This is a genomic window from Elusimicrobiota bacterium (assembly GCA_026388095.1).
Classification (GTDB): Bacteria; Elusimicrobiota; Elusimicrobia; order UBA1565; family UBA9628; genus UBA9628.
On the sequence record JAPLKL010000066.1, the window covers coordinates 1 to 45888 of the forward strand.

The window sequence follows — 45888 nt, forward strand, 5'->3', positions numbered from 1 at the left end:
ATTGGCCAGGTAGCTGTACCGGTCGGCCACCATGTGATGCCCGAGCTGGACGAGGCCGAGGACCGGGAGCAAAGCGAGGACATAGATCGTCCCCGCGGCCCAGCCGGCGGGCCAGCGGCGCCGCGCCAGGAAGAAGCCGAGTCCGAGGCCGGCGATGACGGCCGCGCTGAGCCAGAACCGCAGGCCCAGGCCGCCCAACGTGGCCGGCATGGAATAGAGGGGCAGCAGATGGACGGGCAGTAGCGTCTTCCAGAGATAGAACGTCAAGCCGTAGACCGCGACCGCCAGGTGCAGCCCCAGGGACCCCGCGGCGTTGGGCACGATGGCGCCGCTGGACAGCTCCGCGAAGAGGTCGATCATCGCGATGCCGACCGCCGGGGCCGCGAAGAGGAGCTTTTCCAGGATGACCCGTCTTTCCGGGGCGCGCAGCCAGCGCGCGGGCGAGGCGGACAGGCGCCGCAGCGGATAACGATCGAGGACCAAGAGTATCGCGGGAAGAGTGACTCCGATCCCCTTCGCCAGCAAAGAGAGGACATAGGCCGCCCAAGCGGCCGCCGTCCAGCGTCGCTCCGCGCCCGCCGCGGGGGCTGTCTTCGCCTTGAGGTAGCAGAGCAAGGTCCCCAAGTAGAACAGGCCGGACAGCAGGCCGCGCCGCTCCGTGGCCCAGGCTACGGACTCCACGCGCAGGGGATGCAGGCCGAAGAGCAGCGCGGAGAAGGCGGCGGCCGTCCGCGTGTCCAGATCCGCGCCGCTCTCCCCGGACGCGCAGGCGAAGAGTCTCAAGCTCAGGAAATAGAAGAGCACGGCGTTGACGGCGTGCAAGAGGAGGTTGGTCAGGTGATAGCCGAACGGCGCGGTCCCCCAGAGGGCATAGTCGAGCGCGTAGGAGAGCCAGGTCAGCGGGTGATACTGGCCGGCATTGCCTTGCGGCAGGGCGAACATCCAGCGCAGATGGGCCCAGGACAGACCGCGGATGTGCTCATTGAGGCTGATGGTGAGTTCGTCGTCCCAGTTGACGAATCCATTCTGGAGAGCCGGCAGGAAGACCGCGAGGGACGCCAAGAAGACCGCGGCGGGGATCAGCCCGGCCCGCAGACGATCGCGTTGCACGGTGACGCTAACTCAAGGCGGGGGTCGTTTCCTGCGCCGGCTCCTTGAGCAGCCAGGCCCCCGCCGGGACGAACAAGGTCCCGAAGATGGTGTAGAGCCGCCAGTAGGTGCCGTGCAGCTGGGTCCAGAAGTGTCCGCCGCCGTGCGCCTTCATGTACCAGGCCAGCATGGCCATGGAGAAGGTCAGCACCGTGGGGATGAGCATCAGGCCCAGCACCTTGCGCGCGGAGAGCTTCCAGTCCGTCATGATGGTCACGACGAAGATGCCCAGCAGCGGCCCGTAGGTGAAGGCGATGAGGCGGAAGGCGAGCCAGAGCAGGTTGTCCATGCTCTTGAGGCACAAGGCCACGACCATGAAGAAGAGCCCGAAGCCCACGAAGGAGAGCTTGGAGACCTTGACCACCTGGGCCTCGGTCTTGCCCTGGCCCCAGAACGGCTTGTAGAAGTCCATCGTAAAAGCCGTGGACAAAGAAGCCAGGGCGGAGTCGGCGCTGCCCATGGCGGCCGAGGCCACCGCGGCCAAAAGCAGCCCGCGCAGGCCGTGGGGCATGACGCCCAGGATGAAGCGCGGGAAGATGTGGTCGTTGTCCGTCATGCCCGCGATGAGCTCGGGGTGCACGCGCGCGTAGGCGTAGAGCCCCACGCCGATGCTCAGGAAGAGGAAGGTGATGGGGATGCCGGCCAAGCCCCAGGCCATCAGGCTCCAGCGCGCCTTGCGGTTGTCGTTGCAGGCCAGCAGGCGCTGCACCATGTCCTGGTCCGTGCCGTAGGCGGCCGAGGAGTTGAAGAAGCCCCAGATGGTCATCAGGGCCATGAGCCAGAGGTTGTCGGGCTTGTACATCTCGGTAAAGTTGAACTTGTTGTAGGGAGTCCCGTCGGCGGTCATGGCGTGGCGGCCCGCCTCGATGATGGCGGGCACGCCGCCCGGCACCTGAGTGACGATGTAGATCAAGGCCGAGACCGCGCCGGTCACCAGCAGACCGAACTGCATCAGGTCGGTCCAGGCGATGGCCCGGCCGCCGCCCAGGGTCGTGTAGGCCAGGATGCCGCCCACCACGATGACCACGCAGTGCGGGTAGGAGAGGCCGCCGCCCGAGACCACTTCCAGCACCTTGGCGATGGCCACGATGCGCACGGTCGAGGCCAAGGAGCGCGTGAGCAGGAAGTAGGCGGAGCAGGTGGTGCGCGCCGGAGGGCCGAAGCGCTCGGCCACGGCCTGATAGATGGAGGTCACGCGCAGCTTCTGGAAGTGCGGCAGGAAGACCATCGCGATGAAGATGGTGGCCGCGATGTCGCCCGGATTGCTCAGCAGGTAGCGATAGTCGGAGGAGAAGCCCTCGGCCGGGGTGCCGATGAAGGTCAGGGCGCTGATGCAGGTGGCCACGAAGCTCGCGGTGGTGACCAGCCAGGGGATGGAGCGGTTGGCCAGGAAATAGTCTTCCGTGGTCTTGGAGGTGCGGTGCGCGGCCCACCAGCCGATGCAGGCCAGGACCGCGACGTAGCCGGCGAGGATGGCTCCGTCGAGCCAGCCCAGGTTGAGTTCAGCGGGCATCGGGCAATTGTAACACAATGCGGGCCCAAAAAGCGCGCCAAAGCCGCGACCTCCGTGGTCTCGGTGAGCTTCTTGAGGGGCACGGCGCGGCGCAGCCGCTCCAGGACCTCGGCCTCGCAGAGCCCGGTCTTGGCCGCGCTCATCTTCAGCACCGCGTCGCGGCCCATGTCCGTGAGCATGAAGCCGGGCATGATGGCGTTGACCGTGACCCCGTGCCGGGCGACCTCGGCCGAAAGGCTGCGGGTCAAGGAGTTGAGGCCCGCCTTGGCGGAGGCGTAGGCGGCCAAAGACTCGGCGGGCTGCGCGGCCGTGATCGAGGAGATGTTGACGATGCGGCCCCACTTCCGGCCCACCATGCCGCCCGCCACCGCCCGGCACAGCAGGGCCGGAGCCACCAGGTCGGTGAAGTAGGTCCGGACCACGTCGTCCGGATCCGCCTCGGCCAGCGGCCCGGGCTTGCCCCAGCCCGCGTTGTTGATCAGGATATCCACCTTCCCCAGCAGCTCCGGGCCGATGCCGGCCAGGAGCTCTTCCACGCCGGCGCGGGTGGAAAGGTCCCCGCCCGCGGCGCGGATCCCGCAGCCCGGAGCGGCGCGTCGCACCTCGTCCGTCGCGGCCGCGAGGTGCTCAACGCTGCGGGCGGCGAGTATGAGCTGGGCGGCGTCCGGGGCGAAGGCGCGGGCCAAAGCCAGGCCCAAGCCGCGGCTGGCTCCGGTGATCATGACGGTCCTTTTGGTCATACGGTCCTCTCCTGGGCCGGTCTCAAGATGAACACGACGGCTATGGCGGCCAGCACCAAGCCGTGGAACAAGGCCGCGACGGCCGCGACCGACAGCCGCTGCAAAGCCAAAGGCACGGCCAAGAAGCCCAGCGCGAAGCCGGTGCGCACGGCCAAGCCGCTCAAGGCGAAGATCTTGCCGCGCACCGCGTCGGGCACCTGCTGCATGTAGGTGGTGAAGTAGGTCTGGTAGGTCCCGTCGCCCACGCCGGCCGTGAAAGAGGCCAGCGCGATGAACCAGGGCAGGCGGGTCTGGAAGATGAGGATCATGCCCGCGGACATCAAGGCCGTGAAGGCCAGGTACAAGGTCTCCGGCCGCAGGCGCTGGAGCCAGGCCATGCGGTTGAGCTGGTAGATGCCGGCCACGTTGCCCCAAGCGTAGAAGAAAAGGATGAAGCCGTAATAGTACATGGGCTTCTCCGGCCGCAGGAGCTTGGAGAACACCGGCCAGCCGATATTGTGCGAGCCGCTGGCGAAGGTGTCGAGCAGCAGGATGAGCAGGAACAGCGCCACGATCCGAGAGTTGGGCAGCCTGTCGATCTCCCGGAACCCGGAGCGCAGCTTCTCCATGAGCCCGCCGTCCTCCGGCGCCGGCGCGCGGCCCTCGCTGGTGCGCATGGAGAGCCGCCAGAGCACGCCGGCCGAGACCAGGTAGGTGGCCGCGTCGATGATGAAGAGCGCATCGTAGCCCTTGAAGAGGAGGCCCGCCCCGGCCGCGCAGAGGCCCGCGGCCGCCACCACCAGGTTGCGGCCGCCGATAAGCCAGGAGTTGGCGCGCAAGGTGTCCTGGCTGCCCAGGATGACGGGCGTGGCGGCGTTGAGGGCCGTGTCGAAGAGCGTGGAGAAGGCGCCCAAGAGCGCCATGAGCAGCACGATGTAGACCTTCATCCAGGACTGCGGCAGGACCACCAGAAGGAGCATGGCCGCGGCGAGCGCGAGGTCCGAGACTATCATGAGCCGCTTGCGGTCCATGCGGTCCACCGCGTGGCCGATGAAGGGCGTGGCCGCGATGCCGGAGAGCACCTTCACCGCCAAGGTCAGCCCCATCCAGGTGGGCGAGTCGGTCAGCTCCAGCATGTAGACGTTGAGCGCTATCATGCTCAGATAGGTCCCGAAATTGGAGGTCAGCCGCGCGGTGACCACCGCGACGAAGGGGAAGCTCAGGCGGCCTTGCGGTTCAGCCATTTCTCAAGGGTAGAGACGGACTGCTGGGCGTAGAGCTGCGGCAGCTCCCGGCGGGAGAGGCGACGCGCGGCTTGCTCCACGGCGCGGATGCCGATGGGATAGACCGGAGAGTAGTAGCGCGCCTGCCGGACGTGGTAGCGCAGGCGGCCGCGGATGACGGCCTCGGAGTAGCCCAGCTCCCGGCGCAGGATGTCCAGGGCCAGGGCCTCGGGCGGACGCCGCGCGATGTTGACCCGGTGCCAGCAGTTGTAGAAGACGCGGTGCAGGAACTTCTCGACCTGGGCCGAGAGCTGGGAGGAGTCGTCGAGGACCGGGCCGTAGAGGCGGTCCGAGTTGACCGCGAGCCCCTCGTTGACCGCGTTCTCCGGGGAGTAATAGGTGTCGACCAGGTCCAAGGCGTCGGTGCGGCCCCGGTCCACGCGCCGCTGCTTGAGCAGGTAGTAGAGGTGGTGGCCGGGCACGGCCTCGTGCGAGACGAAATTATGCAGGAAGTTCTCCGTGAACTCGGTCTCCAGGGCGATGCCCAAGGTCCCGCGGCCGCCGCCCTCGTAGCGGTAGAAGCAGGGCGGGTCGCCCCGGCCCGGCACCGCGACGCGCAGCTCGCCCTCACAGACCAGCCTGCGCAGGCGTCCTCCCAGCTTGGCCGCGGTCCGGTCCACGAAGCCCAGGACGTAGTCCGAGAGCCGGCGGCGGCTGGAGAAGCGCACCTTGCGCTTGGAGCGGCTGAACTCCGCCGCAGAAGAGAAGCCCTGCCCGCGCAGCAGCGCCCGGAAGCGAGCCAGCTCCCGCTCCAGGTCGAACGGCGCGATGAGCTCGGCCGCCAGGAGGCGGCGCACGGTCTCCGGGAACGGCCGCCTCTTCTTGAAGACGAAGACCTCGGCCTGGGCGATCACGCAGGCCAGGAGATCCCGCGCGTAAGTGCGGCGGAAGCGCGGCGCCTCGTCGCTCAGGCCCGAGGAGTCCAGGAGGGCCTGCAGCTCGCGCAGGCGCGCCAGGGCCCGGGCCGGCGGGATGCGGGCGGCGCGTCGGCGCAGGCGCTCGGGCGCCAGGCAGACATGGAGGAACTCGAAGTCCTTGAAAGCCCGGTCCAGGGCCAAGATGTTGACCAGGACCTCTTCGGCGAAGGTCATGGCCGGCCGGCTGCTGTGCGCGCCTCCACGATGGCCTTGTAGCAGTAGGGGTTGCGGCCGATGGTGCCCGAAGTGGAGAAGGCCATGCCCAGGCAGCCGGCCTTGCACACCGCGGCTTGGCCGCAGGCCTTGCAGGCGCCCTCCAGCTTGGCGGGGTCGTGGCGCCGGGTGTAGGCGAAGGCCGCGTCGTCGGCCCAGATCTCGGAGAGGGGGCGCTGGCGCACGTTGCCCGCGCTGAAGGCCTTGTCCTGCAGGGACAGGCAGCCCAGCACCGTGCCGTCGGCCTGGATGCCCACCACGTACAAGCCGGCGTTGCAGCCCTGCCACTCGTAGTCGCCCAGCAGCGCGTCGGTCACCGGATGGCAGTAGCCCAAGGAGTCGGCGGGCAGGATGCGCAGGCGCCCGGCGGTCGCCTTCTGCCAGCGCAGGATGTCGTCGCAGAGCGTGGTGAACTGCTCGGGCTCGAGGATGAGCTTGCCGCGCAGCTTGCCGGCGCGGCCGAAGGAGTTGACGATCTGCACCTGCCAGGCCTTGATCCCGTGGTCCAGCACGATGCCCAGCATCTTCTCCCGCACGGGAAAGTTGATCTTGTTGATGGAGCTGGCGGGATAGACCGGGATGCCGTAGTCCTTGCCCATGCGGAAGAGCTTGACCACCTTGGCGAAGGAGCCGGGCTTGCGGCGGATGAGGTCGTGGACGGCCTGGTCGCCGTCCAGGCTGACCCCGATGTGCTCCACGCCCGCCGCCTTCATGAACTCCATGTCGGACTCGGTGATGTTGTAGCCGTTGCTGATGAAGTTGACGCCCAAGCCGCGCTTGCGGATGTAGGCGACCAGCTCGCGCCAGCGGGGATAAAGGAAGGGCTCGCCTCCGGAGAGGGTGCAGTGGGGGACCTTGAGCTTCTTAAGCTCGTCGACCACCCCGCACCACTCCTCGAAGCTGAGGGAGTCGGGCCGGTCGCGGCGGGAGGCGTTGGAGCCGCAGTGGATGCAGGACATGTCGCAGCGCAAGGTGACTTCCAGCGCTGCGGCCTGCGGGCGGTATTTCGTTTTCATGCTAGAAACGCAACCAGGGTATCCCAGGCGCCTCGCGGGCACCGGAACCCCTGATTGGTCTTATCCTATGACGAAGGATCTATGGCTCGATGATGTAATACGGTCGGACGGCGCGCTTTTTCTTCATGATGAGATTATGCCAAAAACCCTGGGCCCCGACAAGGACCGAAAGCCCCAGTCGGGACTAGGCTTTCCAGCCCAGGCCGGCGATGTAGGCCTGTCCCGCGGAGACGCCCCCGTCGTTAGGCGGCAGCCTCTGGTGGGTATAGACCTGGAAGCCCGCGGCTTCGAGAAGCTCGGCCGCCTTCTCGTTCAGGCGCGCGTTCTGGAACACCCCGCCGGTCAGGGCCACGCGCTCCAGACCAGCGGCCTGGGCGACCTCCACGATCATCCGCGCCAGTCCGTTGTGGAAGCGCGCCGATATCCGTCCGGCCGGGACCCCGGCGCCGATATCATCGAGGGCCGCGCGCAGCATGGGCTCCCAGTCCGCGGCGCCGCCGGGATAGGCCCCGGTCTCGGACGCGTCGATGCAGTGCTCCAAAGACATGGCCGCCTGGCCCTCGAACGAGTTCTTCTGGCGCAGGCCCAGCAAGGAGGCCATCCCGTCGAAGAGCCGGCCCGCGCTGGAGGTGCGCGGGGAGAGCGCGGCGGAAGACGGGAGCTTTCGGGCCGCCTCCCAGCCTTCCGGGAAGAGCGGGGCGAGCCGGTCGAGGTCCAGGCCGAGCTCGGACAAGAGCCCCAAAGCGCAGCGCCGCGGCTCGCGCACGGCGGCCTCCCCTCCGGGCAAGGGGAAGGTGCGCAGATGCGCGAAGCGTCGGGCTCCCTTCTCGTCCACGATGAGGAACTCCCCGCCCCAGATGGTCCCGTCCGTGCCCAGCCCCAAGCCGTCCCAGGCCACGCCCAGCACCGGCGGGGCGATGTCCTGCTCGGCCATGAGCGCGGCCACGTGCGCGTGGTGGTGCTGGACGCGGACCACGGGCAGGCCCAAGGACTCGGCGTGTCGGCTCGAGGCGTAGTCCGGATGCAGGTCGCAGGCCGCGGACTCCGGCTTGAAGCCGTAGAGGCGGGACAGGTCCGCTATGGCGGCTCGGAACGCCTCCAGGCTGGCCGCGGTCTCCAGGTCGCCCAGGTGCTGGCTCACCACGATCTGGCGTCCCCAGCCCAAAGCGATGGTGTTCTTGAGGTGCGCGCCCAGCGCCAGGACCGGCCGCAGAGGCCGGCCCGTGCGCAGGGGCAGGGGCGCCAGGCCCCGGGCCCGGCGCAGGACCAGCTGGCGGCCGCGCGCCAGGCGCACGATGGAGTCGTCCGCGTGCCGGGCGATGGGGCGGTCGTTCATGAGAAAAGCGTCAGCCAAGCCCTTGAGCCGGGACTTGGCCTCCTCGTTGTCCTTGGCGATGGGCTCCTCGCTGAGGTTGCCGCTGGTGGCCACCACGGGGAAGCCCAGCTCCTTCATGAGCAGGTGGTGCAGAGGCGCATAGGGCAGCATCGCTCCCAGCCACGGATTGCCGGGCGCTGCCTCCTCCGTGATGAGAGGCCGCTCCGGCCGGCGGCGCAGGAGGACGATGGGCGCGGCCGCGGACTCGAGCCAGCCCGCCTCCAGGTCCGAGACCAGGCAGGCCTGCCGGACGCAGGCCAGGTCCGGGAACATCACCGCGAAAGGCTTCTCGTTGCGCCGCTTGCGCTCCCGCAAAAGCCTCACGGCGTCGGGCGAGCGGGCGTCGCAAAGGAGCAGGAACCCGCCGATGCCCTTCATGGCCAAGACCGCGCCTTGGCGGATGAAGCCCGCGGCCTGGCGCAGCGCCGAGCCGCCCTCGCACATGGCCGAGCCCTCCTGCTCCAGCCAGAGCCTGGGCCCGCAGTCCGGGCAGGCTATGGGCTGGGCATGGAAGCGGCGGTCCGTGGGGTCCTCGTACTCGGCCCGGCAGGCCGGGCAGAGGGTGAAGCCGGCCATGGTGGTGTTGGGCCTGTCATAAGGAATGCCGGCCTGGATGGTGAAGCGTGGACCGCAGAGCGTGCAGTTGGTGAAGGGGTAGCCTCGGCGGCGCGCTTGGGGCGCGTTGATCTCGGCCAGGCAGTCCGGGCAGGTGGCCAGGTCCGGCAGGACCCAGGCCGAAGGAGCGGAGGCCCCTTCGCTCTTCCTGATCTCAAAATCCTTGAAGCCGGCGGCGTCGAGCCAGACCGTCTCCACGGCGGCGATCACCGCGGCCCGGGGCTTCTCGGCCGCGATCCGCGCCGCGAAGCGCTCCAACAGGTCTTGGCCGCCGTCCACCTCTATGACCACGCCGTACGGCCCGTTGAGCACCCAGCCCTTGAGCCCCGTTTCCGCGGCCAGGCGGAAGACGAAGGGGCGGAAGCCCACGCCCTGGACCGCGCCGAATATGGAGAGGCGCAGGCGGCGCGCCGAGCCCGATGCGGGAGCCAAGCTAGCGGACTGCGCGGGAGCCTGCCACCTTGCGCAGGACCCGCTCCACCAGCCAGTCGGGCGTGGAGGCGCCGGCCGTGACGCCGATGCGCCGCGCCGCCCGGACCACGGCCGCGTCCAACTCGGAGCTGGACTGCACCGCCACCGTCCGGGGGCAGTGCCTGCGGCAGAGCGCGGCCAGGCGCGCGGTGTTGGCCGAGTGCTTGTCGCCCACCACGATCATCAGGTCCACCATCCCGGCCAGCTCCGCAGTCTCGCGCTGGCGGTCGCGGCTGGGCTTGCAGATGGTGTCGGAGACGACCATGGCCTTGGCCCGCCGCTTGACGACCGCCACGGTCTTGAGGAAAACCTCCTCTTCCTGCGTGGTCTGGGCCACGACGTTGACCTTGTCGAGGCGGGGGAGCTTCGCCGCCTCCTTGGGCCCGGCCACCACGAAAGCGTCGCGGCCCGCGTAGCCGAGCAGCCCCTTGACCTCGGCGTGCCCGCGGTCTCCCACGATGACCGTGGCGAAGCCCTGCCGGGCGTGCCTGCTGACGGCATATTGAGCTTTCTTGACCAATGGGCAGGTGGCATCGACCACTTCGAGGCCCTGCCAGCGCGCCTCGGCCTCCAGCTCGGGGGGGACGCCGTGCGCGCGGATGACCAGGACCCCGTCCTGGCCCTTGACCTCGGCCAGGGATTCCACGTCATGGATGCCTTCCGCCGCGAGCCGCGCGATGACCGCGGAGTTGTGCACGAGGGGCCCCAAGGTGTAGACGGGGCCTTTGCCGGCCCGGCTGAGCTCGCGCACGCGCGCGATGGCTTTCTGCACGCCCGGGCAGAACCCGGCGCTCTTGGCCAGCCGGACCTTGGAGTCTTTCTCCATATCCAGATTATATCAAAGCGGCGAGACGGGCCCATGCGCCTGGGCCAAAAGGCCCGCTCTTTTCGCGCCTCCTGCGAGTATAATATCTCGATGCGTTCTTTCGGCTTCTGCGCCGTCCTCCTGTTCTGCACACCGGCCCTGCGGGCCCAGCCCGCGCCGACCGCGGCCGTGGCGGACGACCGCCTGCGCGCCTGGCTCGCTACAGAGCCCAAAGTCCGGGAGAAGATCGCCCGGACACAGGGCTCGGCGGTGGTCCTGGTGGAGCCGGACCTCAAGGACGCGGTGGCCGACCGGCCCGCGGGCCCGCCCAGCCCGCAGCAGCCGGCTTGTCAGGACCTGAGGAGCTGCGCTGTCCCTCCCCTGACCCTGGACATCCCCCCCGGCGAGAGCGTGGAGGCGGCGATCCGGTCCATGCTGCGGCCTTGGATCTTGCTGGCTGACGCGCGGGGCACGCGGCTCGGCGTGGCCTCAGCCGGCTCCGAGGGCCAGGCGGTCCTGTCCATGAACCTCCAGGGCCTGGGCCTCTCGGGCGTGGAGCTCAACATCGCGCCCAAGCCGGGGTCAGGCACGCACCTGTGGTTCAGCCGCGGCCTGGAGCTGGCCGAGATCTACGCGCGCGAGCGCGAAACCATCAAGCAGCCTTAAACAAGACAGCCCCCGACAGGCAAAGCCTGTCGGGGGCTGTCTTTTACAACAGAAACGGATCAGCCCTGCATCTTGAGCGCGGTCAAGGCGCAGACCTTGGCGTCGCCGATGAGGTTGTCCAGGATGCAGTACTCGTTGGGCTGATGCGCGGTCTCGTCGAGCTTGGCCGAGACCACGGCGGGCAGGCCGAGCTTGCGGAACACCGCGGCCACGGTGCCGCCGCCGATGCCCATGGTCTTGGCCTTGACCCCGTGGACCTCCTTGATGGCCTCGCTGATCAGCTTGACCACCTCGGCGTCCGGCGAGGTCGGCGGCGCGGCCTCGGCGCGCTGCATGTCGTCGAATGAGATCTTGACGCCGTACTGCTTCTCCACGCCCTTGGCCAGCTTCTTGATCTCGGCTTCCACGGTCTTGAGCGGGTACTGGGGCAGGACCCGGCAGTCGTAGTAGAACACGTCCTCGCCCGGCAGGGTGTTGATGTTGGGGACGTTGGCGTCCTTCTTGGTCGGCTCGAAGGTGCTCATGGGCGGGCAGTAGAGCTTGTCCTTCTTGCCGAACTTCTTGTAGAGGCTCTGCATGCGGATGGCCAGGTCGCAGGCGGCCTTGAAGGCGTTGCGGCCCTGCTCGGGCATGGAGGCGTGGCACTGCTTGCCCCGGGTCGTGATCTTGAGCCACCAGAGGGACTTCTCCGCGACCTCCACCATGGAGCCGTCGGACTCGCCGCCGTCCGGGACCAGGAACATGTCGTCCTTGCCGAAGATCTCCGGATGGTTCTTGGCCAGCCAGATGGCGCCGAAGTCCGAGCCGGTCTCCTCGTCGGCCGCGAAGAGCAGGGCCAGGTCCACGGGGGGCCGGTAGCCGCAGTCCATCATGGCCTTGGCCACCAGGATGCTCGCGACCAGCGCCTGCTGGTTGTCCTCCACGCCGCGGCCGTAGAGCTTGCCGTTTTCCACGTGCAAGGTGTAAGGGTCGCTCTTCCAGAGCTTGCGCTCGCCCGGGGGGACCACGTCGGTGTGGGACATGATCCAGAGGGTCTTCTTCGAACTCTGGCCCTTCCAGCGCGCCACGATGTTGGGCCGGATGCTCATCTTGGCCTGGGGGTCGGGGCAGTTGTACCACTGGATCTCGTCGAACTTGAGCTTGCGCAGCTCGGCGTCGAGCCACTGGGACTTGTCGTGCTCGCCTTCGCCGCCGCTGGAGGGCGCGATGGCCGGGATGGCGGTCAGGCCCCGCTGCAGCTCCACGGCGTAGTCGCGGTAGCTGTCGATCTTCTGCAGAATCTGTTCTTTCATGGGAATCCCCCTTGAGCGGCTAGTCTAGCAGATTCGGGGTGGGCAGAAAATAAGCGATAATACGTCTCGCCCGCGAGGGCTCCATGAGATTCCTCATCCTGGCGCTCGACAATCTGGGCGACGCGGTCATGGCTTCCGCCGCGGCGGGCCCCATCAAGTCCCTGAGCCCGGGCGCGCGGGTGGGGCTCTGGACCAAGGCCTATTCCGCCCGCGTCCTGCACGGCCACCCGGACCTGGACTTCCTCCACGCCAGCGACCCCTTCTGGGACGCGGCACCCGGAGCGGGGAGAGGAGGTCTAAAAAAATTCCTTGAAACACTCCTGGAAGTCCGCCGGCAAAGATATGACGCCGCCTTCGTCCTGGGCACGGAATGGCGGCGGGCCTTGTGCGCTTTCCTCTGCGGGGTCCCGGAGCGCGTCGGCTACGCGGTGCGCAAGAGCGGACCGCTGCTCACTTTGCGGGTCCCGTGGGAGGCTCACGGGCCTCACACCATAGACGACCACTTGGCCTTGGTGGAACACTATTTCAAGGCGAGACTCGATCACCCAGGCTCCTGGCCCAGGCTGGGGCTCTCTCAAGACGAGACGGAGCTGCGGGACAAGGCGCGCGCGCGCCTAGGTGGAGGGCCGGTGGTCGTCCTGCATCCCTTCTCCGGCGAGCCCCTGCGCCAATGGCCCATGCCGGGATTCTGCGCGTTCATCGAAGAGTTCTCCTCCCGCTTGCCCGAAAGCCGCTTCGTGCTCTTCATCGGAGCCAAGGACGAGGCCTTAGTGGACCGGCAAGCCGCGGCATTGCAGCGGGACAATGTCTGGCTGCCGGAGGACCAGTCCATCGCCAACATGAAGGCGGTCATGAGCCTGGCTCGGCTCTTCATCGGCACCGATTCCGGGCCCGGGCACATCGCGGCCGCCCTGGGCATCCCCGTCCTGAGCCTGGCCGGGCCGCATTCCCAGGTCGAGCGGCATCGGCCCTGGGGCAAGACCGTCCGGCTGCTCAGGACCGGCTCTTTAGAGCGCCTCTCCGCCTCCGATGTCGCCGACGCGGCGCAGGGATTGCTCTGATGCTGGCCATGTTCGGCTTCATCGCCACGGTCATCCTCGTCTACCTGGGGATGCAGTACTACGTGGCCTTCTGGCTGCTGCGCAATTTCCCGGCCCTGCCGCTCTCCCCCCAGGCCGCCCGCGTCACGGTCCTGCTCCTGGCCTTGAGCTTCCCCTTCTCCATGGTCTGCCTGCGGCATTTCCGCGGGTCCTGGACCGCGGCCTTCGCTTATCTCTCCTTCATCTGGCTCGGCTTGGTCCTCATCTGGCTGGCCAGCGCGGCAGCCGGCGACCTGGTCCTGCTCGCGGCCCGGCTGCGGGGCGGGGCCGAGGCCCTGCGCCCCTGGGTCCGGCTGGCCGTGCTGGCCGCGGCCGCGGCCGGAGGCCTCTGGTCGCTCTACAACGCGGCGCGCATGCCCGCGCTGCGGGAGGTCGAGATCGCCCTGCCCAATCTGCCCCGCGAGCTCGACGGCTTCACCGTGGTGCAGCTCTCCGACCTGCACCTGGGCGTGACCGTGCCCCTGGGCAAGTTCTCCCGCATCGTGGCGCAGGTCTCGGCACTCAAGCCCGACTTGGTGGTCCTGACCGGAGACATCCTCGACGCCGGGCTCAACGACGAGGAGGGCTTCGCGGCCATCGGCTCGGGCCTGCGGGCCCGGCTCGGGGTGCTCGCGGTGCTGGGCAACCACGAGTTCTATCATGGGGCGGCGGCCTCCGCCAAAGCCTTCCAGAGCATGGGCGCGCGCCTGTTGCGCGACGAGGTCCTGGTCCTGCCCGGCGGGCTGCAGGTCGCGGCCGTCGACGACGTGCGCACTGCGGGCCTCTCCGCGGCTGACGTCGCCGCGGTGCTCTCCAAGCTCGACGCCTCCAAGCCTTCGCTCTTCCTGTCCCATCAGCCCATGTATTTCGAGACCGCGGCGCGGGCCGGCGTGGGCCTGATGCTCTCCGGCCACACCCACAAAGGCCAGATCTTCCCCTTCAACCTCATCGTGCGCCTGGTCTATCCCCATTTCAACGGCCTCTACCGCGACGGGGGCAGCCTCCTCTACGTCACCTCCGGGACCGGGCAGTGGGGCCCGCCCATGCGCCTGTTCACCCGGGCCGAGGCCGTGCGCTTCACCTTGCGCCGCGGCTAATTGGTATAATAATGACTAACCAGTCAGTCATTACCATGAGACCCGCGGCCGCTTCCGCCAAGAAGGACGCCATCCTAGCCGCCACCCGCCGGCTGTTGGTCGAGCGCGGCTTCCAGGACCTCACCTTGGACGAGGTCGCGCGCGCGGCCGGGGTGGCCAAGGGCACGCTCTTCCTTTATTACAAGAGCAAGGATGCCCTGTTCTCGGCCGCTTTCGGCGACCTGGTCGACCAGCTCGGCGGCCGCCTCGACGAACTCCTGGCCTCGGATCGGCGCGGCCGCGCTCTCCTGGCCGAGACCGCGCGCGCCATCCTCTCCCACCACGACCGCAACCGCGACTTCATGGCCCATTTCGGGGCCGGTCGGTTCCCGGCCTGCGGCGCGCGCTCCGCGGAGCGCCTCATGGACAAGTTCCGCGAGAACGGCCGCCGCGTCACCCGGATCCTCCAGCGCTGCGCGGAAGACGGGCTCCTCCCTGCCGGCGACTTCGTCTACGAGTCCGCGGCGCTCTTCGGCCTCTGCCGCAGCGCCATGCTGGAGAAGCTCATCCGCGGCTCCGCAGGCCGGGTGGAGGACCAGACCGACAAGGTGCTGGGGTTCTTCCTGCACGGCGCCCGGGGGAAGGCATGAAGCGGGTCTTGTGCGCCGTCCTGGCCGCGGCTTTGGCCGCGGGCTCCGTGTGCGCGCCGGTCCGGGCGCAGGCGGACTCCTGGGGCGCGCCGCCTCCGGCGGAAGCGGACCTGGCGCAGTGTTACGCCTGGGCCAAAGAGCAGAGCGAGACTTTGCGCATGCAGACGGAGCAGATCTACCAGATCGAGCAGCAGTTCAAAGCCGCCATGGCCGGCGTCCTGCCCAACCTCAGCTTCAACGCCTCGGACAAATGGCTGGACCCCGGCTCCAATCTCGCCAATCCGCAGCCCCAGGTCAATTTTGCCCTTTCCCAGACGCTTTTCTCCGGTCTGCGCGAGTTCGCGGCCATGGCCGCGTCCAAGCACCAGGGCCAGGCGGCCGAGCTCCAGCTCAGGCACGCCTACACATCCCTCTACCAGGACGTGGCCAACTCCTTCTATCTGATCGTGAACCTGCAAGGCCAGCTCGCCAACATCCTGGCCGCGGAGAACCTCAGCGAAAGCCGCATCAAGGAACTGCGCCGTTGGGTGGACCTGGGCAAGTCCCGCCACAGCGAGGTCGTCCTGGTGGAGTCGCAGGAGGCCGCCTACGAGGCCCAGGCCGCGGCCCTGCGCGGCCAGATCGACGTGGCGCGCGACCTGCTCTCCTTCCTGACCGGCCAGGACATGAGCGGGGCGAAGCTCGTAGACCGCCTGGAGCGCGTCCGCGGATTGGACCCCGAGGAGACGCTGCTGGCTCGGGCGCAGGCCCGCTACGACGTGCAGGCTCTGCATAAGCAAGTGCAGGCGCAGGAAGACCAGGTGCGCATCGCCAAGGGGGCCTGGGCCCCGACCGTGAGCTTCCTCGGAGACTACTACCTCAAGCGCACGCCCGCCCTGGATCCCAGCAAGTGGGACGCCGGGGTCACGGCCAGCCTCCCCCTGTTCTCCGGCGGCGGCCAGCTGGCTGCGGTCCGGCTGGCCAAGTCTCAACAGAGCCAGGCCCAGTACAATTTCGAGCTGGGCCTGCGCCAGGCGCGCTCCCAGATCCACAGCACCTACAACACCTTGCGCGCCTCCGTGTCCCAGGCCGTCGCGTCGGAGAAAGCCTTCGCCAAGGCCAATGAGAGCTACACCCTGCAGCAGAAGGAGTACCGTCTGGGCCTGGTGAGCAACCTGGACGTGCTCGCGGCACTCAACTCCCTCCTGAGCGCCAAGCTGACCTTCGACCAGATCGTGGTGCAGAGCGAGCTCAACCTCCTGCTGCTCAAGGTCTCCACCGAGGAGCTGCCATGACCCTCTCCGACGTCTCCATCAAGAACCCGGTCTTCGCCTGGATGCTCATGATCGGCCTCATGGCCTTCGGCTGGATCGGCTTCCACCGCATGGGCATCAGCCAGCTGCCGGACGTGGACTTCCCGGTGGTCACCATCACCGTGACCTGGGAGGCGGCCGCCCCCGAGATCATGGAGACCCAGGTCGCGGACATCATCGAGGACGCGGTCATGGGCGTGGAGGGCATCCAGGACGTGTACTCCACCTCCAGCATGGGCCAGACCCGCATCACCGTCGAGTTCAACATCAACCGCAACATCGACGTCGCGATGCAGGACGTGCAGAGCTGCATAGCCCAGGCCCAGCGCAACCTGCCCGCGCAGATCGACCCCCCCATCATCCAGAAGGTCAACCCCGAGGACCAGCCCATCATCTGGCTGGTGCTCAAAGCCAAGCCGGGCGCCGAGGTCTCCTTGATCGAGCTCTCCCGCTACGTCAGCGAGCAGCTCAAAGACGACCTGGCCATGGTCCCCGGGGTGGGCAACATCAACCTGGGCGGCTACATCGACCCCAACCTGCGGGTCTGGCTCAACGCCGACGAGATGGCCAAGCGCGAGATCACGGTCGAGGACGTCCTCGACGGCATCAGGACCGAGCACGCCGACGTCCCGGCGGGCTACATCGACAACGGGCCCAAGGAGTTCAACGTCCGGGTCTACGGCGAGGCCTACACTCCCGAGGAGTTCTCCCACCTGGTCATCCCCAACCGCGTGCGCGGCGGCTCGCGCTACCGGATGTTCCATTTCAAGGACATCGCCGTCATCGAAGACGGGCTCAACGACATCCGGCGCCTCTCCCGCGCCAAGGGCCAACTGGCCGTGGGCATGGGCGTCATCAAGCAGCGCGGCACCAACGCCGTGGCCGTGGCCGACGCGGTCAAGAAGCGGATCAAGGAGCTGCAGGCCACCTTGCCCAAGGGCATGACCATCGAGACGGTCTTCGACGCCAGCCAGTTCATCAAGGACTCCGTCAACGAGCTGGAATCCGAGCTCATCCGCTCGGTGATCCTGACCTCCTTGGTCTGCCTGCTCTTCCTGGGCTCCTGGAGCGCGACGCTCAACGTCCTGCTCGCCATACCGACCGCGATCCTCGGGACGTTCATCGTCCTCTACTTCTGCGGCTTCACCATCAACAGCTTCACCATGCTGGGCCTCTCGCTGGTCATCGGCATCATCGTAGACGACGCCATCATGGTGCTGGAGAACATCGCCCGCTACCGGGAGCAGGGCCTGACCAAGGTGCGCGCGGCTCTGGTCGGAGCCCGGGAGATCACGGGCGCGGCCCTGGCCGCCTCCGTCGCCATCCTGGCCATCTTCATCCCGGTCATCTTCATGCAGGGAATCGTGGGCAAGTTCTTCTTCCAGTTCGGGGTCACCATCTCCGCGGCGGTCATGATCTCCTTGATCGAGGCCTTGACCATCGCGCCCATGCGCTGCTCGCAGTTCCTGCAGATCGAGCGCACCAACCCCGTGTCGCGGGGCGTGGACGCCTTCATGAACCGCCTGCGGGACGGCTACCGCGCCAGCCTGGCGCGCTGCCTCGACCGGCCCAAGACGGTCCTGGCCGGCGCCTTGCTCCTCTTCGCGCTCTCGCTGAGCTTCCTCTGGTCCCTCAAGAAGGAGTTCATCCCCTCCCAGGACATGAGCCGGGTCATGGTCAACGTCACTCTGCCCCTGGGCGTCTCCATGGAGCAGACCGACGGCCTCTTCAAGAGGGACATCGAGCCCTGGCTCAACGCCCGGCCCGAGGTGGACCTGGCCTACGCCATCATCGGAGGAATGGGCGGCGGCGGGGTCAACACGGGCGCCTTGATGGTGACCATGCTGCCCAAGGAGAAGCGGCCGCGCATCGGCGCCGACCATCATCTGGAGACCCAGCAGGACTTCATGGGCATCCTGCGCAAGCAGCTCAGCGGGGTCGCGGGCGTCGAGCGGGTCTCGATCCTGGACATGTCCCAGAGCGGGTTCTCGGCCAAGCGGGGCTATCCCGTCCAGTTCATGGTGCAGGGCCCGGACTGGGACAAGCTGGCGGAGCTCTCCGGCGTCTTCAGGCGGAAGATGAAGGACTCCGGCCTCATGACCGACATCGACACGGACTACAACCCGGGCATGCCCGAGATCCAGATCCGGCCGGACCGGGCCAAGACCGCGGAGAGCGGCATCACCTCCCGGGCCATCGGCGACACCATCAACGCCATGTTCGGCGGGATCAAGGCGGGCAAGTTCACGGGCCGGGGCAAGCGCTACGACGTGCGCGTGCGCCTGGCGGACAAGGACCGCCACACCCCCAAGGACCTCTCCCGCATCTGGGTGCGCAACAACTACGCGCAGGTCATCCCCCTCTCCGACGTGGTCAAAAGCGAGATCAAGCCCGCCCTCTTCGCGGTCACCCGCTACAACCGCCAGCGCTCCATCACCGTCTACGCCAACCCGGCCAAGGGCAAGTCCCAAGGCGAGGCCCTGGCCGCGGTCGATAAGATCGCCCGGGAGATCCTGCCCGAGGGCTACCACATCATCCTGGCGGGCAACGCCCAGCTCTTCGCGGACTCCTTCAAGAGCCTGGGCTTCGTGCTCCTGCTGGGGGTCTTCGTGGCCTACATGGTTCTGGGGACCCAGTTCAACAGCTTCATCCACCCGGTCACGGTGCTCATGGCTCTGCCCTTCAGCGTGACCGGGGCGCTCATGGCCCTGGCCCTGACCCACCAGAGCCTCAACATCTACAGCATGATCGGCCTCATCCTGCTCATGGGCATCGTGAAGAAGAACTCCATCCTGCTCGTGGACTTCACCATCGAGCGCCGCAAGCACGGCTTGCCCCTGCGCGAGGCCCTGCTCGACGCCTGCCCCATCCGCCTGCGCCCCATCCTCATGACCTCGGCCGCGACCATCGCGGGCGCTTTGCCGGTGGCTTTGGCCCGCGGCACGGGCTCGGAGCTCATGGTGCCCATGGCCGTGACCATCGTAGGCGGGGTCGCGGTCTCGACCTTCCTGACCTTGTTCGTGGTGCCCTGCTTCTACAAGGTGATGTCGCGCTTCGAGAGCCACCGGCACGACCAGGAGCTCAAGGAAGCCCTCACCGAGCTCGGCGAACTGCCCGCCGCGGCGGCCTCGGCCCGGGACTAGCCTCCTGTGAAAATGCGATCAGCCTGCGCGTTCTGGATCCTGGCGCTGACCGGACTGTCCGCGCGCGCCCAGGCGGCCGCCCCTTCGGGCTTCTTCACCAGCCAGCTGGCGCCGGAAAGGAACTCCGTCGAGTATCAGGTCCGGGAGACCCCGGCCTCGCGCCGGCAAGACCCCGCCATCCTGGACAACCGCCTCCGGGGGCTCTTCGTCCTGGCCGAGTCCTCCGCGACCACATGGTCCTTGCAGCAGAGCCTGGGCTCCTTCCACCTCAGCAATTCCCCGGTGATCCCGGGGACCGGGCTGGCTGTCCCCCGAGACCTGCGGGAGGTCGAGACGGGCGTGAACTTCCGGCGCCGCCTGGGCGACCGGCACGACTGGGGCCTCTCCGCGGGCGTGGGCTCGGCCAGCGACCAGCTCTTCGACAGCATCCATGAGACCTCCCTGCGCGCCACCGCCGCCTATCGCATCCCCTCCCGGGAGATGAACTCCTGGCTCTTCCTGCTCGCCTACTCGAACAACAGGCAGTTCGCCAACAACGTCCCGCTGCCGGGCGTGGCCTACATGGTCCGCTCCCCGGAGCACGGCCTCGAGGCGATCCTGGGCCTGCCTTTCCTGGCGGTCAGCTACAAGCCCACGCCGGACTGGAGCGGCCGGCTCGCCATCTTCGGCCCCAACAACCTCTCCGTGGAATGGGCCTGCCTGAGGTGGAAGCCCGCCCAGGCCTACGCCGGCTTCGACTGGAGCCAGCGGGAGTGGCTGCGCGCCCATAGGCCGGACAACTCCCAGCGCTTGTTCTTCGACGAAAAAAAGTGGACGCTGGGGACGCGCTTCCCCCTCGCCGGGAAAGTCCGCCTGGACCTGGCCGGGGCCTACGAGTTCAACCGCCGGTTCTACGAGAGCGACCGGGCGCGCAGCTCCGGCGTGCCCGCCGCGGAGTTCAAGCCGGCCTGGTCTTTTCAGGCCAAGGCCGGCATCGACTGGTAGGGCCGCGCTAGCAGGCTGCTGATAAAGTCCGTTCTGCGAGCGCCCGGCGGCCGTCTGCCGGGAGCAACCGACCCGCGCACCTGCCCGTAAGGAGGGCGGGCAGGTACCGTGCGTCGATAACGCACGGAAGCGGGGCGGCAGAACCCATCCGATAGGTTGCACGAAGGATGGCTCCTTCGGCGCGACTGGCCCAGACAGGCTGCGCCTGTCTGGGCCAGTTCGGGGATGGACTGTTGCCCGCTACCGAAAGGACTGTGTCCGGACATAGTCCTTTCCGCAGGAGGGTTTATCAGCAGCCTGCTAGGGCTTGGGCTTGGCGGCCTTCTTGAGGGACTCCATCAGGCGCTTGGCCGCGTCGTCGGCGGCCGCGGCCGCGGTGTCGCCCGCTCCGGAGGTCGAGCCGGTCCAGAGGAGCACCCCCGTGGCCGCGTCTACCAGCTTGGCCGAGAAGGCCACCGTCGCGGGGGTCTGGTAGGTCGCGGGGATCTGCTCTTCGGTCGTGGTCACGTCGTAGTGGCCGAGCACCCGCTGGGTGCGCACCTCGCCTTTGCGTCCGGTGACCTGCACCGTATCATAGACCGGATTGTAGGCCACGTTGCTCACGTTCTGCATGTAGACCTGGGTCTGCTCCGCCGTGAAGCCGGTCACGCTGCCCAAGACCAAAGCCTGGACCGAGAGCAGACGCCCCAGCTTCTGGATCGCGTCCGGGGCTACCGCGGCCGACTGGTCGAAGGCCTGCTCCTGGAGGATGCGGTGCACCTGGCCCCGCTCGACGAGGCTGTAGCCCGCCGCCAGCAGGTAGGGCTCCATGGCTTGGCTGGCGATCTGTCCCGTGCCGGCGCCGCCCGGCCCGTCCGCGAAGTCCAGCAGGGCCACCCGGCCCACCTTGCCCAGGTCGAAGCCCGGCTTGACCGCCACCACCGGAACTCTGGCGCAGCCGCAGGAGAGTGCGACGGCGAGCATGAACACGGCCGGAATCTTCTTCATCGGCGTCACTTGGCGGGCTCCGGCTGGGCCAGGGCCTTGCGGCAGCCCTCGCCGAGCTTGGCGGGGTCGGCCTTGATGCAGGCCAGCACGCCGTCCGCCGCGGCGCTGGCCTGCGCGCAGAGCTTCTCCGCGTCTTCCCGGCAGGCGGCGGGGATGCGCTCCTTGGTCACCCGGCGGCCGGCTTGGAGCTTGCGCACGCGCTCCGCGCAGACCGTAGAGAGGCGAGGCACCGAGTCCTCCAAGCATTCCATGAGCTCATGACCTTCCTTGCCGGAGCAGAGCTTGGCGGAGTCCTCCCGGCAGTCCTTCTTGAACTCCTCGCCCTCGGCGCGCATGCGCGCGAGGTTCTCCTGGCAGGCCGGGGAGAGATCCTTCTTGTGGGCCTCCAGGCAATGCAGGCGCCGCGGTCCGGAATCCTTGGGGCAGAGCTTGCGCGCATCCTCGCGGCAAGCCCGGCCGTGGTCGGCCCAGGCGGGGGCCGTCAGGACAAGAGCAGACAAGATCAAACTCAGCGTCATAGTCGCCTCCTTCAGGGGGTCTTGGGCTTGCCGCCCTTCTCGATCTTGGCCCAAGTGTCGCGCAAGGTCACGGTGCGGTCGAAGACCAGCGCTCCGGGCTTGCAGTCCTTGGAATCGGCGCAGAAATAGCCCTGCCGCTCGAACTGCCAGCGGCCGCCCGGCTGGGCTTGCGCCAAGGCGGGCTCCACCCGGCAGCCCCGAAGCGTCTCCAAGGACTTGGGGTTGAGGTGCTTGCGGAAATCCTCCCCCTCCGGGATGTCGCCCGGGTCGGCGACGCTGAGGAGATGGTCGTAGAGGCGCACCTCGGCCTCGGCCGCGTGCCGGGACGAGACCCAGTGGATGGTGGCCTTGACCTTGCGGCCGTCCGGCGCATCGCCGCCGCGCGTGGCCGGGTCGTAGGTGCAGCGCAGCTCCGTGACCTTCCCGGAGGCGTCCTTGACCACTTTCTCCAGCTTGAGGAAGTAGGCGTAGCGCAGGCGCACCTCCTTGCCCGGGGTCAGGCGGTGGTACTTGGGCGGCGGGACCTCGCGGAAATCGTCTTCCTCTATATAGAGCTCGCGGCTGAACGGGACCTTGCGGCTGCCCATGGAGGGGTCGGCGGGGTGGTTGGCCGCGTCGAGCTCCTCGACCTTGTCCTCGGGGTAGTTCGAAAGGACGACCTTGACGGGCTTGAGCACCGCCATCATGCGCGGGCAGCGCTTGTTGAGGTCGTCGCGCATGCAGTCCTCCAGCAAGGCCACCTCGGTCGAGCTGTTGAACTTGGTGACGCCGATGCGGGCGCAGAAGTCGGCGATGGCCTCGGGCGTGTAGCCTCGGCGGCGCAGGCCCTGGAGCGTGGGCAGGCGGGGGTCGTCCCAGCCCGAGACGAGCTTTTCCTCCACCAGCTGGAGCAATTTGCGCTTGCTCATGACCGTGTGCTCGACGGAGAGGCGCGCGAACTCGATCTGCCGGGGGTGGCACTTGGCCGGGCCGTTGTCCAAGGTCCAATCGTAGAGCGGCCGGTGGTCCTCGAACTCCAAGGTGCAGATGGAGTGGGTGATGCCTTCGAGCGCGTCCGAGATGGGATGGGCGTAGTCGTACATGGGGTAGATGAGCCATTGGTCGCCCGTGCGGTGGTGCGTGGCGCGCTTGATGCGGTAGAGCACCGGGTCGCGCATGTTCATGTTGGGCGAGGCCATGTCGATCTTGGCGCGCAGGGTCTTGGCGCCGTCCGGGAACTCGCCTTTGCGCATGCGCGCGAAGAGGTCGAGGTTCTCGTCTACGGAGCGCTTGCGGAAGGGGCTCTCTTCCCCGGGCTTCTGGAAGTTGCCGCGCGTGCGGCGGACCTCGTCGAGAGGCAGGTCGCAGACATAGGCCTTGCCGCGCTTGATGAGTTCGAGGGTGTAGTCGTAGATCTGCTCGAAGTAGTCAGAGGCGAAGAAGAGGTTGCGGCCCCAGTCGAAGCCCAGCCAGCGGACGTCCTCCTGGATGGAGTCCACGTACTCCACGTCCTCGGCCGCGGGGTTGGTGTCGTCGAAGCGCAGGTTGCAGGTCCCGTTGAACTGCCGGGCGATGCCGAAGTTGAGGTGGATGGACTTGGCGTGGCCGATGTGGAGGTAGCCGTTGGGCTCGGGCGGGAAGCGGGTCACGACCTTGGCGTGCTTGCCGGACTTCAAGTCGGCTTCCACGATGTCGCGGATGAAGTCGCTGCTGGGGGCGATGGGCGGCTCAGAGGCGGTGGTCGTCATGGGCTGGGCTCCGGGGCGGGACTCAGGATATGCGATCCTGAGTAGATTTTATCAAGAAAGGGGCTGCGCCCGGTAGGACTTGAACCTACGACCCTCCCGTTATGAGCGGGGTGCTCTGACCAACTGAGCTACGGGCGCATGTGTTGATTTTACAACACTTTCCCAAGGCGCTGGGTCGCTGAGTCGCGCCGACGGCGCGCGGTGGCAGACTACGGGGAGTTTTGGGACGGGGACAGTTCAAGATGCCCGTCCTTCACTCGCCCCCCCAAAGGCTCCGTCGCTGTTGTCGTGCTTGCCGCAGGGACTGGCTCTGGTCTCTGGGCGGGCTGGGTGGCCAGGGACTCTACTGATCGGATCTCTTCGAGGGGATATTTCGTGCTGAAAAAGCCGCCATCTACCGGTCTTACCGAGATCGAATCTCTGCCATAGGAGTTATAGCGTCTAAAGACACCTTCGACGGGCTGGGCCTGGGCTTTCAAGAAGGTGATCCGTATGGGAGTGCCGGCATTCATGCCTGAGAACAATCGCCGCAGAGACTTGATATCCCGACTTGCCGCCGTGTCTGGAGCCTCCGCATGATCGCGGGGGCGCGCGAGATATCCGTATCGAATGGCCGTGCCTGTCAACCGAACGTCGCAAAAGCAGTATAGGCACAGTCCCCTGAAGGGGAAATACTCGCACTCGCTATCCCCGACGACGTCGATCAGCGTGTCGGCGTCAGGCCTCTTCTGCAAAGCATCCAAGATCGCCGCTCGGGATGCGTAATCGATGATGCTGGCCTGCGGGAAGCCGAAGAAATAGTTCTCACGCGCCGCGCCGGACGCCGTCCCGACGACCTCTTCTGGCCCAGGCCCCATCGCAGCCGAAGGGATCGACAACGGCCTTTTGATCGCGCAGCCAGCGACGCTCAGCGCAAGACAGACCGGCAAGAGCTTTTTCATGAGAAGCTGATTCTCTCGCTCAATGGCAGGATTTTACAACACTTTCCCAAGGTGCCGGGTCGCGCTCATAAACAGCGGACCTCCCGCCGGGGACGACCTGGCGGGAGGTCCGTTGGGCTTTATGGTTCTGGACGGTCTAGTTGAGGTGCTTGCTGACGAGCTTGGTCATCTCGAACATGTTGACCGTGTTCTTGTGGAAGATGACCTTCAGGTTCGCGTCGGCGTTGATGTTCCGCTTGTTCTTGGTGTCCTGCAGCTTGTTCTTCTTGATGTACGCCCAGAGCTTCTTGACCACTTCCGTGCGCGGAAGGGGCTTGTTGCCGACGACCTTGGCGAGCTCGGTGCTGGGGGTGAGGGGCTTCATGAATGCGTTCTTCTTGATCATTATGGTTCTCCTGTGGGGTCCGGAATGAGCATCAATTTTGCATGATTTCCCGTCTCAGGTCAATGACGGGGGACGGCGCCTGAACGCCGACACGCTCAGGGGATGCACGCCATCACCTGCTTGAACTGCTCTTCGCTGCGGCCCACGATCTCCACCGTCTTCTCGCAGCCGTTCATCCCCCGCAGGATGTTGACCTTGAGCGGCGGGACCTCGAAGAACTCAGCCAGGTAATCCTTCAGCGTCGCGTTTGCCTTGTCGTCCATCGCCGGGGCCGTGACCCGGACCCGAAGAACGCTTCCGATGCGGTTGACTATCTCGTTGTCTTCTGCGCCTGGCATGAGACGGACTTTGACTATCATGCAGTACCCTCCCTACCATCTGCGAGCCTGCCTGAACGCCGACCGAGTCGTCGCTGTTGCCACCCTTGGAGAATCGCGCCTATCCCAATCGTCTTCTGGCGCTATGGGGATTTGGGGAGACCTATATGATACCTCAGAATCGCCCTAAAAAAACGGCCCATATCGACCGGGGGGCGACGCGCAGGCATGTGTCAACTACGCATTGACGGGAGGGTAAAGCGGGGGGTACACTATTAGATGGCAATATCGGGAGAGAACAAGCTGTTTCTTCCTATATGCGCCCTGTCGTTTGCCCTCCACGCCTCCCTCCTTTCGCTGGCTCCGCGCATCGCTCAAATGCTGGGGATGATGTCGGCCGCGCCTCCGCCGCCGACGGAGATCGAGGTCGCGAGCCCGCCCCAGGTCGACGCGGCGGCGCAGACGCCGGCCGTCGCTCCGGCGACGCCGCCGCCGAAGGATCACGATCGAGCGCAATCCCATGGCGAGGCGACGTATTACTCGGGCCATGGGGTCGCCAAGGATCATGGGCAGTCCGTGTCCTGGTATCGCAAAGCCGCGGCGCAGGGCGATGTCCACGCCCAATTCTCCCTCGGGGGGATGCTCTACATCGGCGAAGGGGTCGCCCAGGATTATGGGGCGGCCGCGTCCTGGTATCGCAAGGCCGCGGAGCAGGGCGATGCCCGGGCGCAATCCAACCTCGGGACGATGTATTACACCGGCCATGGGGTCGCCCAGAATTACAGGGAGGCGGTGTCCTGGTATCGCAAGGCCGCGGCGCAGGGCTATGCCGATGCGCAATACATCCTCGGGGCGATGCACTATCAAGGTCATGGGGTCGCCAAGAATTATGAAGCGGCCGCGTCCTGGTTCCGCAAGGCCGCGGAGCAGCGCCATGCCGATGCGCAATTCTATCTCGGAGGGATGTATCGCGAAGGTGATGGGGTCGCGAAGGATTATGAGGAGGCCGTGTCCTGGTATCGCAAGGCCGCGGCGCAGCGCCAGGTCGCGGCGTATTACACTCTCGGGGTCATGTATTTTCAAGGTCATGGGGTCGCCAAGGATCATAGAATGGCGATGTCCTGGTTCCGCAAGGCCGCGGAGCGGGGCAATGTCGATGCGCAATACTTTCTCGGGGCGATGTGTTACGCAGGTCTAGGGGCCGCCAAGAATGATGCGGAGGCCGTGTTCTGGTATCGCAAGGCCGCGGCGCAGGGCGATGGCGCCGCACAGGGCGCCCTTCGGGGATTGGAAACATCTCACGGCACGGCCCACGGATACCCCCCAGAGGCCCAGAGGCCCCGGCCGAGTTCTTCCCAGCCCACCGCGGTTTCCGAGGAGGAGGTCCGGGACATGATCCAGGCCGCCATGAAGGAGCCCGCGGGAGGTCAGGCCCGCGCGCTGTAGCTGATGCCGGAAATGTGCTAGGCTTCAACGCATGAGCAAGCTCATCAAGGTTTCCGTCGTCAACGCGGAAGGCGACGGCCGGGAGTGGTCTATCTCCGTGCCGGTTTTCGGGCTTCTGGCGCCGCTGGCCGCGGTCATCGCGCTCGTGGCCCTGGCGGCCGTGCCTTGGCTGCCCGGCCCCCGGGTTGAGACCGTGAGCGCCGAGGACCTCATCGTTCCTCTCAACGTCCGGGACCCCTCCGCATTGGTGATGGCTCCCCTTGACTTCAGGTCGCTCCCGAGCTGCGCTTGCCCGGCGGGCAAGAAGCGCTAGGAGGTCATGACATGACCGGCAAACGGATCTCATCCGCGACGCTACTGGCGGCTTTGGTCGTTTTCGGCCTGACTTGGCTTCGGGCGCAGGACAAGAAGGAGCCGGCGCCGGCCGAGAAGCCCGCGGCGCGGGCGCAGGGCCGGCTGCGCCAGTCTTTGCTGGCGCGGCTCTTCGACCGGGGCTTCGACCGCCGGCTCATGGCGGACCGCTACCGGGCCGTGGCCGTCCCGGTCAACGAGTACGGCCTGACCGATCTCCGGCCCGGAGACCGCGTGGATGTCCTGACGGTCTTCGACGCGCTGGCCCCGGACAACCGCAAGGAGAAGCTCGCCGCGACCTTGCTCCAGAACGTGAAGGTCCTAGGGGTTGACCTTTCCGCGGACCGCAAGGGGCCCGGCACGCTCCATCTCCTGCTCAACCCGCTGGAGGCCCAATACGCGGCGCTCGCCGCCTGCCAGGGCGAGCTCTTCGTCGCCCTGCGCAAGGAAGGCGACGTGGAGATCTACCCCATGGAGATGGCGAGCTTCCGCAAGCTCTTCAGATAGCGCGGGGCGGGGCCCGCGCCTACTTCTTGGGGTAGCCGCCTGAATCTCCTATAATAACGCCTCATGACCGAGCCTCCCGCGGACCCCGCTTTCCACTGGTTCGTCGCCCTGCGCCGCCAGGAGTACGAAGGCGAGAGCCGCGCCAACCTCCTGCGCATCTGCGCCATCGCCGCCTTCTACGCGGTCGAGCTCGTCAACTACCGCGGCCTGGACCTGCCCGGGCTCCACATGCCCCGCGTGGCCGGCGTGGATTGGAGCTTCCACCTCGCCATGACCGTCCTGGCCGGCGCCTGGGCCCTGACCGGCTGGGCCGTGCTCGTGCTCCTGCGCGCCCGGGTCTTCCCGGGCCTGCTCAAGTTCGCCTCCACCGCCTGCGACCTCGCCTACCTCACCGCCATACTGCTCATCGCCGACGGCCCCAGAAGCCCCCTGGCCGTGGCCTACTTCCCCCTCCTCGCCTTGGCCGGCCTGCGCTTCGACCTGGCTTTGGTGCGCTTCGCCACGATCGGCGCCGGGCTCGGCTACGCCGTCCTGCTCATGCACAGCGCGTGGCTGCGGCCCGCGACCCTCGTGCCCCGCTACTTCGCGGTCACCTTCATCCTGGCCTTGGGCTTCACCGGGATCTGGCTCGGACAGATCATCCGCCGCACCCGGGCTTTGGCGCACGACTTCGCCTCGCGCCTGGACCGGCCATGAGCGCCGAAGCCCTGCGGCCGCTGTGCCCCTACTGCAGCAGCGACATCCTGCGGCCCGACGCCTCCTGCTGGCTCTGCGGCCGGCTCCTGCCCCAGGAAGTCGTGGAACGGCTCGTGGTGGAGGACGTCCTGAGCCATCCCGTCACGCTGGCCGGCGTCGAGGACCTGGAGTCCTCCCATTTCGGCCTGATATTCCTCATGTCCTGTCTAGCCATAGGAGGCTTCACGGTCTCCTCCCGGTTCGGCTGGCTCTTCCTGGTCATGCTCTTTCCCGCGGGCTTGTGGCTCGTAGTCGAGAGCATGCCCGGCCTCGTGCGCAGGCTGACGGGCGGCGCGTCGACCAGCGCCGTGGCCTGGACCGTGGCCGCGCTCCTCGTGATGCCGCTCAGCCTCATCCTGGCCCTGGCCTCGGCCGGCTTGGCGGGCCCCCCGGGCGGCGCGCTCCTGCGGTTCCTGCGTTAAGGCCTTGGGCCGCGCTCAGCGGCCTGCCTTGCCGTCCTTGCCGTCCCAGACGGAGAGGTCGAAGGAGAACTGCGTGCCCTGGCCCGGCGCGCTCTTGATGTCCAGCCGGGCCCCGTGCAGCTCGAGGAGGTCGTTGATGAGCGCCAATCCCAAACCGGAGCTCTTCGCCCGCTCGCGGCCCTCCTCCGTGCGGTCGGGCACGGAGCACACCCTGGCGATGTCTTCAGCCGACATCCCGATGCCCGTATCCTGGATCGAGAACCTGGCCCAGGAGGCTCCCAATGCGGTTATGCGCACCACGATCACGCCGCCGACAGGCGTGTACTTGATGGCGTTGGTCAGGAGGTTGCTGATGACGATGGAAAGCCCCGGCGCGTCGGCCCACACGAAGACCGGCTGCTCGGGGAACTCGGTGAGGATCTCCAGACGGTTATGCTCGATGATGGGCTGCAGCAAAGCGATGGCATCGAGCGCCACTTCGCGCATCGCGGTCCGGGACATTTCGAGCTTCAGGCGCCCCTGCTCGATCCGGTCCATGGTCAGGAAGGTGACGGTGGAGACGCGCAGGCGGGTTATGGCGCTGTCGAGGATCTGGTAGGCGTCCTCCCGCGAACACAAGACCTGCGCGCTGTCGGGCTCGTGGAGCACGGCCAGAGCCAGCTTCATGTTCGTCAGGTAGTTCGCGTATTCGTGGCTGACCAAAGACATCAGGTTGGTCTTCAGGCGCGAGACCTGCTCCGCCGCTTTCCGGGCGGCCCGTTCTTCCAGATAGCGCATGGTCATCTTGAGCAGTCCGACGAAGATCATGAAGAAGCCGAGCCGGACCAAAGCGTTCCAGACCCCCATCTCCCAATGGGAGTAGACCTGCCCCGCCCAGAACTCCGCCAACAGCCAGCCGCCGGCCGACACGACCGGCACGATCACGACCCACGCCCCGCCGAGGGACAGGACCGCCAAGGTGATGGGGATGACGGACAGGATCGAAACGCTGAGCTCCGGGCCGGTCCAGTACTCGATGAGCCAGATGGCCGCCACCAGAGCCCCGATCAGCGACCCGAGAGCCGCACGGCGCATGCGGCGCAGGGAATCCGGGAATCTTTCTAAGAGACTCATCCAGCGCGGCGGGCCTTCCTTCGACCGGTCCGATGTCCCTTCGCGGGACGGGCGCCCGTTCTGGGCAGGCACTACCGTCCGCGCTTTTTCCTGGCGGGTCGCATTGCCCTGGGATAGGGGCCGCATTGTTATAGGTACCTCAATAGGCAGTTTAACCAAGGCTCGCCCAGGTTGCCACTCGGCGAAGTCAGGAATTGTCAGGGATGGTCAGACTAGCCGAGCTTGAGGACCTGGGTCCGAAACTCGGCGGCTCCGCCGAATTCCTTGAGCAGCGCCCCGAAGCGCTCGACCAGAGCGGCAAGCTCGCGGCCGGGAGCGCAGTCCAAGCTGGCGTAGATGACGCCGATGACCGCGGCCGTGTCGTCCTTGAGCTTGGCGGCCATGGAATCCTTGACCGCGTTGCCCAGCGGGATGCCGTCGGGGCCATCCGCTCCACCGCACACGCAGAGCAGTCCTTCGAGGTCGATCTCCTGCCCGGCGTTGTTGAAGACGTAGCGCTCCCCGGGCCGGCCGTAGCGCAGCCAGGCTTGGCCCGCGAAAGCCCGCAGGTCCAGAAGGCTGATGGGCAGGCCGCTTTCCAAAGAGAGCAGGTTGTTGACGTCCACGAGGTTGTTGATGCGCGGGAAACGGCCCTCGCGCGCGGCCTGCGCCAGGTACTCGCTGGCCGGCTTGTTGCGGCCGGTGGGCTTGAAGCCCCCCCGCCGGAGCAGCCCGCGGATGGCGTCCTTGACGGGCGCGGGCGGGAAGTCCTCGCCCGCGCGGCGCGCCACGAGAGCGTCGATGAGACGCCCGAGCTCAGGGGCCGGCGCGGCGACGCGCACGCCCTCGGCGAGCACGATGCCGGCCGCGAAGGACCGGTCCGGGACGAGGTCCTCGATGGCGGTCATGGCGAGGAAATCCCTGAGCCTCAGGTCCCGCCCAGGCCCTCGTCGATGAAGCTCCGCAAGCCCTGGTAGATGCCCTCCTCGTCTTCGGCCGGAGCGCCGGTGATGGAGCCGGCCGGTTGGCCGCGCGAGAAGAACAGGAAGGTCGGCACCCCGCGCACGGAGAAGCGGTCGGCGAGGGCGGTCTGGGCTTCCACGTCGAGCTTGCCGATCCGGTAGCGGCCGCGGGATGCCAGGCTGAGGCGGTCCAGAGCCGGCATGGAGGACTGGCAATAAGGACAGGCCGTCCTGTAGAAGGCGACGAGCGCCGGGGACTTGTCCCTGGCCACGAAATCAGCGAACCCCGCGTCCGTGAGCTCAACGACGCCGCCGGCCTCGGAGGCGGGGCCCTCCACGCCGGCCGCGGGCGCGCCGCCCGCGCCATGGGAGGCGCGATACCCGTACCACCCGCCCGCGGCCAGCGCCGCGATGAGCAGCGCCGTGCCCCAGGGCAGCCCGCCCGCCGGGGCCTCGGCTTGGGCCGGCACCGGGCTCGATACATCATGGGGCTTCCATTTGGCGAAGATGATGCCGCAGTTGGGGCACTCGCCAGCGCCTGGGGCGCTCTCCCGGCCGCAGTTTGGGCAAGGCATGGTCACCAGGCAGGATAGCAGACGCCTTCCGACAAAACAAGCTCCCGCGTGAAGATCAGCGGCCCAGCAGCGACTCGCTGAAGAACCTCTTGTAATCCGATTCGCCGGCGAGGACGCGGAGGAAGCGCTGCATCGAGCCCGTCCCGCCGCGGAAGCGCCGCATGGCCAGACTGCGGAAAGGCTCGCGCAAGAGCAGGTTGCGCGCCCAGCGAGCCTGCCCGAACACGGGGGTGATCTCGCGGCGGCAGGCCTCGTTGTAGCGCGCGGCGCAGTCGCCCCCGGCGAGCATGCTCTCGGCGGCCAGCGCGCCGCTGTGCAGGGCGAAAGCGATGCCCTCGCCGGTCAGCGGCTCCGCGAAGCCGGCGGCGTCTCCGCAGAGCCAGACGCGGCCCGCCGCCGGCTCGCTGAGGAACGCCTCGTTCGGGAGTTTGGCCCCGCGGACCTTCAGGTTGCGCGCATCGGCAACGCCGCAGTCCTCGAGCAGGCGGCGGAAAGTCTCCGCCACGTCCTCCTTCGTCCCCGGGATGCCTCCCAGGCCGATGGACAACCAGTCCCCTTTCGGGAACGCCCAGCCCCAGCCGAGGCGCAGGTAGCCGAAGAAGATGCGCGCCGCATGCAATCCTCCCAAGACCGGATTCCCCGCGCGCGGAACATCGACCTGCAGGCCCACGGCCAGACTCCTGGGCGGCAGGGCCTTGCCCACGGCCCGGCCTACCGCGCTGAAGACCCCGTCGGACCCGACGATGCGCTCGCAGCGCAGCTCGCGGCCGCCCACCAGCGCCGCGGCGCCGCGCAAACCCTGGAACTCCGCGGCCTCCACCCGGCAGCCGGCTTGCCGGGCCGCCTCGATGAGGAAGGCGTCGAACCGGTCCCGGAAGACGAAGCTCAGCTGGTAGCGGCTCTGCGCGGCATTCAGGAACTCGCGGCCGTCGAATATCTCGAATCCCTGGGAGGATTCGCCGATGACGCGGGCCGGGAGTTCGAGCTTGAGCCGCTGCCGCAGCAAGCGCATGGCCTTCTCGGTCAAAAGCCCGCCGCAGAGCTTGTCGCGCGGCAAGGCCTTGTCCACGATGAGCACGTCCCGGCCGGCGCGCGCCAGCAGGATGCCCGCGGCGCAGCCCGCGGGCCCGGCCCCTACGATGAGGGTCTCGCAGCCCGCGGCCGAGGTGGATGGCATGGGATATTGATTGTAGATAAAATCAGGCTATACTAATGGACGGATGAAGACCGCGGCCCTACTCCTGCTTCTGGCTCTGGCCGCTCAGGCCCAGCCCATGGGAGGCGGGCCGCCTCCAGGCCCCGATCCCCGCCGGTTCGTCGAAGAGGTGAGGAGGTTCCCGACCACGGTCGACAACGTGCACGCGCGCGTCCACCGATTGATGGATATCATCCGGTTCTCAGGGCGTCCCCCGAGCGAAGCCCAGCGCAAGGATATCGAGAAGATCCGCCGGCTGCTGCGCGCGGAAAAGCTGAGCGCGGCCGCCCCGCTCGTCGATCAGGTGATCCTCGGATTATTCGAATCCGGCCCGCGGCCGGCTGGCGGGGCCTGGCCTTCCGGGCCGCCCATCGCCCGATCCGGACAGCCGCCTCCCGCCGCGCCGGCCGCGGCGCCCGCCGAGCTGGGTGCTCCGATCCTGCTCTCGGAGCCCACGAAGAGCCGGCCCATCGAGCATCCCGCCCCACCGGCTGAGTTCTCGCAGACGGCCCCCTCCGAGGCGCAGCAGCCGCAGGCGCCGGGGCGGCCTTGGTGGCCCATCGCCGCCGTCGCGAGCAGCCTGGTCCTGGCGGGCGCCGCGGTCCTGTTGGTAGTCTCCCGGAGAGCGCCGGAGAGGGCCGCCGCACCGCCCCGATCGCTGACCGAGAAGTACTCCTTGGGGCGGGTCATCGCCAGCGGGGGCATGGGCGAGGTCTACGAGGGCCGCGACCTGAAGCTGGGCCGCCGCGTCGCCATCAAGCGGATGCTCGCGGAGGTCAAGCTCGATGCGGCCCTGCGCGCCCAATTCCTCAAGGAGGCGCGCACCGTCGCCAAGCTCTCCCATCCCTACATCATCCCCATCCACGACTGCCTGGAAAGCGGGGGCGACCTCTACCTCGTCTTCGAGTACGTCGCAGGCGAGACCTTGGCCCGGGTCCTGCAGCGCGAGGGCCGACTGCCCCTGAAGGACTGCCGCCGGATCTTCCAATACGTCTGCCCGGCCGTGGACCACGCGCACCAGCACCACATCCTGCACCGCGACCTCAAGCCCGCCAATATCATGATCGACGCCAACGGCATCGCGCGCGTGATGGACTTCGGCATCGCCTTGGACTCCACCCGCACGACGTCGAGCCCGGCCCCGGCCCTCCTGGACGCCTCGGGGACCCTGCGCTATATGCCCCCGGAGCAGCACTACGGCCGGAGCGTCCGCGCCTCCGACGTCTACGCCCTGGGCGTCTGCCTCTACGAGATGGCCGCCGGCCATCCGCCGTTCTCGGCCGGCAGCGTCGATGAGCTCATCGCGATGAAGCAGGCGCGGCGCTTCCCCCCGCCCAGCACGCTGCTGCCCGAGCTGCCCAAGGAGCTCGACCTCTTCATCGCGGCGGTGCTGGAGCCGGATCCGGGCCGGCGCGTGCCCAGCGCGGCGGAGTTCCTCGAACTGCTCAGCGGGCTGCCGGGCGCGACCTAGACGGTCATGTGCTGACGCGGCTCAGAAAGGCAGCAGGATACGGGCCAAGACCGTGCCGATGACCTCGTCGACGACCTTGATCTGGGAGTGCAGCAGCAGGCGCGCGACGATGTAGAGCCCGATGGCGACGGCCGCCGCGGGGGCGAACCGCTTGGCCCGCGCGAAGCGTCCGCTGGGGAGGGAGTCGTCCAGCTCGGTCTCCTCCTCCGGCGGCCCCGGCACGGGCGCGGTCTGCACGTGCTGCCAGAAGGCCAGGTCCCCGTCGCTGGGGCAGGCGGTGGTGCCGGGGCGCAGGCGGGCCTTGGTGCCCAGCTGGCGCAGGCAGTCCATGAGCCCCGGGGTCACGCCGTGCTCTTGGAGATAGGCGAAAAGCTGGCGCATCTGGGGCGAGAGCGCCGGGTCGTCCGAGGTGTAGGTCTTGCCGTCGATGCGGATGACGCTGACACGCTGGCCCTTGAATATCTTGACCTCGGGAGGGGGCGGAGCCTCCCCCGGCCTCCGGTTGCGGCCCAGGCGCCAGGCGCGCCAGTCGACCAGGAGCTCGGGGCTGTAGCCATCCTTGCGGATTCGGTCCATGAGGACCCGGACGTCCTCCGGCAGGCCTGGATCGTCGGCGCGGTAGCTGACGCCGTCGATGACCAAGGCGCCTTCGGCGGCCACGGCCACCTCGCCCGCGGCGGGGATGCTCCGCGCGATGGGCTCATGGCAGGCCCAGCAGGCGGGCTGGTCCTCGTCGTTGGACCGGCCGCAGTGATGGCAGAAGACGCGGCGCCCGGGCAGGGCCGCGGCCGCCGGCTCGCGCGAGGAGAGCTCTCCGATCTCGAGGTTCTCGAAGCGGTCGAGCTTGGAGAGGGCCTCCCGCACGTCCTGGGGCAGGCTGCGCCCGTCTTCGTGAGCCCCGTCGGCCATCGGCCCCTACAGGCTCCGGTACAGCTCCATGCGCTGGCGGACCCGCGGCACGTAGGCCTGGGTCTCCTTGGGGGCCTTGCTCTTGATCTGGCCCAGGAGCTCCGTGGGGCTCATGCTGTCCGCGCTGCGTCCGGCCAGCACGGTGCGGTTGACCGCGCCCGAGCCGCAGTTGTAGGCGGCGATGCTGAGGTTGAGGCGGTTCTCCGGGTCCTTGACCTTGCCGTAGTGCCGGCTCATGATCAGGTGCATGTACGCGGTCCCGAGCTTGATGTTGTTGTCCGGGTCGAAGAGGTACTCGGGAGTGAGCACCTTGTCCTGCTTGTAGACGTACTTGTAGGCTTCCTTGGCCCCGTAGGGGATCATGAGCTGCATGAGGCCGAAGGCCGGGGCCTGGGACTTGGCCATGGGGTTGAACTCGGACTCGGTGTGGACGATGGCGTAGACCAAGGCCGGATCGAGGTCGTTGAGCTTGGCCGCGGCCGCGATCTGGGACTCGTAGCGCTTGGCCCGGATCTTGAGGTGGTCCGGCACCATGGGCACCGTGACCGTGACCTTCAGGCGCGGCTTGCCGTCCTGGGCCACCACCGGCTTCTCCTCCACCTTCATCTGGGGCGCCAGGACCTCCTTGACGAAGCGATCGGCGTTCTTCTCCGTCACGGGCTTGCCGTCGGCTCCCTGCAACTGGTCCTTGAGCACCTCCGGCTCCTTGGCCTCGGGCTTCTGGGCCAAGGTCTTCTTGGTCTGGGCCTGGAGCTTCTCCTCGGCCAGGGCCTTGAGCTTGCCCTGCTCCTTGGCGTCGAGCTGGCTGAAGGTCACCGCCTTCTTGCCCGGCGCCACCTGCTCCATGGGCACGAGCACCTCGACTTCGACCTTGCCCTTCTCGAAATCCACCTGGCTGCGCGTGTCGGACTTGGCGCTGTAGTCCACCCAGTGCTTGGTATCGGACTCGCGGAAATCGGTCCACTGCTGGACCACGCGCTTGCGCAGGGCCTCGCGCTCGGCGGCCATCTGCTTGAGCATTCCGTCGTAGATCCTGGCCTGCTCGGCCGTCATCTTCTGGTATTCCTCGGCCTGCTCACGCGCGCCGTTCGTATAGGTCTTGGTCATGTCCTCCTGGCCCTGCTGGAACTGCTCCTGCATCTTGCGGCGGGAGGCTTCCCAGTCATCCTGCTGGGAGTCGTCCTGCGCGGCCAGCGGCCGCGCCAGGCCGAGGGCCAGCGCCCCTGCGATAAGACAGAAGAGTGTGTTTTTCATGATATTGACATTATAGCGGAATCGGGGGCCTACGGGATGTCCTGGCGCCGCACCCGGTCTCCCTCCAGCAGGACCACGACGCGCTCCAGGACGTTCTCAAGCTCGCGCACGTTGCCGTCCCAGCGCGCGGCGCACAAGGCCTCCAGCGCCGCGGGCTCCACTTCGGGCTTGGCGCGGCCGTTCTTGCGCGCGTGCCGGCCCAGGAAGAAGTCCACCAGCTCCGGGATGTCCTCGCGGCGCTGGCGCAGGGGCGGGATGGTGATGGGGATCACGTTGAGCCGGTAGTAGAGGTCGCCGCGGAAGCGCTTGGCCGCCACGGCCTGCGGGAGGTCCTGGTTCGTGGCCGCCACCACCCGGACCTCGGCCTGGCGCGTGCGCGTGCCGCCCACGCGGTCGAACTCGCCGCTCTGCAGGACGCGCAGGAGCTTGACCTGCATGGCCGGGCTCATCTCGCCGACCTCGTCGAGGAAGATGGTCCCGCCGTCGGCCAGCTCGAACTTGCCCGGCTTCTCGCGCAAGGCGCCCGTGAAGGCGCCCTTCTCGTGGCCGAAGAGCTCGGCTTCGAGCAGGTCCTCGGGGATGGCGCCGCAGTGGACCTTGATGAAGGGCTTGTCCTGGCGCGGGCTGGCCGCATGGATGGCGGCCGCCACCAGCTCCTTGCCGGTGCCGGTCTCGCCCAGGATGAGCACGGTGGCCGACGACGGCGCGGCCTTGCGCACCAAGCGATGGACCGCGGCCATGGCCTCGCTCTTGCCCACGATGGCCTGGGCCTGGTCGCCGGCCTCCATCACCCATTCCTTGCCTTCCCGCGAGGATGAGGCCAAAGCCTTGGCGATGATGCGCTTGAGCTCCGCGAAGTCCAGCGGCTTGGTCAGGAAATCGTGCGCACCCCAGCGCATGGCGTCCACCGCGGCGGGGATGTTGCCGAAGGCGGTCATGAGGATGACCGGCAGCTCCGGCCGGCTGCGCTTGAGCCCGCGCAGCAGGCTCAGGCCATCCTCGCCGGGCAGCTTGAGGTCGGTCAGGACCAAAGCCGGCTTCTCGGACAGAGCGGCCCGGGCCAAGGCGGCGTCCTTGACCGCGGAGACCCGGTAGCCTTCCGCCGTGAGGATGCCCTGCAGGACCTTGCGGTGGTTGGCTTGGTCCTCGACGACCAGGATCAGCGGTGCTGGGAGAGGTGCGCTCATGCCGCGGTGCAGTGAATATACCACTTTCCCAGTTCGGGGACACCATACTTAATTCCCGAGATGAGTATTGTGTCCCCGAACTCCCTGTAGGGAACTTTTCCGGCTTGGCCTCGTATGTATAGTGGGCCGCCGCGCCCAGAATCAGACAACGGCCGGGCCCTTGACAATAGTTACCATACATGGTAACCTTTAGGAGGCGGCGATGCGGATCGTCTACCCCAAGCCCGAAGAGATCCTCTTCTACGAGGGACCCTGCTTTGCGGTCGAATGGTATTACACGGAAAACGGACGTTTGCCGACGCTCGAGTACTACAGGAGGCTGGCGGAGGCCGAGCAGCACAAGCTCAAATTGCTCGTGAAATACCTGGCCGACAATCCACACGGCACTCAACTGCCCGTGACCATGTACCGGATCGAGGATCGTGAAAACAAGATATTCGCCTTCAAGCCGCGGGCCGAGCGGTTCTTCAATTTCATGACCGAAGGGTCCCTGGCCATCATCACGAATGCCTATCACAAGCATGCGCAGAAGATGACCAAGCAGGACATGGAGGGACTGCGGCTCGCCTGTCGTTATCGGCAGGATTATATCCGCCGAGTGAAGGAGGGCACCTATTATGAAGCGTAGATGGCACGTGAAGAGCCAGCTGGCCAGGGACCTCGAAGACCCGGAGTACCGCAAGCGCTTCGAGGCGGACTACGCGGCCTTCAAGCTCGAAGTCCAGCTCCTTCTGGCGCTGGAGCGCAAACACTGGTCTTACTCGGATCTGGCCAAGGCGGTCGGAACCCAGAAGAGCCATATCTCCCGGGACCTGAAGGGCGGCGGCCTGGGCTCTGCATCGCTCTCCCGCATCGCCAAGATGGCCGAGGCTCTCGGCTTGAAGTTCGTCCCGCTTTGCATCTCTGAGAAGAAGATCAAGCAGGCTCTCCCCCTCATCATGAAGCTCGTGGCCGCCTGACGATCTCAGAACCTTGCCGGCAGTACGCCCAAGGTTGTGGGGGTGATCTCGGCCAGCGGCCCGGTGGAGACTTCGATGGGCCCTCCCGGAGCCGCGACCGCGCTCGAGGCCTCCGGGACGGCGGCGGGAGATGAGGGGACATCATTTTTCATTTCTGAGTTAAGTATTGTGTCCCCGATCTCCGCGGGGGCGGGCGCGGGGACCTGCTTGAGCGCCGCGTCGCAGGCCGGAGTCAAAGACCGCCTGAGCAATGCGCCTTCGCGCAGCGCCGGGGGCACCCCGGGGCGGCTCTGCCCGGCGAGGACGTTCAACAGGCAGGTCGCGGCGACGAGCGCCGCGCAGGACATGAGCGCCGCTTTATATCTCATCTGAGTCCTCCTTGCCGGTCAGCCGCACGTAAAGATACGAGGAAGCCACGAGCAGCACGCCCAGGACGGTGTAGCTGAGCACGCGATAGGGAAGCTGCATGCCGGTGAGGTCCACGAACAAGGCCTTGGCCACGCAGAGTCCGACCAGGCCCAGGCCGGGCAGGCGCAGGGCGCGGCGCCGAGTCACCAACCCGGCGACCAGGTACGCGCTGCCCAGCAAGGTCCAGTCCAAGGTCAGCCGCGTCCCGTCCGCCACCTTGGCGATGTAGAGGACGGGCAGGACCATGCTCAGAAGGGCGAAGAGCCGCTGGCCGCCGACCTCTTCCGACCGCTCCGCCGCGGTCTGCGCCCAAGGCTGCCAGACCAAGGGCAGGAGCCACGAGAGCGCGGTGTACCAGAAGACGAAGGCCGCGGCGCGGCTCTCCGGCGCGAAGCCCGCCGGCGGCAGGATCAGATAGGTCCAGACCCCGACGGCCGAGGCGGCGAGCAGGAGGATGTACGACTGGAACCGCAGTCCCGCGGCCACGGGCCGGGCCTGAGGCAGACGCGAGCGTCCCGCGCCGAGCAAGGCCAGGGCCGAGGCTCCCATCATGGGCAGGCGGAGCTTCGGATGGCTTTCCAGCGAGAAGCCGTAGGCCGCCACCGCGCTCATGAGCCAGCTCTGGCCGCTGCGCCACCAAGAGTACTCGCAGCCCAGGAACCGTCCCGCGGGGACCTCCCGGCCGAAGATCGCCGTGACATAGCAGAGCACGGCCGAGCCCGTGACCAGCCGGGGCGGGGTCAGCACGCCCAGCATGGGGTAGTTCGCCCCGTAGTCGATGAAGAAGCAGAAGACCCCGGCCGCGGTCTCGATCAGGAGCGCCTGGTCGAGGAGCGTGGTCCGGCCGGTCTCCGCGGCGCCCCATTCCAGCAGCATGGCCAGGGTGAACAGGGCGGTCACGAAGGCGGCCGGGGACAGGTAGGTCCAGGCGCCGAGCGTCAACGCGGCCAGGCCCCCATAGGCCCACAGGCCGGTCAGCGAGGGATCCTCGCGGTCTGCCCGCAGGACGGCGAAGGCATAGGCCGAGAGCCCGAGATAGCCGAGGCTCAGCGCCAGCGGCGCGCAGAGCTCCCGGCTGATGGACTGATGCAGCAGGCCGTGCGCCAGAGCCAGGCCCAGCAGCGCCAGCCCGTATTTCTCGAACGCCTTGCGGTCCAGCCACAAGCCGATGGTGCCCAGCAGGCTGGGGGCCAAGGCCAAGCCCCAGGCGCGCTGCGGCAGGTCCGGCAGGTCGAAGATTCCCAGCGCGAGCACGGCCGCTCCCAGGAAGGCTTGGACCTGGGCCAGGGCCGTGCCCGCCTCGGAGCCGCCGCGCGCGACGGAGAGGCCGGTCAGCACCGCGGCCAAGGCCAAAAGCCCGGCCGCGGCAGGCGCGGGCGCCAAGCAGCGGACCTGGCTGTAGAAGACGGCGGCATAGAGCACGGCGCTGAAGGAAAGCGCCGCGTCGACCCAGCGCTCGGGCCGCTCCTCCCGGCGCGTGGGGGTGAGCAGCGCGTAGGCCGAGTGCACCACCGCGGCGGCGGCCAGGCTGTGCCAGAAGTCCAGGGTGGGGGCGACCTGGCCGCCCGCGGCCGCGATGACTCCCTTGAACACGGGGAAGTAGTTCAAGTAGAAGCCGGCCAGGTTGACGGCCGCGATCTCCGGGCTGTCCAGCGGCCGGACCAGGCAGGCTCCGGCCAGCGCCAGCACCGCGCACACGGTCAGGGTCTGCACCCCGACGTGCGTGAGCGCGAAGACGAAGTAGGCCATGCCGAATGCGAAGACGGTCAGCAGGCGCGAGCGGGTCTTGAGGCTGTGGCCGATCATGCCGGCCGCGGTCACGCACAGCGCCGCCAGCTCCCAGCCGGTCGAGGCGATCAGGCGCGAGGAGCTGAGGTAGTGGGCCGCGAACACGGTGTAATAGACCAGGATCCAGCCGCCGCCGATGAGCGGGAGGCTGAAGGCGGCTCGGTCCGGACGGCGGTTGAAGAACTCGCCCAGAGCCACCAGGGCCAGCCCGGAGGCCAGGCCGATGGAGAGCTTTCCCGCGGGACCGGCGAGGCCGTGGGTGTATTTAAGGAAGAAGGCCCCGCCCAGCACGATCATGAGCATGCCCACATAGTTGAGGAGCTTCTCGCCGATGAGGCGCTCAGCCCCGCCCTTGCGTATGGCGTCCAGCCAGGAGCCGGAGATCCCGGCGAGGATGTCTCCCAGCGCGAGCTTCTTGGTCTCTTCCATAGGATCCTCCTACAGCCCCCACGCCATGCGAGCCTTCACCTCTGCGACCGCCGCCGCATCGGCCCGCCGACGGGCCGGGTTGCGTCCCTTGATGCCCTCGCGGATGTTGTCGTAGCGGTAGGTCATGCCCAGCCGCCAGCCCAGATAGGCCGGCACCAGCCCCACGCCGAAGGCGGTCTTGAGCGCCCGCCACAGGACGCGGTCCCAGCGGTAGAATTGAGCATAGAGCCAGTCCGCGCCCGCCTGCAGTTCGGCCGCGCTCATGCGCTTGGGCTCGATGACGGCATGGCGATAATCGTAGTTCCCCCAATCCCGGTCCTGGATGCGGCCCGCGGCCTCGAACTCCTCGTAGAGCGGCGTGCCCGGCTGGGGCGTGAGGATGGCCAGCTGCAGGGCGTCGAAAGGCGTTTCCTGCAGGAACTTCAAGGTGCGCTCGAACACCGTGACGTCGTCGGTGTCGAGGCCCACGATGATGCCCGCCTCCACGCCGATGCCCGCGGCCCGGATGCGGCGCACGCGGCGGACATAGCCCGCCGGGTCGTTGAAATCCTTCTGCATCACGGCCAGAGCCGCGGGGTCCGTGCTCTCGATGCCCACGAAGAGCCCCTGGCAGCCCGCGGCCCGGGCCAAGGCCAGGAGCTCCGGGTCGTCGGCGATCTTGATGGAGCACTGCGTGACCCAGCGCTTGGCCAGCGGGGCCATGGCCCGGAACAGACGCTTGGCGTAGTCCGGGTCCGCGATGATGTTGTCGTCCACGAACATGAAGTCCTTGGGCACCGTGGCCAGCTCGGCGAGCACGGCCTCCAGCGGCCGGGAGCGGTGGCTGTGATCAAAGAATGCGGTGATTGAGCAGAAGCGGCAGGTATGATTGCAGCCCCGGCCCGTCTGCACGGCGTGGATGGTCGCGTAGCGCCGGGAGTTCTTTTCGATGAGGCCGCGGCGGGGCATGGGCACGCCGGCCAAGTCCGGCTTGGACTCCGCCTTATAGAGCTTGCGCCAGCTGCCGCGCTCGATGTCCTGGAGCACAACCGGCCAGGCGCCCTCGGCCTCGCCCGCCACCACGATATCGAAATGCTCCATCGCCTCCCGCGGCAGGAGGGTCGGGTGGAAGCCCCCGGCCACCGTGATCTTGCCGCGCCGGCGGAACTCCGCGGCCAACTCGTAGGCCCGCGGCGCCAGCCCGGTCATGAGGGTGATGCCGACCACGTCCGCGTCGCTGTCGAGGTCCAGCGTCTCCACGTTCTCGTCGCAGAGCCGGACTTCGTGCTCCGGAGGCGTCAGGGCCGCGACCGTGGTCAGGCCCAGCACGCTGAAGCGCAGCATCTTGCGCCGCGGCGGCTCCTGTCCGGGCAGGACCCGGTACTTCTCCGCGGCCGGCAGGATCAGCAGGATCTTCATATCGTCTCCGTGAAGTTTGTGAACTTTGTGAGGGTCTGACCCTCACGGAGCAATATTCGTGCCGTTTTAGGCGGCGGGGAGTTCGACGGTGAAGCGCGCGCCGGGCTGCAGGTTCTCGGCCCAGGCCCTGCCGCCGTAGAGCTCGGCGAGCCGCTTGACCGTGGCCAGGCCCAGCCCGGCCCCCCCGCTGCTCGACTTGGCGAAAGGCACGAAGAGCCTGGGCAAAAGCCCGGTCGGGATGCCGGGGCCATTGTCCTCGACCTCCAGCACGGCCCAGGAGCCGCGCCGGCGCAGGCTTACCAGGACCCGGCCCTGAGCCGCGGCGGGCCGGGCCGAGGACGCGGCGTGCGCCGCGTTGCGCAGGAGGTTGAGCAGGATCTGGTGCAGGTGGTTGGGGGTCACGGCCAGGGGTAGGTCCACGGCCCGGCATTCCAGGGTCACCGGCTGGGGCCAGTCGGCCTTGGCCAGGCGCTCCACTTTGCCCCAGACCTCGGTCCAGGACGCCCGCCGCTCCTGAGAGGGACCTGGAGAGGCGTAGTCCAAGAGCTCGGTCACGATGCCGTCGAGCCTGGCCACCTCCTCCTTGAGCACGCTCAGGTACTCCCCCCGCTCGGCCTCGGCCAAGGGACGGCCCAGCATCTCGGCCGCCCCGGCCATGGCGCTCAGGGGGTTGCGCACCTCGTGCGCCACGCCGGCCGCCAAAGTGCCCAGTTGGGCCAGCCGGTCCGCGTGGAGCAAGGCCGCCGCGGTCTCGGCCGATTCCACGGCCCGGCCCATGGCCGTGGCCAGCCTCTTGAGCCAGCGCACGGCGCCGAGGTCATAGAAGCCGTCGGCCGGCGCGCCCAGCAGGACCGCGCCCACCAGCTCGCCGCCGCGCGTGATGGGGGCCGCGGCCCGGGCCTGCCGGGCGCGCAGGGCCTCGGAGAGCGGCCGCATCCTGCGGTCGCGGTCCAGGCTGTCGAGGGTCGCGACCTCGTTCTTGGCGCTCAAGAGCGCCCATAAGGGCTCCGGCAGCTCCGGCCCCGCGTCCACACGGCGCAGCAGGCGCCGGGCCCATAGGAACTCGGCCTGGGCGCTCCACACATCTTGGATGGTCCGCCGCGCGGCCGCGGCCGCGGCGTCGAGGTCCGCGGCGCGCTCCAGACCGCGCTCCAGGGCGTCCAAGGACTGGTCGCGGCTCATCTGCCGCGCGAAGAACCAGCGGCCGGAGAGCCGGCTGAAGCGCTCCCAGGCCGTGGGCAGAGCGGCCATGAAGATCACGCTCAGCAGGAAGAAGTTCAGGAACAGCGCGCCCTCCACCTGCCGGGTGAGCCAGGCGATGCCCGTGAGGATGAGGCTCAGGATCAAGGAAGCGCCGAGCATGGTGAGCCCGCGCTTGACCGCCACGCCCAGGTCGAGGAGATGGTGCCGGTTGATGGCCGCCAGCACGATGAGGGAATACAGCGTGATGGAGAGGTTCCCCGGCTGGGGCACCTTGAGGCCCAGGAGCGGCAGGCCGTCCGCGAAGCCGCCGAACACCGCGAAACAGGAGGCCAGCAGCATGTAGCCGCGGCGGTTGCGCTCGGCCGGCTCCTCGGCCCGGCGCCAATGCTGGTAGAGGAGGAACAGGCAGCCCAGGAAGATGGGCAGGCCCCCGGCCAAAAAAGCGCCGCGGAACACCCGCCAGGACATGACGCCGGACCAGAGCAGACCCAGCAGCGCGGCCCCGGCCAGGTAGAGCGGCACGGTGCGCCGGTGCCGCGGACCCTCGGGCAGTCCCGTGAAGCTCCAGACGAAGGAGAGCGCCGCGGCCGGGATGAGGGCCAAAGGCGAGAAGAGGAGCTTCATGTGCAGGGAACTGCTGAAATCCGGCCAGGCGCCGGCGTAAGCCAGGCTCCAGAAAGCGAAGCAGAAGTTGAGCAAGGAGAAGCTGCGGTAGAGCGGGGTCTGGCGGCCGCGCAGATAGGCAAGCACGCCGATGGACCCGTTGCACAGGGCGGAGATGAGGGCGATGGAGATGGGCCAGCTCATGCGGGCCTCCTGCGGCCGCGCCGGGCGAGGGCGAGGTCATGGCGGTACTGGGTGATGGAGCGGCGGGATAGGAATATGTGGTGCTTGCGCGCGAGCTCCCGGCGCAGGTCCTCGTCGGAGAGCTCGGGCCGGGCCCGGGCCAAGGCGTCGAGGCGGTCGAGGGCCACGGCCTTGGCGCTGGGCATCAGCGCCTTCATGGGAGCCTCCAGACCCCAAGGCAGCTGCACCGATTTGTTCGAGACCAGGCGGTTGATCGTGCTGGGCTCGACCCCCAGGGCCACGGCCACGGCGCGCTGGGTCAAGGGCTGGCGGCGCTCCGGCTCGCCCGAGCGCAGGTACTCGGCCTGGCCCTCGACCAGGGCTTCCAGCAGGCGGTAGAGAGTGGTCTTGCGCTGGTCGATGAACTGCAGCCGTTTGAGGAAAGCCCGGCAGCGCTCCGCCTGCTCGGGCGGCAGGCCGGCGAGCCTGGACTCATCGACCTGATAGCGGCCTTTCCAGATCTCGCGGTTGAAGAAGGAGATCACGGCCTGGCCCTCGGCCACGCCTATGCCGGCCACGGAGCTGAACACCGTGGCCGGCGCGGCCGCAGGGCGCTCGAACTCCCCCTGCAGGAAGGCGCGGTCCAGGAAGCGGCGCAGCTTTTGCGCCTCGGCGACCGTCACCCGGCAGCGCCGCGCACGCTCCGGGTCGCTCAGCCCCCCCTCTTTAAGGAAGCAGTCCTCGAAGCGTTTCTGCCCGATCTTCCGCATCAGGGCGACGAAGTCGCAATTGCCGTCCACGAGCTCGGGCAGGCCCGCGCTCTCCGTGCGCAGGCCCCAGCCGGCGAAGCGGCGGGCCGTGAAATAGGCCTTGGGGAAAGGCGTGAGGCGGACGGCTCCCGCGCTGCGCAGGCGCGCGAAGAGCGGGTGGGATTCGAGCTTGCGCGCCAGCTCCGCGAGCTCGGCCTCAGGCATCTCGAAGAGATGGGCCAGTTTGAGGCGGCCCTGGAGGCTCATGGAGGCGCGCAGGCTCATCTTGGGCATGGCTTTGCCAATGGTAGCACTTTGGCGGCATAAAAATTGCTCCGTCTAGGGCATGGACCGAAAGGACCGGCGCGGGCTGGCGGCGGCTTTCCTGGCGGCCCTGCTGGTCGGGGCAACGGCCGCGGAGTCGGGCTGGATCGTGTACAAGTCTGTCAAGCGGCTGCCGCGCCTGGAGGCGGCCTGCGTCGCGAGCCTCTCGCCCTCCGGGCGCTGGTAGGAGGGCTGTCCCGCCATGCGCAAGAAGGTTATCATAGGAACTGCGCGCAAGCGCGCCGCGAAACGGCGCGGCCGCGCTGGAGGCCGGAGAATATGCCTGCCGGAAGAGTCCTGCTTTTCAGCGGCATGGGTGGCGATGGCCGCCTGTTCCGGGACATCCGCATCCCGGGTCTCGAGCGAGTCACGCCTTCACCTTGACCCACGCCGAGCCGACCAACTCGGCCATAAGGGATTTCCTGGATCGGCCCGGCTGACTTATCCACCGACTCGTCCCAGGGCAGAGCTGTCCGGGGAAAGTCAAAGAAACTTGCCCGGACGTTCTCTGAGTCTCTCGGAGCGGAACCGACCTGCGACGACCCTGGGCCCGACAGGGTTCTCTGTGCGATGCTGTCCGGGGCAGGTCTGGTCGAGGAATCTCA

At 67.9% G+C, this 45888-nt stretch carries 43 protein-coding genes and 1 tRNA gene; 16 read left to right on the forward strand and 28 right to left on the reverse strand.

Annotation, left to right across the window (positions count from 1 at the left end; translation table 11 throughout):
• From NTY77_16290 to ispH, 8 genes are all read right to left on the reverse strand, one after another.
• Positions 1–1110 (reverse strand): hypothetical protein (locus NTY77_16290; GenBank protein ID MCX5797053.1); only part of this gene is annotated, 1110 nt, incomplete at its 3' end.
• Positions 1111–1117: 7 nt separating this feature from the next.
• Positions 1118–2494 carry a hypothetical protein gene (locus tag NTY77_16295; GenBank protein MCX5797054.1) on the reverse strand — a complete coding sequence of 459 codons (1377 nt, stop codon included), beginning with the start codon at positions 2492–2494 and terminating at the stop codon, positions 1118–1120.
• Positions 2470–3402 (reverse strand): SDR family NAD(P)-dependent oxidoreductase, encoded by a 933-nt coding sequence (locus NTY77_16300; protein ID MCX5797055.1) that lies wholly within the window; start codon positions 3400–3402, stop codon positions 2470–2472. The genes NTY77_16295 and NTY77_16300 overlap by 25 nt, the downstream gene beginning before the upstream one ends.
• Positions 3399–4625 carry an MFS transporter gene (locus NTY77_16305; GenBank protein ID MCX5797056.1) on the reverse strand — a complete coding sequence of 409 codons (1227 nt, stop codon included), beginning with the start codon at positions 4623–4625 and terminating at the stop codon, positions 3399–3401. The genes NTY77_16300 and NTY77_16305 overlap by 4 nt, the downstream gene beginning before the upstream one ends.
• Positions 4601–5755 (reverse strand): hypothetical protein, encoded by a 1155-nt coding sequence (locus NTY77_16310; protein MCX5797057.1) that lies wholly within the window; start codon positions 5753–5755, stop codon positions 4601–4603. The genes NTY77_16305 and NTY77_16310 overlap by 25 nt, the downstream gene beginning before the upstream one ends.
• Complete coding sequence (locus tag NTY77_16315; protein ID MCX5797058.1) at positions 5752–6810, reverse strand: radical SAM protein; 1059 nt, start codon at positions 6808–6810, stop codon at positions 5752–5754. Before NTY77_16315 ends, NTY77_16310 begins: the two co-directional genes overlap by 4 nt.
• 184 nt (positions 6811–6994) lie before the next feature.
• On the reverse strand, positions 6995–9232 hold the full coding sequence (hypF, locus tag NTY77_16320; protein MCX5797059.1) for a carbamoyltransferase HypF: 2238 nt from the start codon (positions 9230–9232) through the stop codon (positions 6995–6997).
• A 1-nt stretch (position 9233) separates the two neighbouring features.
• Positions 9234–10097 (reverse strand): 4-hydroxy-3-methylbut-2-enyl diphosphate reductase, encoded by an 864-nt coding sequence (ispH, locus tag NTY77_16325; GenBank protein ID MCX5797060.1) that lies wholly within the window; start codon positions 10095–10097, stop codon positions 9234–9236.
• 90 nt (positions 10098–10187) lie between these two features.
• On the opposite strand from ispH, the gene NTY77_16330 reads away from it, so the two are divergent.
• Positions 10188–10742, forward strand: coding sequence for a hypothetical protein (locus NTY77_16330; protein ID MCX5797061.1), 555 nt, complete (start codon positions 10188–10190; stop codon positions 10740–10742).
• Positions 10743–10801: 59 nt separating this feature from the next.
• Here NTY77_16330 and NTY77_16335 read toward each other — a convergent pair whose 3' ends face one another.
• Positions 10802–12034 (reverse strand): M20 family metallo-hydrolase, encoded by a 1233-nt coding sequence (locus NTY77_16335; protein MCX5797062.1) that lies wholly within the window; start codon positions 12032–12034, stop codon positions 10802–10804.
• Positions 12035–12117: 83 nt separating this feature from the next.
• Here NTY77_16335 and NTY77_16340 point away from each other — a divergent pair, with 83 nt between their 5' ends.
• From NTY77_16340 to NTY77_16365, 6 genes are read left to right on the forward strand one after another with little or no spacing between them, the layout of a single operon-like run.
• Positions 12118–13095, forward strand: a complete 978-nt coding sequence (locus NTY77_16340; protein ID MCX5797063.1) for a glycosyltransferase family 9 protein — start codon at positions 12118–12120, stop codon at positions 13093–13095.
• Complete coding sequence (locus NTY77_16345) at positions 13095–14210, forward strand: metallophosphoesterase (protein MCX5797064.1); 1116 nt, start codon at positions 13095–13097, stop codon at positions 14208–14210. The genes NTY77_16340 and NTY77_16345 overlap by 1 nt, the downstream gene beginning before the upstream one ends.
• Before the next feature lie 35 nt (positions 14211–14245).
• Entirely contained in the window at positions 14246–14839 is a 594-nt protein-coding gene (locus NTY77_16350; protein MCX5797065.1) for a TetR/AcrR family transcriptional regulator, read from the forward strand.
• Positions 14836–16113 carry a TolC family protein gene (locus tag NTY77_16355; GenBank protein MCX5797066.1) on the forward strand — a complete coding sequence of 426 codons (1278 nt, stop codon included), beginning with the start codon at positions 14836–14838 and terminating at the stop codon, positions 16111–16113. The genes NTY77_16350 and NTY77_16355 overlap by 4 nt, the downstream gene beginning before the upstream one ends.
• Positions 16110–19274 (forward strand): efflux RND transporter permease subunit, encoded by a 3165-nt coding sequence (locus tag NTY77_16360; protein MCX5797067.1) that lies wholly within the window; start codon positions 16110–16112, stop codon positions 19272–19274. Before NTY77_16355 ends, NTY77_16360 begins: the two co-directional genes overlap by 4 nt.
• Positions 19275–19286: 12 nt before the next feature.
• Positions 19287–20258 carry a hypothetical protein gene (locus NTY77_16365; protein ID MCX5797068.1) on the forward strand — a complete coding sequence of 324 codons (972 nt, stop codon included), beginning with the start codon at positions 19287–19289 and terminating at the stop codon, positions 20256–20258.
• Between the two features lie 300 nt (positions 20259–20558).
• Here NTY77_16365 and NTY77_16370 read toward each other — a convergent pair whose 3' ends face one another.
• The 7 genes from NTY77_16370 to NTY77_16400 form a co-directional block, all read right to left on the reverse strand.
• The gene (locus NTY77_16370; GenBank protein MCX5797069.1) at positions 20559–21245 is read right to left on the reverse strand and encodes a hypothetical protein; all 687 of its coding nucleotides are present in this window, start codon (positions 21243–21245) and stop codon (positions 20559–20561) included.
• Positions 21246–21250: 5 nt separating this feature from the next.
• The gene (locus NTY77_16375) at positions 21251–21763 is read right to left on the reverse strand and encodes a hypothetical protein (GenBank protein MCX5797070.1); all 513 of its coding nucleotides are present in this window, start codon (positions 21761–21763) and stop codon (positions 21251–21253) included.
• A gap of 11 nt (positions 21764–21774) precedes the next feature.
• Positions 21775–23490 (reverse strand): glutamine--tRNA ligase/YqeY domain fusion protein, encoded by a 1716-nt coding sequence (locus tag NTY77_16380; GenBank protein ID MCX5797071.1) that lies wholly within the window; start codon positions 23488–23490, stop codon positions 21775–21777.
• A 64-nt stretch (positions 23491–23554) separates the two neighbouring features.
• Positions 23555–23628: transfer RNA gene (locus tag NTY77_16385), tRNA-Ile, on the reverse strand.
• A 71-nt stretch (positions 23629–23699) separates the two neighbouring features.
• A complete protein-coding gene (locus NTY77_16390; protein MCX5797072.1) occupies positions 23700–24431 on the reverse strand; it encodes a hypothetical protein in 732 nt (243 codons plus the stop codon).
• 136 nt (positions 24432–24567) lie between these two features.
• Positions 24568–24816: an SWIB/MDM2 domain-containing protein gene (locus tag NTY77_16395; GenBank protein ID MCX5797073.1), complete on the reverse strand. Its 249-nt coding sequence runs from the start codon at positions 24814–24816 to the stop codon at positions 24568–24570.
• A gap of 95 nt (positions 24817–24911) precedes the next feature.
• Positions 24912–25175, reverse strand: a complete 264-nt coding sequence (locus tag NTY77_16400) for a DUF167 domain-containing protein (protein ID MCX5797074.1) — start codon at positions 25173–25175, stop codon at positions 24912–24914.
• A gap of 336 nt (positions 25176–25511) precedes the next feature.
• Between NTY77_16400 and NTY77_16405 the strand changes: the two genes are divergently transcribed.
• The 5 genes from NTY77_16405 to NTY77_16425 all read left to right on the forward strand — a co-directional run bounded on the left by NTY77_16405 (position 25512) and on the right by NTY77_16425 (position 28594).
• Positions 25512–26579, forward strand: a complete 1068-nt coding sequence (locus tag NTY77_16405; GenBank protein MCX5797075.1) for a tetratricopeptide repeat protein — start codon at positions 25512–25514, stop codon at positions 26577–26579.
• Between the two features lie 31 nt (positions 26580–26610).
• Positions 26611–26892, forward strand: a complete 282-nt coding sequence (locus NTY77_16410) for a hypothetical protein (GenBank protein ID MCX5797076.1) — start codon at positions 26611–26613, stop codon at positions 26890–26892.
• An 11-nt stretch (positions 26893–26903) separates the two neighbouring features.
• On the forward strand, positions 26904–27437 hold the full coding sequence (locus NTY77_16415; GenBank protein ID MCX5797077.1) for an RcpC/CpaB family pilus assembly protein: 534 nt from the start codon (positions 26904–26906) through the stop codon (positions 27435–27437).
• Positions 27438–27500: 63 nt separating this feature from the next.
• Entirely contained in the window at positions 27501–28133 is a 633-nt protein-coding gene (locus NTY77_16420) for a hypothetical protein (GenBank protein ID MCX5797078.1), read from the forward strand.
• Entirely contained in the window at positions 28130–28594 is a 465-nt protein-coding gene (locus NTY77_16425; GenBank protein MCX5797079.1) for a hypothetical protein, read from the forward strand. Before NTY77_16420 ends, NTY77_16425 begins: the two co-directional genes overlap by 4 nt.
• A 15-nt stretch (positions 28595–28609) precedes the next feature.
• Here the strand turns inward: NTY77_16425 and NTY77_16430 are convergent, their stop codons facing one another.
• From NTY77_16430 to NTY77_16445, 4 genes are all read right to left on the reverse strand, one after another.
• Positions 28610–29707 (reverse strand): HAMP domain-containing sensor histidine kinase, encoded by a 1098-nt coding sequence (locus tag NTY77_16430; GenBank protein MCX5797080.1) that lies wholly within the window; start codon positions 29705–29707, stop codon positions 28610–28612.
• Between the two features lie 212 nt (positions 29708–29919).
• Entirely contained in the window at positions 29920–30594 is a 675-nt protein-coding gene (locus tag NTY77_16435) for a phenylalanine--tRNA ligase beta subunit-related protein (protein MCX5797081.1), read from the reverse strand.
• 20 nt (positions 30595–30614) lie between these two features.
• Positions 30615–31223 carry a thioredoxin domain-containing protein gene (locus NTY77_16440; protein ID MCX5797082.1) on the reverse strand — a complete coding sequence of 203 codons (609 nt, stop codon included), beginning with the start codon at positions 31221–31223 and terminating at the stop codon, positions 30615–30617.
• Between the two features lie 55 nt (positions 31224–31278).
• On the reverse strand, positions 31279–32400 hold the full coding sequence (locus NTY77_16445) for a geranylgeranyl reductase family protein (protein ID MCX5797083.1): 1122 nt from the start codon (positions 32398–32400) through the stop codon (positions 31279–31281).
• A gap of 43 nt (positions 32401–32443) precedes the next feature.
• Here NTY77_16445 and NTY77_16450 point away from each other — a divergent pair, with 43 nt between their 5' ends.
• Positions 32444–33889, forward strand: coding sequence for a serine/threonine-protein kinase (locus NTY77_16450; GenBank protein MCX5797084.1), 1446 nt, complete (start codon positions 32444–32446; stop codon positions 33887–33889).
• A 21-nt stretch (positions 33890–33910) separates the two neighbouring features.
• On the opposite strand, the gene NTY77_16455 is transcribed toward NTY77_16450, so the two are convergent.
• Genes NTY77_16455 through NTY77_16465 form a run of 3 tightly spaced genes read right to left on the reverse strand, consistent with a single transcriptional unit; the run spans position 33911 to position 37239 of the window.
• Positions 33911–34798 carry a hypothetical protein gene (locus NTY77_16455; GenBank protein ID MCX5797085.1) on the reverse strand — a complete coding sequence of 296 codons (888 nt, stop codon included), beginning with the start codon at positions 34796–34798 and terminating at the stop codon, positions 33911–33913.
• Between the two features lie 6 nt (positions 34799–34804).
• A complete protein-coding gene (locus NTY77_16460) occupies positions 34805–36052 on the reverse strand; it encodes a murein transglycosylase domain-containing protein (protein ID MCX5797086.1) in 1248 nt (415 codons plus the stop codon).
• Between the two features lie 29 nt (positions 36053–36081).
• On the reverse strand, positions 36082–37239 hold the full coding sequence (locus tag NTY77_16465; protein MCX5797087.1) for a sigma-54 dependent transcriptional regulator: 1158 nt from the start codon (positions 37237–37239) through the stop codon (positions 36082–36084).
• Positions 37240–37441: 202 nt separating this feature from the next.
• On the opposite strand from NTY77_16465, the gene NTY77_16470 reads away from it, so the two are divergent.
• Both NTY77_16470 and NTY77_16475 read left to right on the forward strand, forming a co-directional pair.
• Entirely contained in the window at positions 37442–37867 is a 426-nt protein-coding gene (locus NTY77_16470; GenBank protein ID MCX5797088.1) for a hypothetical protein, read from the forward strand.
• Positions 37857–38198, forward strand: coding sequence for a helix-turn-helix transcriptional regulator (locus NTY77_16475; protein MCX5797089.1), 342 nt, complete (start codon positions 37857–37859; stop codon positions 38196–38198). The genes NTY77_16470 and NTY77_16475 overlap by 11 nt, the downstream gene beginning before the upstream one ends.
• 5 nt (positions 38199–38203) lie before the next feature.
• On the opposite strand, the gene NTY77_16480 is transcribed toward NTY77_16475, so the two are convergent.
• The 5 genes from NTY77_16480 to NTY77_16500 all read right to left on the reverse strand — a co-directional run bounded on the left by NTY77_16480 (position 38204) and on the right by NTY77_16500 (position 45253).
• A complete protein-coding gene (locus NTY77_16480) occupies positions 38204–38566 on the reverse strand; it encodes a hypothetical protein (GenBank protein ID MCX5797090.1) in 363 nt (120 codons plus the stop codon).
• Positions 38556–40823 carry a DUF2339 domain-containing protein gene (locus NTY77_16485; GenBank protein ID MCX5797091.1) on the reverse strand — a complete coding sequence of 756 codons (2268 nt, stop codon included), beginning with the start codon at positions 40821–40823 and terminating at the stop codon, positions 38556–38558. Before NTY77_16485 ends, NTY77_16480 begins: the two co-directional genes overlap by 11 nt.
• A 9-nt stretch (positions 40824–40832) precedes the next feature.
• Positions 40833–42221, reverse strand: coding sequence for a radical SAM protein (locus tag NTY77_16490; GenBank protein ID MCX5797092.1), 1389 nt, complete (start codon positions 42219–42221; stop codon positions 40833–40835).
• A 66-nt stretch (positions 42222–42287) separates the two neighbouring features.
• Positions 42288–44231, reverse strand: a complete 1944-nt coding sequence (locus tag NTY77_16495) for an ATP-binding protein (GenBank protein MCX5797093.1) — start codon at positions 44229–44231, stop codon at positions 42288–42290.
• Positions 44228–45253, reverse strand: a complete 1026-nt coding sequence (locus NTY77_16500) for a hypothetical protein (protein MCX5797094.1) — start codon at positions 45251–45253, stop codon at positions 44228–44230. The genes NTY77_16495 and NTY77_16500 overlap by 4 nt, the downstream gene beginning before the upstream one ends.
• Positions 45254–45305: 52 nt before the next feature.
• Between NTY77_16500 and NTY77_16505 the strand changes: the two genes are divergently transcribed.
• On the forward strand, positions 45306–45470 hold the full coding sequence (locus tag NTY77_16505; protein MCX5797095.1) for a hypothetical protein: 165 nt from the start codon (positions 45306–45308) through the stop codon (positions 45468–45470).
• Positions 45471–45888 lie beyond the last annotated feature (418 nt).

Excerpts from the sequence above, each read along its gene's own strand:
- NTY77_16300 (MCX5797055.1), bottom strand. The coding sequence starts at position 3,402 with ATGACCAAAAGGACCGTCATGATCACCGGAGCCAGCCGCGGCTTGGGC.
- NTY77_16305 (MCX5797056.1), bottom strand. The coding sequence starts at position 4,625 with ATGGCTGAACCGCAAGGCCGCCTGAGCTTCCCCTTCGTCGCGGTGGTC.
- NTY77_16310 (MCX5797057.1), bottom strand. The coding sequence starts at position 5,755 with ATGACCTTCGCCGAAGAGGTCCTGGTCAACATCTTGGCCCTGGACCGG.
- NTY77_16315 (MCX5797058.1), bottom strand. The coding sequence starts at position 6,810 with ATGAAAACGAAATACCGCCCGCAGGCCGCAGCGCTGGAAGTCACCTTG.
- ispH (MCX5797060.1), bottom strand. The coding sequence starts at position 10,097 with ATGGAGAAAGACTCCAAGGTCCGGCTGGCCAAGAGCGCCGGGTTCTGC.
- NTY77_16330 (MCX5797061.1), top strand. The coding sequence starts at position 10,188 with ATGCGTTCTTTCGGCTTCTGCGCCGTCCTCCTGTTCTGCACACCGGCC.
- NTY77_16335 (MCX5797062.1), bottom strand. The coding sequence starts at position 12,034 with ATGAAAGAACAGATTCTGCAGAAGATCGACAGCTACCGCGACTACGCC.
- NTY77_16340 (MCX5797063.1), top strand. The coding sequence starts at position 12,118 with ATGAGATTCCTCATCCTGGCGCTCGACAATCTGGGCGACGCGGTCATG.
- NTY77_16345 (MCX5797064.1), top strand. The coding sequence starts at position 13,095 with ATGCTGGCCATGTTCGGCTTCATCGCCACGGTCATCCTCGTCTACCTG.
- NTY77_16350 (MCX5797065.1), top strand. The coding sequence starts at position 14,246 with ATGAGACCCGCGGCCGCTTCCGCCAAGAAGGACGCCATCCTAGCCGCC.
- NTY77_16355 (MCX5797066.1), top strand. The coding sequence starts at position 14,836 with ATGAAGCGGGTCTTGTGCGCCGTCCTGGCCGCGGCTTTGGCCGCGGGC.
- NTY77_16360 (MCX5797067.1), top strand. The coding sequence starts at position 16,110 with ATGACCCTCTCCGACGTCTCCATCAAGAACCCGGTCTTCGCCTGGATG.
- NTY77_16365 (MCX5797068.1), top strand. The coding sequence starts at position 19,287 with ATGCGATCAGCCTGCGCGTTCTGGATCCTGGCGCTGACCGGACTGTCC.
- NTY77_16370 (MCX5797069.1), bottom strand. The coding sequence starts at position 21,245 with ATGAAGAAGATTCCGGCCGTGTTCATGCTCGCCGTCGCACTCTCCTGC.
- NTY77_16375 (MCX5797070.1), bottom strand. The coding sequence starts at position 21,763 with ATGACGCTGAGTTTGATCTTGTCTGCTCTTGTCCTGACGGCCCCCGCC.
- NTY77_16380 (MCX5797071.1), bottom strand. The coding sequence starts at position 23,490 with ATGACGACCACCGCCTCTGAGCCGCCCATCGCCCCCAGCAGCGACTTC.
- NTY77_16390 (MCX5797072.1), bottom strand. The coding sequence starts at position 24,431 with ATGAAAAAGCTCTTGCCGGTCTGTCTTGCGCTGAGCGTCGCTGGCTGC.
- NTY77_16395 (MCX5797073.1), bottom strand. The coding sequence starts at position 24,816 with ATGATCAAGAAGAACGCATTCATGAAGCCCCTCACCCCCAGCACCGAG.
- NTY77_16400 (MCX5797074.1), bottom strand. The coding sequence starts at position 25,175 with ATGATAGTCAAAGTCCGTCTCATGCCAGGCGCAGAAGACAACGAGATA.
- NTY77_16405 (MCX5797075.1), top strand. The coding sequence starts at position 25,512 with ATGCTGGGGATGATGTCGGCCGCGCCTCCGCCGCCGACGGAGATCGAG.
- NTY77_16410 (MCX5797076.1), top strand. The coding sequence starts at position 26,611 with ATGAGCAAGCTCATCAAGGTTTCCGTCGTCAACGCGGAAGGCGACGGC.
- NTY77_16415 (MCX5797077.1), top strand. The coding sequence starts at position 26,904 with ATGACCGGCAAACGGATCTCATCCGCGACGCTACTGGCGGCTTTGGTC.
- NTY77_16420 (MCX5797078.1), top strand. The coding sequence starts at position 27,501 with ATGACCGAGCCTCCCGCGGACCCCGCTTTCCACTGGTTCGTCGCCCTG.
- NTY77_16425 (MCX5797079.1), top strand. The coding sequence starts at position 28,130 with ATGAGCGCCGAAGCCCTGCGGCCGCTGTGCCCCTACTGCAGCAGCGAC.
- NTY77_16430 (MCX5797080.1), bottom strand. The coding sequence starts at position 29,707 with ATGAGTCTCTTAGAAAGATTCCCGGATTCCCTGCGCCGCATGCGCCGT.
- NTY77_16435 (MCX5797081.1), bottom strand. The coding sequence starts at position 30,594 with ATGACCGCCATCGAGGACCTCGTCCCGGACCGGTCCTTCGCGGCCGGC.
- NTY77_16440 (MCX5797082.1), bottom strand. The coding sequence starts at position 31,223 with ATGCCTTGCCCAAACTGCGGCCGGGAGAGCGCCCCAGGCGCTGGCGAG.
- NTY77_16445 (MCX5797083.1), bottom strand. The coding sequence starts at position 32,400 with ATGCCATCCACCTCGGCCGCGGGCTGCGAGACCCTCATCGTAGGGGCC.
- NTY77_16450 (MCX5797084.1), top strand. The coding sequence starts at position 32,444 with ATGAAGACCGCGGCCCTACTCCTGCTTCTGGCTCTGGCCGCTCAGGCC.
- NTY77_16455 (MCX5797085.1), bottom strand. The coding sequence starts at position 34,798 with ATGGCCGACGGGGCTCACGAAGACGGGCGCAGCCTGCCCCAGGACGTG.
- NTY77_16460 (MCX5797086.1), bottom strand. The coding sequence starts at position 36,052 with ATGAAAAACACACTCTTCTGTCTTATCGCAGGGGCGCTGGCCCTCGGC.
- NTY77_16465 (MCX5797087.1), bottom strand. The coding sequence starts at position 37,239 with ATGAGCGCACCTCTCCCAGCACCGCTGATCCTGGTCGTCGAGGACCAA.
- NTY77_16470 (MCX5797088.1), top strand. The coding sequence starts at position 37,442 with ATGCGGATCGTCTACCCCAAGCCCGAAGAGATCCTCTTCTACGAGGGA.
- NTY77_16475 (MCX5797089.1), top strand. The coding sequence starts at position 37,857 with ATGAAGCGTAGATGGCACGTGAAGAGCCAGCTGGCCAGGGACCTCGAA.
- NTY77_16480 (MCX5797090.1), bottom strand. The coding sequence starts at position 38,566 with ATGAGATATAAAGCGGCGCTCATGTCCTGCGCGGCGCTCGTCGCCGCG.
- NTY77_16485 (MCX5797091.1), bottom strand. The coding sequence starts at position 40,823 with ATGGAAGAGACCAAGAAGCTCGCGCTGGGAGACATCCTCGCCGGGATC.
- NTY77_16490 (MCX5797092.1), bottom strand. The coding sequence starts at position 42,221 with ATGAAGATCCTGCTGATCCTGCCGGCCGCGGAGAAGTACCGGGTCCTG.
- NTY77_16495 (MCX5797093.1), bottom strand. The coding sequence starts at position 44,231 with ATGAGCTGGCCCATCTCCATCGCCCTCATCTCCGCCCTGTGCAACGGG.
- NTY77_16500 (MCX5797094.1), bottom strand. The coding sequence starts at position 45,253 with ATGCCCAAGATGAGCCTGCGCGCCTCCATGAGCCTCCAGGGCCGCCTC.
- NTY77_16505 (MCX5797095.1), top strand. The coding sequence starts at position 45,306 with ATGGACCGAAAGGACCGGCGCGGGCTGGCGGCGGCTTTCCTGGCGGCC.